Source organism: Nocardia sp. NPDC004568, assembly GCF_040609955.1.
Taxonomy (GTDB): domain Bacteria; phylum Actinomycetota; class Actinomycetes; order Mycobacteriales; family Mycobacteriaceae; genus Nocardia.
Genome location: NZ_JBEXLL010000012.1, coordinates 1 through 56,812 on the forward strand (window position 1 = coordinate 1; position 56,812 = coordinate 56,812).

Annotated in this window: 51 protein-coding genes (1 of these 51 cut by a window edge); 24 read left to right on the forward strand and 27 right to left on the reverse strand. The window is 70.1% G+C overall.

Annotated elements, in window-relative coordinates; all coding sequences use genetic code 11:
• The first annotated feature begins 103 nt into the window (after positions 1-103).
• Positions 104-1,249 carry an acyl-CoA dehydrogenase family protein gene (locus ABZV91_RS08705; RefSeq protein ID WP_355237580.1) on the forward strand — a complete coding sequence of 382 codons (1,146 nt, stop codon included), beginning with the start codon at positions 104-106 and terminating at the stop codon, positions 1,247-1,249.
• Positions 1,250-1,763: 514 nt separating this feature from the next.
• Positions 1,764-2,537, forward strand: coding sequence for a hypothetical protein (locus ABZV91_RS08710; protein ID WP_355237582.1), 774 nt, complete (start codon positions 1,764-1,766; stop codon positions 2,535-2,537).
• A 288-nt stretch (positions 2,538-2,825) separates the two neighbouring features.
• On the opposite strand, the gene ABZV91_RS08715 is transcribed toward ABZV91_RS08710, so the two are convergent.
• Positions 2,826-3,908, reverse strand: coding sequence for a diacylglycerol kinase (locus ABZV91_RS08715; protein ID WP_355237584.1), 1,083 nt, complete (start codon positions 3,906-3,908; stop codon positions 2,826-2,828).
• A 10-nt stretch (positions 3,909-3,918) separates the two neighbouring features.
• On the reverse strand, positions 3,919-4,710 hold the full coding sequence (locus tag ABZV91_RS08720; protein WP_355237587.1) for an SDR family oxidoreductase: 792 nt from the start codon (positions 4,708-4,710) through the stop codon (positions 3,919-3,921).
• Between the two features lie 103 nt (positions 4,711-4,813).
• Here ABZV91_RS08720 and ABZV91_RS08725 point away from each other — a divergent pair, with 103 nt between their 5' ends.
• The gene (locus ABZV91_RS08725) at positions 4,814-5,686 is read left to right on the forward strand and encodes a helix-turn-helix domain-containing protein (protein WP_355237590.1); all 873 of its coding nucleotides are present in this window, start codon (positions 4,814-4,816) and stop codon (positions 5,684-5,686) included.
• Positions 5,687-5,743: 57 nt separating this feature from the next.
• On the opposite strand, the gene ABZV91_RS08730 is transcribed toward ABZV91_RS08725, so the two are convergent.
• Both ABZV91_RS08730 and lexA read right to left on the reverse strand, forming a co-directional pair.
• Positions 5,744-6,439 carry a histone deacetylase gene (locus ABZV91_RS08730; RefSeq protein WP_355237593.1) on the reverse strand — a complete coding sequence of 232 codons (696 nt, stop codon included), beginning with the start codon at positions 6,437-6,439 and terminating at the stop codon, positions 5,744-5,746.
• A gap of 86 nt (positions 6,440-6,525) precedes the next feature.
• Positions 6,526-7,260 carry a transcriptional repressor LexA gene (gene lexA / locus ABZV91_RS08735; RefSeq protein WP_355237596.1) on the reverse strand — a complete coding sequence of 245 codons (735 nt, stop codon included), beginning with the start codon at positions 7,258-7,260 and terminating at the stop codon, positions 6,526-6,528.
• 254 nt (positions 7,261-7,514) lie between these two features.
• Between lexA and ABZV91_RS08740 the strand changes: the two genes are divergently transcribed.
• Both ABZV91_RS08740 and nrdR read left to right on the forward strand, forming a co-directional pair.
• On the forward strand, positions 7,515-7,982 hold the full coding sequence (locus tag ABZV91_RS08740; RefSeq protein WP_355237599.1) for a hypothetical protein: 468 nt from the start codon (positions 7,515-7,517) through the stop codon (positions 7,980-7,982).
• 203 nt (positions 7,983-8,185) lie between these two features.
• Positions 8,186-8,653, forward strand: coding sequence for a transcriptional regulator NrdR (gene nrdR, locus ABZV91_RS08745; protein WP_039825717.1), 468 nt, complete (start codon positions 8,186-8,188; stop codon positions 8,651-8,653).
• A 10-nt stretch (positions 8,654-8,663) separates the two neighbouring features.
• Here nrdR and hrpA read toward each other — a convergent pair whose 3' ends face one another.
• Positions 8,664-12,830 (reverse strand): ATP-dependent RNA helicase HrpA, encoded by a 4,167-nt coding sequence (gene hrpA, locus ABZV91_RS08750; protein ID WP_355237602.1) that lies wholly within the window; start codon positions 12,828-12,830, stop codon positions 8,664-8,666.
• Positions 12,831-12,984: 154 nt separating this feature from the next.
• Between hrpA and ABZV91_RS08755 the strand changes: the two genes are divergently transcribed.
• Positions 12,985-13,620, forward strand: coding sequence for a DUF5134 domain-containing protein (locus ABZV91_RS08755; protein ID WP_355237605.1), 636 nt, complete (start codon positions 12,985-12,987; stop codon positions 13,618-13,620).
• On the opposite strand, the gene speD is transcribed toward ABZV91_RS08755, so the two are convergent.
• The 3 genes from speD to ABZV91_RS08770 all read right to left on the reverse strand — a co-directional run bounded on the left by speD (position 13,602) and on the right by ABZV91_RS08770 (position 17,534).
• The gene (speD, locus tag ABZV91_RS08760; RefSeq protein WP_355237608.1) at positions 13,602-13,982 is read right to left on the reverse strand and encodes an adenosylmethionine decarboxylase; all 381 of its coding nucleotides are present in this window, start codon (positions 13,980-13,982) and stop codon (positions 13,602-13,604) included. The genes ABZV91_RS08755 and speD overlap by 19 nt on opposite strands.
• A gap of 34 nt (positions 13,983-14,016) precedes the next feature.
• The gene (locus ABZV91_RS08765; RefSeq protein WP_355237611.1) at positions 14,017-16,515 is read right to left on the reverse strand and encodes a DUF3516 domain-containing protein; all 2,499 of its coding nucleotides are present in this window, start codon (positions 16,513-16,515) and stop codon (positions 14,017-14,019) included.
• A gap of 77 nt (positions 16,516-16,592) precedes the next feature.
• Positions 16,593-17,534 (reverse strand): PAC2 family protein, encoded by a 942-nt coding sequence (locus ABZV91_RS08770; RefSeq protein ID WP_355237614.1) that lies wholly within the window; start codon positions 17,532-17,534, stop codon positions 16,593-16,595.
• Between the two features lie 419 nt (positions 17,535-17,953).
• Between ABZV91_RS08770 and ABZV91_RS08775 the strand changes: the two genes are divergently transcribed.
• Entirely contained in the window at positions 17,954-19,330 is a 1,377-nt protein-coding gene (locus ABZV91_RS08775) for a DUF4192 domain-containing protein (protein WP_355237617.1), read from the forward strand.
• A 17-nt stretch (positions 19,331-19,347) separates the two neighbouring features.
• Here ABZV91_RS08775 and galE read toward each other — a convergent pair whose 3' ends face one another.
• Positions 19,348-20,328: a UDP-glucose 4-epimerase GalE gene (galE, locus tag ABZV91_RS08780; RefSeq protein ID WP_355237619.1), complete on the reverse strand. Its 981-nt coding sequence runs from the start codon at positions 20,326-20,328 to the stop codon at positions 19,348-19,350.
• 3 nt (positions 20,329-20,331) lie between these two features.
• On the reverse strand, positions 20,332-21,018 hold the full coding sequence (locus ABZV91_RS08785; RefSeq protein ID WP_355237622.1) for a metal-dependent transcriptional regulator: 687 nt from the start codon (positions 21,016-21,018) through the stop codon (positions 20,332-20,334).
• Positions 21,019-21,201: 183 nt separating this feature from the next.
• Between ABZV91_RS08785 and ABZV91_RS08790 the strand changes: the two genes are divergently transcribed.
• Positions 21,202-22,467 (forward strand): acetoin utilization protein AcuC, encoded by a 1,266-nt coding sequence (locus tag ABZV91_RS08790; protein WP_355237625.1) that lies wholly within the window; start codon positions 21,202-21,204, stop codon positions 22,465-22,467.
• The gene (locus ABZV91_RS08795) at positions 22,460-25,159 is read left to right on the forward strand and encodes a GNAT family N-acetyltransferase (RefSeq protein ID WP_355237628.1); all 2,700 of its coding nucleotides are present in this window, start codon (positions 22,460-22,462) and stop codon (positions 25,157-25,159) included. Before ABZV91_RS08790 ends, ABZV91_RS08795 begins: the two co-directional genes overlap by 8 nt.
• Before the next feature lie 226 nt (positions 25,160-25,385).
• Here the strand turns inward: ABZV91_RS08795 and ABZV91_RS08800 are convergent, their stop codons facing one another.
• The 3 genes from ABZV91_RS08800 to ABZV91_RS08810 all read right to left on the reverse strand — a co-directional run bounded on the left by ABZV91_RS08800 (position 25,386) and on the right by ABZV91_RS08810 (position 28,579).
• Positions 25,386-26,354: a sigma-70 family RNA polymerase sigma factor gene (locus ABZV91_RS08800; RefSeq protein ID WP_355237631.1), complete on the reverse strand. Its 969-nt coding sequence runs from the start codon at positions 26,352-26,354 to the stop codon at positions 25,386-25,388.
• A 176-nt stretch (positions 26,355-26,530) separates the two neighbouring features.
• Positions 26,531-28,054 (reverse strand): methyltransferase, encoded by a 1,524-nt coding sequence (locus tag ABZV91_RS08805; protein WP_355237634.1) that lies wholly within the window; start codon positions 28,052-28,054, stop codon positions 26,531-26,533.
• Between the two features lie 84 nt (positions 28,055-28,138).
• Positions 28,139-28,579 (reverse strand): DUF3099 domain-containing protein, encoded by a 441-nt coding sequence (locus ABZV91_RS08810; RefSeq protein WP_355237637.1) that lies wholly within the window; start codon positions 28,577-28,579, stop codon positions 28,139-28,141.
• A 293-nt stretch (positions 28,580-28,872) separates the two neighbouring features.
• Between ABZV91_RS08810 and ABZV91_RS08815 the strand changes: the two genes are divergently transcribed.
• Entirely contained in the window at positions 28,873-29,109 is a 237-nt protein-coding gene (locus ABZV91_RS08815; RefSeq protein WP_039825726.1) for a DUF3039 domain-containing protein, read from the forward strand.
• 237 nt (positions 29,110-29,346) lie between these two features.
• Here the strand turns inward: ABZV91_RS08815 and ABZV91_RS08820 are convergent, their stop codons facing one another.
• Complete coding sequence (locus ABZV91_RS08820) at positions 29,347-30,450, reverse strand: YihY/virulence factor BrkB family protein (protein ID WP_355237640.1); 1,104 nt, start codon at positions 30,448-30,450, stop codon at positions 29,347-29,349.
• A 186-nt stretch (positions 30,451-30,636) separates the two neighbouring features.
• Between ABZV91_RS08820 and ABZV91_RS08825 the strand changes: the two genes are divergently transcribed.
• Entirely contained in the window at positions 30,637-32,379 is a 1,743-nt protein-coding gene (locus tag ABZV91_RS08825) for a DEAD/DEAH box helicase (protein WP_355237642.1), read from the forward strand.
• Positions 32,380-32,750: 371 nt separating this feature from the next.
• Here ABZV91_RS08825 and ABZV91_RS08830 read toward each other — a convergent pair whose 3' ends face one another.
• Positions 32,751-33,311 (reverse strand): hypothetical protein, encoded by a 561-nt coding sequence (locus tag ABZV91_RS08830; RefSeq protein ID WP_355237645.1) that lies wholly within the window; start codon positions 33,309-33,311, stop codon positions 32,751-32,753.
• Positions 33,311-35,062: a DEAD/DEAH box helicase gene (locus ABZV91_RS08835; protein ID WP_355237648.1), complete on the reverse strand. Its 1,752-nt coding sequence runs from the start codon at positions 35,060-35,062 to the stop codon at positions 33,311-33,313. The genes ABZV91_RS08830 and ABZV91_RS08835 overlap by 1 nt, the downstream gene beginning before the upstream one ends.
• 470 nt (positions 35,063-35,532) lie before the next feature.
• On the opposite strand from ABZV91_RS08835, the gene ABZV91_RS08840 reads away from it, so the two are divergent.
• Positions 35,533-36,270 carry a TetR/AcrR family transcriptional regulator gene (locus ABZV91_RS08840; protein WP_355237651.1) on the forward strand — a complete coding sequence of 246 codons (738 nt, stop codon included), beginning with the start codon at positions 35,533-35,535 and terminating at the stop codon, positions 36,268-36,270.
• An 88-nt stretch (positions 36,271-36,358) separates the two neighbouring features.
• On the opposite strand, the gene ABZV91_RS08845 is transcribed toward ABZV91_RS08840, so the two are convergent.
• The gene (locus ABZV91_RS08845; RefSeq protein WP_030521621.1) at positions 36,359-36,553 is read right to left on the reverse strand and encodes a hypothetical protein; all 195 of its coding nucleotides are present in this window, start codon (positions 36,551-36,553) and stop codon (positions 36,359-36,361) included.
• A gap of 269 nt (positions 36,554-36,822) precedes the next feature.
• Here ABZV91_RS08845 and ABZV91_RS08850 point away from each other — a divergent pair, with 269 nt between their 5' ends.
• Positions 36,823-37,182, forward strand: a complete 360-nt coding sequence (locus ABZV91_RS08850) for a DUF952 domain-containing protein (protein WP_355237655.1) — start codon at positions 36,823-36,825, stop codon at positions 37,180-37,182.
• 18 nt (positions 37,183-37,200) lie between these two features.
• On the opposite strand, the gene ABZV91_RS08855 is transcribed toward ABZV91_RS08850, so the two are convergent.
• Positions 37,201-37,863: a response regulator transcription factor gene (locus ABZV91_RS08855; protein ID WP_355237658.1), complete on the reverse strand. Its 663-nt coding sequence runs from the start codon at positions 37,861-37,863 to the stop codon at positions 37,201-37,203.
• A complete protein-coding gene (locus ABZV91_RS08860) occupies positions 37,860-39,065 on the reverse strand; it encodes a histidine kinase (protein WP_355237660.1) in 1,206 nt (401 codons plus the stop codon). Before ABZV91_RS08860 ends, ABZV91_RS08855 begins: the two co-directional genes overlap by 4 nt.
• 465 nt (positions 39,066-39,530) lie before the next feature.
• Between ABZV91_RS08860 and ABZV91_RS08865 the strand changes: the two genes are divergently transcribed.
• Both ABZV91_RS08865 and eutC read left to right on the forward strand, forming a co-directional pair.
• Entirely contained in the window at positions 39,531-40,952 is a 1,422-nt protein-coding gene (locus ABZV91_RS08865; RefSeq protein ID WP_355237662.1) for an ethanolamine ammonia-lyase subunit EutB, read from the forward strand.
• Positions 40,949-41,770: an ethanolamine ammonia-lyase subunit EutC gene (gene eutC / locus ABZV91_RS08870; protein WP_355237664.1), complete on the forward strand. Its 822-nt coding sequence runs from the start codon at positions 40,949-40,951 to the stop codon at positions 41,768-41,770. Before ABZV91_RS08865 ends, eutC begins: the two co-directional genes overlap by 4 nt.
• Positions 41,771-41,851: 81 nt before the next feature.
• Here eutC and ABZV91_RS08875 read toward each other — a convergent pair whose 3' ends face one another.
• Entirely contained in the window at positions 41,852-43,222 is a 1,371-nt protein-coding gene (locus ABZV91_RS08875; RefSeq protein ID WP_355237666.1) for an RNA polymerase sigma factor, read from the reverse strand.
• Between the two features lie 168 nt (positions 43,223-43,390).
• Positions 43,391-44,149 (reverse strand): polyphosphate--glucose phosphotransferase, encoded by a 759-nt coding sequence (ppgK, locus tag ABZV91_RS08880; protein ID WP_355237668.1) that lies wholly within the window; start codon positions 44,147-44,149, stop codon positions 43,391-43,393.
• Positions 44,150-44,377: 228 nt separating this feature from the next.
• On the opposite strand from ppgK, the gene ABZV91_RS08885 reads away from it, so the two are divergent.
• The gene (locus ABZV91_RS08885; protein ID WP_355237767.1) at positions 44,378-45,268 is read left to right on the forward strand and encodes an inositol monophosphatase family protein; all 891 of its coding nucleotides are present in this window, start codon (positions 44,378-44,380) and stop codon (positions 45,266-45,268) included.
• A gap of 16 nt (positions 45,269-45,284) precedes the next feature.
• Here ABZV91_RS08885 and cei read toward each other — a convergent pair whose 3' ends face one another.
• Positions 45,285-45,965, reverse strand: a complete 681-nt coding sequence (cei, locus tag ABZV91_RS08890) for an envelope integrity protein Cei (RefSeq protein WP_355237671.1) — start codon at positions 45,963-45,965, stop codon at positions 45,285-45,287.
• A 391-nt stretch (positions 45,966-46,356) separates the two neighbouring features.
• Between cei and ABZV91_RS08895 the strand changes: the two genes are divergently transcribed.
• Positions 46,357-46,659, forward strand: a complete 303-nt coding sequence (locus ABZV91_RS08895; RefSeq protein WP_355237674.1) for a DUF4193 domain-containing protein — start codon at positions 46,357-46,359, stop codon at positions 46,657-46,659.
• Between the two features lie 13 nt (positions 46,660-46,672).
• Here ABZV91_RS08895 and ABZV91_RS08900 read toward each other — a convergent pair whose 3' ends face one another.
• Positions 46,673-47,188 carry a DUF3093 domain-containing protein gene (locus ABZV91_RS08900; protein ID WP_355237677.1) on the reverse strand — a complete coding sequence of 172 codons (516 nt, stop codon included), beginning with the start codon at positions 47,186-47,188 and terminating at the stop codon, positions 46,673-46,675.
• A 52-nt stretch (positions 47,189-47,240) separates the two neighbouring features.
• Between ABZV91_RS08900 and dut the strand changes: the two genes are divergently transcribed.
• Both dut and ABZV91_RS08910 read left to right on the forward strand, forming a co-directional pair.
• Positions 47,241-47,735: a dUTP diphosphatase gene (gene dut / locus ABZV91_RS08905; RefSeq protein ID WP_355237680.1), complete on the forward strand. Its 495-nt coding sequence runs from the start codon at positions 47,241-47,243 to the stop codon at positions 47,733-47,735.
• 1 nt (position 47,736) lies between these two features.
• The gene (locus ABZV91_RS08910; RefSeq protein WP_355237683.1) at positions 47,737-48,651 is read left to right on the forward strand and encodes a DUF3710 domain-containing protein; all 915 of its coding nucleotides are present in this window, start codon (positions 47,737-47,739) and stop codon (positions 48,649-48,651) included.
• A gap of 225 nt (positions 48,652-48,876) precedes the next feature.
• Here ABZV91_RS08910 and ABZV91_RS08915 read toward each other — a convergent pair whose 3' ends face one another.
• A complete protein-coding gene (locus tag ABZV91_RS08915; protein WP_355237686.1) occupies positions 48,877-49,575 on the reverse strand; it encodes an alpha/beta hydrolase in 699 nt (232 codons plus the stop codon).
• A 122-nt stretch (positions 49,576-49,697) separates the two neighbouring features.
• Between ABZV91_RS08915 and ABZV91_RS08920 the strand changes: the two genes are divergently transcribed.
• From ABZV91_RS08920 to shbA, 3 genes are all read left to right on the forward strand, one after another.
• Entirely contained in the window at positions 49,698-50,102 is a 405-nt protein-coding gene (locus ABZV91_RS08920; RefSeq protein WP_355237689.1) for an OB-fold nucleic acid binding domain-containing protein, read from the forward strand.
• 3 nt (positions 50,103-50,105) lie between these two features.
• Positions 50,106-50,837, forward strand: coding sequence for a DUF3159 domain-containing protein (locus ABZV91_RS08925; protein WP_355237691.1), 732 nt, complete (start codon positions 50,106-50,108; stop codon positions 50,835-50,837).
• 145 nt (positions 50,838-50,982) lie between these two features.
• On the forward strand, positions 50,983-51,621 hold the full coding sequence (shbA, locus tag ABZV91_RS08930; protein ID WP_355237694.1) for an RNA polymerase sigma factor ShbA: 639 nt from the start codon (positions 50,983-50,985) through the stop codon (positions 51,619-51,621).
• 32 nt (positions 51,622-51,653) lie between these two features.
• On the opposite strand, the gene ABZV91_RS08935 is transcribed toward shbA, so the two are convergent.
• Both ABZV91_RS08935 and ABZV91_RS08940 read right to left on the reverse strand, forming a co-directional pair.
• On the reverse strand, positions 51,654-52,373 hold the full coding sequence (locus ABZV91_RS08935; RefSeq protein WP_355237697.1) for a TrkA family potassium uptake protein: 720 nt from the start codon (positions 52,371-52,373) through the stop codon (positions 51,654-51,656).
• A gap of 2 nt (positions 52,374-52,375) precedes the next feature.
• Positions 52,376-53,041 carry a TrkA family potassium uptake protein gene (locus ABZV91_RS08940; RefSeq protein WP_355237700.1) on the reverse strand — a complete coding sequence of 222 codons (666 nt, stop codon included), beginning with the start codon at positions 53,039-53,041 and terminating at the stop codon, positions 52,376-52,378.
• Positions 53,042-53,226: 185 nt separating this feature from the next.
• Between ABZV91_RS08940 and ABZV91_RS08945 the strand changes: the two genes are divergently transcribed.
• Together ABZV91_RS08945 and ABZV91_RS08950 are read left to right on the forward strand one after the other, a co-directional pair.
• Positions 53,227-55,215 (forward strand): APC family permease, encoded by a 1,989-nt coding sequence (locus tag ABZV91_RS08945; protein ID WP_355237702.1) that lies wholly within the window; start codon positions 53,227-53,229, stop codon positions 55,213-55,215.
• A gap of 6 nt (positions 55,216-55,221) precedes the next feature.
• Positions 55,222-56,604: a TRAM domain-containing protein gene (locus tag ABZV91_RS08950; RefSeq protein WP_355237705.1), complete on the forward strand. Its 1,383-nt coding sequence runs from the start codon at positions 55,222-55,224 to the stop codon at positions 56,602-56,604.
• Positions 56,605-56,630: 26 nt separating this feature from the next.
• Here ABZV91_RS08950 and ABZV91_RS08955 read toward each other — a convergent pair whose 3' ends face one another.
• Positions 56,631-56,812, reverse strand: the final stretch of a protein-coding gene (locus tag ABZV91_RS08955) for an SIMPL domain-containing protein (protein WP_355237708.1). The gene runs 484 nt beyond the window's last position; 182 of the gene's 666 nt are visible here — the last part of the coding sequence; the start codon falls outside the window, past its right edge — the gene reads right to left on this strand; the stop codon is at positions 56,631-56,633.

Below are 56,812 nucleotides of genomic sequence, written 5' to 3' on the forward strand. Positions count from 1 at the left end.
GCCGCGATCTGGCACAACCACACGATCGGCGCACCGGTCACCCGGTCACTGATCGCCTACGACCATTGACCAGGGTTTGGACTTACTCGTCTAGGAGGTTGGTGTGGAGCGCACACTGTTCGAGCCCGAGCACGAGCTGTTCCGGGAGTCGTACCGCAAGTTTCTGGAGACGCATGTGGCGCCGTTCCACGACCAGTGGGCGGAACAGGGCGTCGTGGATCGTTCGGTCTGGCTCGAGGCCGGTAAGCAAGGCTTCCTGGGTATGGCGATGCCGGAGGAGTACGGCGGCGGTGGCGTGAAGGATTTCCGCTACAACGCCATCATCACCGAGGAGTCGGTGCGTGGGCAGTACTCCGGTCTCGGGTTCGGCCTGCACAACGATGTCATCGCACCGTATCTAATGGAGCTGGCCAACGACGAGCAGAAGCAGCGCTGGCTGCCGAAGTTCTGTTCCGGCGAGCTCATCACCGCCATCGCCATGACAGAGCCCGGTACCGGCTCGGACCTGCAGGGCATCAAGACCCGCGCGGTCCGCGACGGTGACGACTGGGTCCTCAACGGCGCCAAGACCTTCATCACCAACGGCATCAACTCCGATATCGTCATCGTGGTCGCCCAGACCGACCCCTCGGCCGGTGCCCTGGGCTTCAGCCTGCTGGTGGTGGAACGCGGGATGCCGGGCTTCGAACGGGGTCGCAACCTGGACAAGCTGGGCCTGAAGGCGCAGGACACCGCCGAACTCAGTTTCACCGATGTCCGGGTCCCCGCGGCCAACCTGCTCGGTGAGGAGGGCAAGGGCTTCATCCACCTGATGCAGAACCTCCCACAGGAGCGGCTGTCGATCGCGGTGATGGCGGCCGCCGCGATGGAGACCTGCCTGGACTACACCTGCCAGTACGTCCGCGACCGCAAGGCCTTCGGCAAGCCGATCGGCGCCCTGCAGAACACCCGGTTCGTGCTCGCCGAACTGGCGACCAAGGCCACGGCCGTGCGGGTCCTGGTCGACCGGTGTATCACCGAGCTCAACGCGGGCACCCTCTCGGCCGAGGACGCCGCCATGGCCAAATGGTGGAGCACCGAGGAGCAGGTCGATCTCATCGACCGCTGCCTGCAGCTGCACGGTGGCTACGGCTATATGCGCGAATACCCGATCGCCCAGGCCTACCTCGACGCGCGGGTGCAGACGATCTACGGCGGTACCACCGAGATCATGAAGGAGATCATCGGGCGGTCGCTGAAACTGTCCTGACCGGTGCAATTCCCGGGCCCGGTCCATGGTCCTTCCCCGTCCGTGTCCCGTTCCGGGCCGCCGGCCGACATACCTGTACTCCTGTCGGGGTACAGGTATTTTCATCTTCTACTTCTCGGAACCCCGGCGTGTTCTGTCCGGCGTTGGCGGGACGTAGCGAACAATCCGCCGCTGGGTTCGTTTCGCTGCCCGGATTCACCGATTCGTCGGCCCGGCGCCCGGGCGAGAATCACATCCCCTTTCCTTCATCCAGGTACCGGGCGAAGCGCGATCCGGTGCGGACAGCGGTGGCCTCGCGGGTAGAGGTTCCCAGACCGGGTGAGAGACAGGTATTGCGCAGCGACCGGGCGCGTAGTCTGACGACTCCGGAGCATCCCGGTCGTGCCACCGGAATCGGGGCAGATCACGTGTGGCGCGGGCCGCGCGTGAACATCTCGGGAATGTGCTTCCACGTCCAGGAGCGGGAGCATCGGGGAGACACCACTCCCGTCACCGTGGCGTATGAGAGGTAATAATGGATCTTCGCAAAATCATCTTGGCCGGGGTGACCATGGTGTTCGGCGCGGCATGTTCGATGCTACCCGGGAACCCGGAGCCGCCACCGGCAGTTCAATTGGGTGCGGCCCCGGAAACGCCGACCGGCCCACGGTATCCGGGTGCACCCTTGCATCCTTCGGGCTTCTACCAGTTCGATCAGTGGCCGAAGGCCTGTGACCTACTCACCGACGCGGATCTCCGGACGATATTCCCGCAGGTAACCGACACGCGCAGAGCCTCGGAGAACCGGACCTTGGAGTTCCTGCCGGTGCTGGTGCCCGGCGCAGTACGCCCGCCGGATACTCCCGACCAGGTCCAGGTGATCGATGCCGGCTGCACGGTGGCGCTGGCGATTCCCGGAATAGATTTCGATCCGGCGGCCGAGATCTATATGTCCCGGGCCCAGGTGATGGTCGAAGTGAGGGCTGCGGGTTCGGCGGAGATCGTCCAGTTGAACAGTCCGAAGCCGGCTACCGACGCGCAGGAGATCACGGTCGGCGCAGCACGTTGCTACAGCAAGGGAGGCGCGAACGAGCTCAGCTGCAGCACACCGCATGTCGCGTTCGACGTGTGGACGGAAATCGACTACAACATCCAGGACGACGAGCAGAACATCATCCGATACCAGCGCGGCACCGAGACAACCGCGTGGCCACGCGACGGCGGCCCGGGTGGTGTGTCCCGGCGGTGGGAGTGGGAACGATCGGTCATCCTCCCCGAACTGGTCAAGGCGATCGCCGCGAAATTGTGACGCGGTCGCTGTCGTGTACATCGTGGTGCCGGCAGCGGGGCAACCCGAGCACCAGCGACTGAGTACCACGCGTCGGGACCTGCTGGGCAAGCGCCCCGATCGGCCGTGTCCGGCTGCGCTTCTTCGGCTCCTTCGTGTCCGGCGCCTCGAAGGGGCCGGGCCCGGAACCGTTGAGAACAGGCCGGAGAACGTAGTGGGCGCAGCGATCCGCCCCCGGCACGCGGCCGCCCGCGTTCTGTGCTCGGCGCATCGCCGGTTTGCCAGGGCACGGCTCGTGCCGGCGCCGGATCAGGGTTCGTGCGAGCCCGCCCGCCCCGGCCCGGTGATCAGCGGAAGGTCCAGGGTCGTGCGGATACCCGGCGCGGCCGCCACCACCGCGGGCACCGCGTTGACCACCCGCATGGCCGTGGCCACCAGGCCGGCGTGGTTGTGGTCGCCGCTGTCGCTGGACAGGCACAGGTCCAGCGCGTAATTCGGTTCGCCGGTGATCTCGACGCGGTACGACCCGCCCTCCTGCGCCGGCTGGGGCCAGTCGGGCGCCAGATCCCCCCGGATCCGGGTGATGTGCTCCAGCACCGTGACGGCGCGGTCGCCGACCATCCCGCGGACCTCGAACCGCAGTGCCGCGGTCGTGCCGGCCGCGACCGTGCCCGCGGCGATCTCGATATCGGCCGGTGCGGCAATCCGCTGGTGCGTTTCGGTGACCGCGTCGAGTTCCACGCCCAGCCCGGCCGCCAGCTGGCGGACCACACTGCCCCAGGCCAGCGAGAGCACTCCGGGCTGCAGGAGCATGGGTGTCTCGTCCAGAGACTTGCCGAACCCCATGATGTCGAACATCACCGCGGCATTGTCGTAGGTCGCGTAGTCGAGGATCTCCATGCAGCGGATCCGGTCGACCCGCCGGCAGGTACCGGCCAGCGCCAGCGGCAGCAGATCGTTGGCGAAGCCGGGGTCGATTCCGTTGACGAACAACGACGCTCCGCCCGCGGCGGCGGCTTCCTCGATCGGGGCGAGCATATCCGGCGGCAGCACCTGCCACGGGTACTGCAGGAACACCGGAGCACTGGCGGCGATATTCACGCCCGCGGCCAGAATCGTGCGCAGATCCGTGAGGGCCTCGACGAGCCGGTTGTCGGTCATCGCCGTATAGACCACGCAATCCGGTTCCGCGGCCAGTAGCGACGCGGCATCGGTGGTGGCGGTTATTCCGGTGTGGGTGTCCGACCCGGCGAGTTCCCCGGCGTCGCGGCCTTCCTTGTCGCTGCCGGATACCTTGACACCGACCAGTTCCAGCCGCGGATCGTCGATGATCCCGGCCAGGGCGTGGCGGCCGACATTCCCGGTGCCCCAGTGCACTACGCGGTACGTCACAGCTGTCTCCTCACAGATCCGGAATCGGGATATCGAGATTCGGGGCGATCAGACCGCCGTCGGTCTCGATCACCTTCCCGGTCAGGTAGCCGCCGGCCGGGGAGGCCAGGAACAGTGCGGTGGCCGCGATATCGGCGGGATCGCCGATCCGGCGCAGCGGGGTGGCCTTCTCCAGGGCGCCGCGCAGGGTGTCGTCGGCGGCGACGACCTCGAGCGCGGAGGTCGCGATGGAGCCGGGGGCGATGGCATTGACCCGGATACGCGGGCACAGATCCATGGCGGCGAGCCGGGTGTAGTGCGCGAGCGCGGCTTTGGCCGTGCCGTAGGCGGCGAACGCGCGGCCGGGAAGCCGGCCCATCGTCGAGGTGATGTTGATGATCGACCCGCCGCCGGCGGTGTCCAGCATGATCGGTACGGCGGCCCGGACGAGGGCGTGGGCATTGGCGACATTGAAACCGAAGGCCTGGGCCAAGGCCTCGGGCGTGGTGTCCAGCAGCGGGGTGGGCATGGCGCCGCCGACATTGTTCACGACGATGTCTAGCCGCCCGAACTCCGCCGCCGCGGTCTCGGCGAGGGCGGCGCAGGCCGTGGGTTCGGCCAGGTCGGCGACCACGACACGGGCCCGGCGGCCGAGCTCCCCGACCTGCTCGGCCACCGCGGTCAGCTCGGATTCGGTGCGGGCGGCGATCACCACGTCGGCTCCCGCTTCCGCGAAGCCGAGAGCGATGGCCGCGCCCAGTCCGCGCCCGGCCCCGGTCACGACGGCGACCCGGTCGTCGAGCCGGAATCGGTCCAGAATCATGGCTTCTCCTGACGTATGCTCATGTCGACTATTCGACGTTATGTCATCGAATAGTCGATGCAGTGTAGATCCCGGGATACCGGGCGACAAGGGAGCTTCGGAGATGGCGACGACCGGGTCCCCGCCGACACGCCGGGTGGTGGCGGTGGTCGAACTGATCGCGGAAGCGGAGCGGGCGCTGACCGTTTCGGAGATCGCCGAACGCCTGGAATTGGCGCGGGCCACGGTCACCGCGGTGCTCACCGAGTTGTGCGCGGCGAACTGGGTGGTGCGGGACGCGAGTCTGGCCTACCGGCGCGGGCCGGCGCTGGCCCGCCTGTCACCCGCCGAACCCGTGGGCGCGGCGGTCGCGGTGGGCGCCGAGCTGGCGGCGCTGGCCGAGGCGGCCGGATGCGGCGCCACCCTGAGCCGGATCTGCGACGATCGGCTCACCATCGTGGCCAAACAGTACGCCGGCGCGCGGATAGTGCCGGGATTGTCCGTCGGCCAGTCGGTTCCGGTCGTCTACCCCGCGGGGGCCGCGGTGATGCCCTGGCGGACACCCGCCGAACGGCAACGCTGGCTGGCGACGACCCACGGACGGCCCGGGGCGGCGGAACTCCTCGACTTCGTCACCGCGCACGGGTTCGCCATGTTCCGGCCGGAGGCCGACGACGCCGGCCTGGTGGATCTGCTGACCGAACTGCTCGGCGCGCTCGGTGCCGAACTCCTGCAACCGAAACTGCGGACCGAGGCGTTGCGCCAGCTGGGCCGGTTGACCTCACGCGCGTACACCGAGGCCGATATCCGCACCGGGCTCGCGCTGCCGCTCAGTTATGTCTCCGCGCCGGTGTTCCACGGCGATGCGGCACCCTACGAGGTCCAGCTGGGCCCGCTGCGGGCGGAGGCCGGTCCGGCCGACCGGGCCCGCTATATCGACATCGTGCGCGCGGGGGCACGGTCGATCTCGGTGGCACTGCGGACCGCTGACGCGTGAGTCCGCCGCCGAGCGGCGAAACCGGCGGTGCACCGGCCGCCTCGGAACAGCCCCGGGTCAGCCGTCACCTTCGCCACGCAGCAGCTCGGCTACAGCGGCGGGAGACCAGTGACCGGCAGCGCCCGGGCGACTGGCCAGATACCCCGCTGTCTCGCCGACCGACCATCGGTGTGCCGCACGCAGACCGGTGCCGATCCGGTCGAGGTACGCGGCGGCCGGCGGGTTTCCACCGATCTCGCGCCAACGCCACGGGGCGGTCCAGGTCAGGACAGGGAGACCGGCGAATACGCCCGGGCAGATCAGGGTTTCGTAGCGACCGGGGCCGAGGTGGGACCGACCGGTGCGCACCGCCTCGGTCAGGTCCAGATCGGTTCCGGCCGGACGGTACATCTCCTGGGCGGCGATATCACTGAACTGCGACCGGGTCAGCAGGTAGGCGCGCACCGGCAGCTCGGCCGGGGTGGCGGGGTCGTAGAAGGCGCGGCCGCCGGTCCAGACCACCGATTCGGTGGCGAAGTAGAGCAGCCCGGGCAGCACCAGTGCGAGCGACCGCGCCGGCGGCGTGCGGTCGCGGCAACCCGCCGGTGCGCCCGCATCCCGCCCGGTGCCGGGCGGGCGGTGGACCGCGCCGGCGGGACGGGCGCCGGTGAGGTAGCAGCGCAACCGTTCCGGATCGGTATTCGAACCGTAGGCGGCATACCAGATTCGATCCGGGACCGGCCCGGAACCGAGTTCCGAACGCGGCCTGGCCACCGCGACCTCGTATCGTGCCAGGGGTTGCTCACCGCCTCCGGAAGAAGGTCCGGCATCGGCGCGTGCGCGGTGCCGGTGGGCGGCCCTCAGATCTTGCGGATCACGGTGACGACCTTGCCGAGAATGCGCGCGTCGTTACCCGGAATCGGTTCGAAGTGCGGGTTGTGCGGCATCAGCCAGACGTCCTTGCCGCTGCGTTTGAACGTTTTCACGGTCGCTTCGCCGTCCAGCATGGCCGCGACGATATCGCCGTTGTCGGCCACGTTCTGCTGCCGGACGACCACCCAGTCGCCGTCGCAGATGGCGGCATCGACCATGGATTCGCCGACCACCTTCAGCAGGAACAGCGAACCGTCGCCGACCAGTTCGCGGGGAAGTGGGAACACGTCTTCCACCGCCTGTTCCGCCAGGATGGGGCCACCGGCGGCGATCCGTCCGAGCACCGGTACATAGGTCGGGATCGGCTGGCCGGTTTCGCCCGCCGCCTCGGGGGCGGGGGAGGTATCGGCGGGAGGCAGGGTGGTCACCGAGCGGACCGCCTCGTCCATCCCGCGGACGTCCACGGCACGGGGGCGATTGGGGTCGCGGCGCAGATACCCCTTGCGTTCCAGGGTGCGCAGCTGGTGCGCGACCGAGGAGGTGGAGTTCAGGCCGACCGCGTCACCGATCTCGCGGATGCTGGGCGGATAGCCGCGCAGACTCACCGAGGAACGGATGACCTCGAGCACCTTGCGCTGACGCACGGTGAGATCCGCACCGGTCGCCCCCGGTTCGGTGCCGGGGCCGGCCCCGTCACCCGTGTCGTCTGATTGGCTCACCACAACCGCCCTTTCTCGTCGGTCTCCGGCCCGGTGGCCGCCGTCCCGGCAGACGGCCCGGACCGGCTGTGCCCGAGGTTTGATGTCGTGCAGTGAATCTAGTCGGCGCTCTCCGATCTATCAAACATCTGTTCGAGGTATGTCCGGCGTTGCTACTGACATTATCCCTCCGGCGTGGTAGAAATCGAACACCAGTTCGTCGAACATTTGATCGAATACCGATGGTTTCGCGAGCAACCAGCACGGAGGTCTATCCGATGAACACCACCATCAGCGTGACCGGCACCGGCACGCGGGAAGACGTCACCGTCCGGGCACGGTCCGGTCCGGTCCCGCCGGGGGCGACCGGAACGGCCCAGCCGGCCGAGGGCGGGTTGCCGGGTCCGGACACGCGTCGTTCTCGGCCGCCCTGCCCGTGTGCCGCGGCGCAGCACCGGGGCGGGGCGAGCGGGTACCGGCTGGTCGGCCCCACGGCGCCGGCCGTGCGTCGTGGGCCCGCGGTCCCTCCGCGGTCGCGGCCGCCGGAACCGGGTGATCTGGTGGAGCGGGCGCGGACCGGTCATGCGGCGACGGCCCTGACCGCCGTGATCACCGCGACGGTGGTGGTCGCCTTCCTCGCTCTGGCCCATCTGCGGGCCCCGGATCGGGCGCCCGAGCCGACTCCACCCGGAATTCCGGCCGCGTCGGTGCCCGGTCCGGCCGCCGACACGCCCGGGCCTCGGTAGCGTGCCGGCGACGCGCGTGTGCGGACCAGGGGTGAGCGCGCGCACGGCACACCCCGTACCGGTATCCTCGATGTGTTATGCACTCGAGCCGGTGCGTGTGACCGGCCCACCCGTACCCGGGCATCGGCCCGGTACCCGCGCTCGCCGGACCCGCGACCGGCGCCGGTTCGGCCGCGAGCGTTCGCAGCGACGAAGGACCCCGGATGCACTGCCCGTACTGCCGACACCCCGACTCCCGGGTCGTCGACTCGCGACTGGCCGACGAGGGCGCCGCCATTCGCCGCAGACGCTCCTGCCCGGAATGCGGCCGCCGTTTCACCACGGTGGAGACCGCGATCCTGTCGGTCGTCAAACGCAGCGGGGTCACCGAGCCCTTCAGCCGGGAGAAGGTGATTCGCGGGGTCCGGCGCGCCTGCCAGGGCCGCGAGGTCGACGACGATGCGCTGAACCTGCTGGCCCAGCAGGTGGAGGACGCGGTCCGGGCCAAGGGGTCACCGGAAGTGCCGAGTCATGAGGTCGGCCTGGCGATTCTCGGGCCGCTACGCGAACTGGACGAGGTGGCGTATCTGCGTTTCGCCTCGGTCTACCGATCCTTCACCTCCGCCGAGGATTTCGAACGCGAGATCCGGGATATGCGGCAGGCCCGGGCGGCGGTCGGCCCCGGGGACTGAGCGGGCCGAGTCAGCGGCGCACGGCCGCGATCGCCTTCTGGATCCGCTTGGTGGAGACGGGGTACGGCGTACCCACCTTCTGAGCGAACAGGCTCACCCGCAACTCCTGGATCATCCACCAGATCTCGGTGACGTCGGGCGCGGCCCGTCGCGCCTCCGGTAGCCGGGTCAGCAACTGATCGTAGGCGGCCAGTGCGGTATCCACCTCCGTCATGGCCTGGCGGTCGCGCACTGCGGACCCGGGCAGGGCCGCGAGCCGGGCCTGCGCCGCGCGCAGATAGCGGGGCAGTTCCCGCAACCGGGCCGGTCCCCATTCGGAGACGAACCCGTCGAACAACAACTCCGCCAGCTGATCCCGGACGTCCTCGGCGATATCCGCTTCCCGGACCCCGGTCACCGCGGTCGACACGTCGTGCGCCGCGGCCAGGACCGGAACCACGAGCCGGACGAGCCGGGTCACCACCTCGTTCAGTTTGGGTCGCAGCGCCGCCACCAGGCGCTCGAACTGCGCCGGGTCGCGCACGGGTCCGCCCGCGGCGCCGATGAGCTGGTCGGCCGCCGCGGCGCGGCAATCCTCGACCAGCGCGTCGACCGAACCGTACGGGTTCTGACTGAGTACCAGCCGATCCGCCGGGGACAGGCCGGCGGTGACGGCGCGTACCGAGGTCGGGATGGCGTTGAGCACCAGGGCCCGGGTGCCGGCCCGCATGGCCCGGGCCTGTGCGGCGGGCGAGGTGAGCACCCGGACCGCCACGCCGTCGGCCTCCGGGACCAGCGCGGGATATCCGGTGATGGTCTGGCCACCCACTTCCCGGCGCACCGTGGCGTCCAGGGTCCCCAGGGATTCCGAGGTCCATACGGTGGTGGGGGCCCGCTCGGCGTTGGCCGTGGCCGCGGCCACCGAGGCGGAGACCTGATCGGCGAGGCGGATCCGCAACTGCGCCAGACTCTTGCTGGTGGTCAGGACGCGGCCGTCGGTATCTGTGGCGGCGAAGGTCATCCGGAGGTGCTCGGGGAGCGCGGCCGGGTCCATATCGCCGGGAGCGATCGGCGTGGCCGCCAGGCGGGTCAGCTCCCGGGCCAGCCCGGTCCGCAGCGGTTCGGCCCGTGGAGTGAGGACGCGCAGCGCGGCGGCGGCGAAGTCCGGCGCGGGCACCACCGTGCGGCGCAACTGTTTCGGCAGTGTCTTGATCAGCGCCGCGGCCAGTTCCGCACGCATTCCCGGCACCAGCCAGTCGAACCCGACCGCCCGGACATGGGCCAGCTGTGCCACCGGAATGCGCACGGTCACACCGTCGTCGGCCTGCCCCGGCTCGAATTGGTAGGTGAGTGGGAAGGACAGCTCGCCCTGCCGCCAGATGTCCGGAAAATCGGTGGGGTCCAGCCGGTTCGCGTTCTCGTTGACCACCGTCTCGGTCGTGAAATCGAGCTGGTGGGGGTCTTGGCGGCGGGCCGTCTTCCACCAGGTGTCGAAATGCCGGACCGAGACGATATCGGCGGGGATCCGGCGATCGTAGAACTCGAAGAGCACCTCGTCGTCGACGAGGATGTCCCGGCGCCGGGCGCGGTGCTCGAGATCGGCGATATCGTCGAGCAGCGCCCGGTTACGGTGGAAGAACTCGTGCCCGGTCTGCCATTCACCCTGTACCAGGGCATGCCGGAGGAACAGTTCCCGCGAGACCTCGGGATCGATACGCCCGTAGTCGACCGGACGGCCGGTCACCAGGGGGACGCCGTAGAGGGTGACGCGTTCGTAGGCCCGGGCCGCGCCCCGCTTGGACGACCAGTGCGGTTCGGAGTAGATACGTTTGACCAGATCCCCGGCGAGCCGTTCGGCCCATTCGGGTTCCACCCGGGCGGCGATCCGGCCCCAGAGGCGGGAGGTCTCCACCAGTTCCGCGGCCATCACCCAGCGCGGCGGTTTCTTGGCCAGCGAGGAGCCCGGGAAGATCATGAACTTGGCGTTGCGGGCGCCGAGGAACTCCCGGGACTCGGCTTCCCGGACCCCGATATGCGACAGCATGCCCGACAGCAGCGCCTGGTGAACGGCGGTCGCGTCCCACGGATCGGTGTCCGGGGTCATCTCCTCGACCGGCCGGGGGACCGCGGTGCCGGTGTGTGCCGGTGCGGTGGCTTCCCGGTCCGGCTTCGCGCCGTCGCGCCCGCGCCGGGAAGCGTGCTCGGCGCGTGCGGGGCGCGACTCCTTCGTCCCGGACCCGCCGGCCGGCTCGTGTAGCGACCAACCCATGCCCTTGGTGATCGTGCGCAGCTGGCCGTACAGGTCCTGCCACTCACGGATCCGCAGGTAGTGCAGGAATTCCTCGCGGCACATCCGCCGGAAACGGTTGGCGGACAGCGTTCGCCGCTGACCGGTGAGGTACTCCCACAGCCGCAGGTACGCCAGGAAGTCCGAGTTCGGCACGGTGAAACGGGCGTGTTTCGCGTCGGCGGCCTGCTGTTGATCGACCGGTCGTTCGCGGACGTCCTGGATCGACAGGGCGGCCACGATCACCAGCATCTCGGCCAGACAGCCGTTTCGGTGCGCTTCCACGAGCATCCGGCCCATGCGCGGATCCACCGGTAGGCGCGCCATCTCCCGGCCCGTCGGCGTGAGGAGGGGCCCCGAAGCCGCCCGGCGCCGCCGGCCGGCCGTCTCGTCGTGTGCCGTGGAATCCGCCTCCCGGGCCTCGGGTTCCGGGGCCACCGCCGGGGGTTTGTCCGGTGCGCCGCGGGTCAGGGCGCCCAGTTCCTCCAGCAGGGCGACACCGTCGCGTACCGCGCGCTGGTCCGGCGCCTCCACGAACGGGAAGCGTTCCATTTCTCCCAGGCCGAGCGCGGTCATCTGCAGGATGACCGCGGCGAGGTTGGTGCGCAGGATCTCCGGATCGGTGAACGCCGGACGGGATTCGTAATCGTCCTCGGAGTACAGGCGGATGCAGATACCGTCGGCGACGCGGCCGCAACGCCCGGACCGCTGCCGCGCCGAGGCCTGCGAGATCGGTTCGATCGGCAGCCGCTGCACCTTCGTCCGCATGGAGTAGCGGGAGATACGGGCGGTCCCGGGGTCGACCACATAGCGGATACCCGGCACGGTGAGCGAGGTTTCGGCGACATTGGTGGCCAGCACCACGCGCCGGCCGGTGTGCGGGGCGAACACCCGGTGCTGTTCGGCCGCCGACAGCCGGGCGTACAGCGGCAGGATCTCGGTCCGCGGGAGTTTCATGTCCGCGAGCGCGTCGGCGGTATCGCGGATCTCCCGTTCACCGGACAGGAAGACCAGCACATCGCCGTCGCCTTCGGCGAAGAGTTCGGTGACCGCGGCACAGATCGCGTCCACCGGGTCGCGGTCGACCGGCCGGTGATCTTCTTCCTCGTCCTCCTCCGCCAGCGCGGGCAGGACCAGCGGCCGGTACCGGATCTCCACCGGGTACGACCGGCCCGAGACCTCCACGATCGGCGCCGGGTTGCCCGCGGCGTCGGCGAAGTGCCGGGCAAACAGTTCCGGGTCGATGGTGGCCGAGGTGATGACGATCTTCAGATCCGGCCGCCGGGGGAGCAGCTGCTTCAGGTAGCCGAGCAGGAAATCGATATTGAGACTGCGTTCGTGGGCCTCGTCGATGATGATCGTGTCGTAGGCGCGCAGCAGCCGGTCCCGCTGGATCTCGGCGAGCAGGATCCCGTCGGTCATCAGTTTGACCAGCGTGTGCTCGGCGGCGTGATCGGTGAACCGGACCGTATAGCCGACCGCGTCGCCCAGTTCGGTGTCCAGCTCCGCGGCGATCCGCTCGGCGACCGTGCGCGCGGCCAGCCGGCGGGGCTGGGTGTGCCCGATCGCTCCACGAATACCCCGGCCCAGCTCCAGGCAGATCTTCGGGATCTGGGTGGTCTTACCGGAGCCGGTTTCCCCGGCCACCACCACGACCTGGTGCGCGGCGATGGCGGCGGCGATATCGTCGCGGCGCCCGGTGACCGGCAGCTGTTCGGGATAGGTGATCGCCGGTACCGCCGCCCGGCGGGCCGCGATACGTTCCTCGGCCGCCGTGATCTCGGACTCGATGCGGGACAGGTCACCGCCGCGCACTCGATCCAGTTGCCGGTGCAGCCGGTGTTCGTCGCGGAGGGTGAGTGAAGCCAACCGGGTACGAAGCTCCCGGTGCGTGACTGCGGTCCTGGTCATTGCACCGACCAGCCTATCGAAACCCGGCCTCCGCGCGGGTCGCGGCCCGGTCCGGTACCGGCGGCGGGCGGTATCCGGCGGATCGAAGGCGGCCCTGCGGTCGGCCGGGCGTGCGAGTATGGACCGGGTGCGCTTTTCTGAAAGGCGGTGCGGCATGGCCGGATTCGTACTCGAACACGCCGGGGTGCGGGCTCTGGTGGGGCTGGCGTTCGCCGTCGCGGCGCTGGTGGTGCTGGCGCGGGTGATGTTCGCCGCGCCGATGCTCGCGGCGGGGGCGGCCGCGGGCGGTGCCACGGGCTGCGGTGACGCGGCGCACGGCGGTGATCAGGAATCCGATGCCGCGCATCTGCTCATGTGCGCGGTCATGCTGGTGATGGTGCTGTTCCCCACCCGAGTGCACACCCATGCCCTGCACGGTGTCCTGCTCGCCATGACGCTGGTGTTCGCCCTGCTGCTGGGCGATCGATTGGTGCGCTGGTATCGCGATGCGTATCCGCGGGCCGGGCAGCGCGCGGCGGCTATCGGATACCACCTGGTCGCGGCCGCGGTGATGCTGTTCACGATGTCGGGACACAGCGGTGGTGGGCACAGCGCGGAGCCGGGGCCGGCTGCCGTATTCGCCGCTCTGTTCCTGGTGGACGCCGTCGTGGTGCTGGTCTCGATGCGCAGCGGACGGGCGCGCTGGTGGGCCGCGCATCCGGTGGGGCCGGCCGCGGGGCGCGGAGTGCCCGTGGCGGTGCTCCCGCATCTCATCATGGATCTCGGCATGGTCTACATGCTGCTGGGCTGACCGCCGGCGGCCCGGCCGCGTAGCACGGTCGAGATCCGGACATGTTCGGGGGCGAGCGCGGCGCGCAGCAGCTCCGCCACCGCACCGGCACTGTCCGCGGCCGCGCCACAGGTGAAGACATCGACGAAGATGTCCCCGGTCTCCGGGTAGGTGTGCAGCGAGGCATGCGATTCGGCCAGCAATGCCAGCACAGTGACCCCGTGTGGGTCGAACTGTTTGCCGACGACCTCGCAGACGGTCACACCCGCCGCGGACAACGCGTGCCGCAGCGCGGCCTCGAGCCGCCCGAGATCGTCGCACAGCGCCGGGTCCACCCCACCGAACTCGGCCAGCACATGCCGGCCGCTGAATTCCGCCGCCACCGTCGTTCTCCTTCGCTCGCCACGGCGCCCGGGATCACCCCGACACCACCGTGACCTCGTCGAACACCACATCACCGGCCGCATCGGATTCGGCCAGGTCGACAGTGGCGAGCAGCGCCCAGCCGTGATCGCCCGCCGGATCGTCGAGGGTCTGGCGTACCTGCCAGAAACCGGGCCGCGTCTCGACCCGGAACAATTGCGGGCCGCGCGCGTCGGGTCCGGTACCGATGCTGTCGTATTCGTCGAAATAGGGGCCGAGATCGGCCGCCCAGTCCGGGCCGGGCGACAGCTCCGCGAGCTCGTCCCAGCGCTGCCGGGCGGCCAGCTCGACCCGGCGGAACACGGCATTGCGCACCATCACCCGGAACGCCCGCTCGTTGGCCGTGACCGGGCGCACGCCTTCCCCGCCGAACGCGATCTGCTCGGCGTCGGTCTCCGCGCCCGCCCCGGTGAGCTGCTCCCATTCGTCGAGAAGACTGGAGTCCACCTGCCGCACCAGTTCGCCCAGCCATTCGGTGAGATCGTCGAGTTCCTCGCTGCGCGCCGACTCCGGCACGGTCCGGCGCAGGGCCCGGTAGGCGTCGGCGAGGTAGCGCAACACCACCCCTTCGGAGCGGGCGAGTTCGTAGTACGAGATCAGTTCGGTGAAGGTCATGGCCCGTTCGACCATGTCGCGCACCACCGATTTCGGTGACGGCGCGAACTCCGACAGCCACGGATGCCCGGCCCGGTAGGTCTCGTAGGCGCCCTCGATCAGCTCCGCGAGCGGCTTCGGCCAGGTGATGTCCTCGAGCAGTTCCATCCGCTCGTCGTAGTCGATGCCCTCGGCCTTCATCTCGGCGACGGCCTCGCCGCGCGCTTTGTGCTGCTGCGCCATCAACAGCTGCCGGGGGTCCTCGAGGGTGGCCTCGACCAGAGACACCATATCGAGCGCGTAGCTCGGCGACGCGCTGTCGAGCAGTTCGAACGCGGCGAGGGCGAACGGCGAGAGCGGCTGGTCCAACGCGAAATCCCGCTGCAGGTCCACCGTGAGCCGCGCGTAGCGGCCGTGCTCGTCGGGTTCGGGCAGTTGCTGCACCACACCGGCGTCGCGCAGCGCCCGGTACAGCCGGACGGCGCGCAGGATATGCCGCCGCTGGGCCGGACGCGGTTCGTGATTGTCCTCGAGCAGATGGCGCATGGCCCGGAAACAGTTGCCCGGCCGTGCGATCACATTCAGCAGCATCGCGTTGGTGACCGCGAAGCGCGACACCATGGGTTCCGGTGCGGCCGCGACCAACCGGTCGAAGGTCTCCTCGCTCCACGAGACGAACCCCTCGGGCGGTTTGCGGCGCTGTACTTTGCGCAATTTCTTCGGGTCGTCACCGGCTTTGGCCAGCAGCCGGGTGTTCTCGACCTCGTGCTCGGGCGCCTGCACCACCACCGTGCCCATGGTGTCGAAACCGGCCCGCCCGGCGCGCCCGGCGATCTGGTGGAATTCACGGGCCTTGAGGCGCCGGGTGCGTACGCCGTCGAATTTGGTGAGACCGGTCAGCAGCACGGTGCGGATCGGGACATTGATCCCGACTCCCAGGGTGTCGGTACCGCAGACGACTTTCAGCAGTCCATCCTGCGCGAGACGCTCCACCAACCGGCGATATTTGGGCAGCATCCCGGCGTGATGGACGCCGATACCGTGCCGGATCAGGCGGGACAGCGTTTTTCCGAAACCGGACGAGAAGCGGAACTCGCCCAGCGCTTCCGCGATGGCGTCCTTCTCGGCCCGGCTGGCGAAGTTCGCGCTGGTCAGCGCCTGTGCTCGTTCCAGCGCCGCGGCCTGGGTGAAATGCACGACATACACCGGAGCCTGGTGAGTGGTGACCAACTCGGTCAGCGTTTCGGTGATCGGTGTACGCGCATAGGAGAAGTGCAGCGGCACCGGGCGCTCGGTACCCGCGACCACCGCGGCGGTGCGGCCGGTGCGGCGCTCGAGATCGTCGGCGAAGAAATCGACTTCGCCGAGTGTGGCCGACATCAACAGGAATTGCGCGCGGGGCAGTTCGAGGAGCGGCACCTGCCAGGCCCAGCCGCGGTCGGGGTCGGCGTAGAAATGGAATTCGTCCATCACCACTTGGCCGATATCGGCGGCCGGTCCCTCCCGCAAGGCCAGGTTGGCGAGGATCTCCGCGGTGGCGCAGAGGATGGGCGCGGTCGGGTTCACCGCCGCGTCGCCGGTCACCATGCCCACTCGTTCGGCGCCGAAAACCTCGCACAGGGCGAAGAATTTCTCGCTCACCAGTGCCTTGATCGGCGCGGTGTAGTAGCTGCGCAGCCCCCGGGTCAGCGCGAAGAGATGAGCGCCCACCGCGACCAGCGATTTCCCGGAACCGGTGGGGGTGGCGAGAATGACATGGGATCCGGCCGCCAGTTCCAGCAGCGCCTCGTCCTGAGCCGGATAGAGAGCGGTGCCCTGCTCGGCGGCCCATATGGCGAACGACTCGTACAGTGCGTCGGCGTCGGTCCCCGGTATCTCGAGCAGCTCGGTCAGATCCACCCCGGACACCCTACGGGCTGCCGCGGACCGATCACCGGCACGGTGGGCGTGTGCCGGGACTCGGGCATCGCGGCACTTCAGCCGCGTTCGTCGTCGTCGCCGGAGTAGCCGCCCTGCTCGGCGAGGAAACGCTCGAATTCGGCGCCGAGTTCGTCGCCGCTGGGCAGCTCGCCCTCACCGACCAGTAGGCTGGACTGCCGTTCCTGCGCACTGACGAAGGTGTCGTACTGGCGTTCCAGCGCGTGCACCACCGTCTCCACCTCGGCGTTTCCGGCGATGTGCTCGTTGACCTGCTCACGCACCCGGGCCGCCGCCTCGCCCAGCGCGGCGAGCGGGAACTCGAGGCCCGCGTTCTCACCGACGTGTTCGAGCAGGGTCTGCGCGGCCTCCGGGTACGAGGTCTGCGCCAGATAGTGCGGGACGTGCACCGAGAAACCCAGCGATTCGTGACCGTGCTGGGCCATGCGGTACTCCAGCAGCGTGGCCGCGCTCGCCGGAACCTGGAGTTCACCCGGCCAGCGCTGGTTCTCCGGGATGAGATCGCGGTTCGACGAATGCGCGGTGAGCCCCAGCGGTCGGGTGTGCGGGACCGCCATGGGGATGGCGCTCAGACCGATACTGCGGCGTACGCCGAGCTGCTCGGCCAGCAACCGCACCGCGGTGGTGAACTTCTCCCAGCGCAGATCCGGTTCCATGCCCGCCAGCAGCAGGAACGGGGTGCCCTCGGTATCGCGCAGCGCCCACAGGTTGAGCTCGGGCTCGGCGTACTCGGAGAAATGATCGGTCTTGAAGGTCATCAGGGGGCGCCGCGAGCGATAGTCCAGCAGCTCGTCCACATCGAACGAGGCGACGAGTTCGCTCTCCAGGCTCTCCCGCAGATGGGTCGTGGCCAGCCGAACCGCGTGACCCGCGTCGGAATACCCCTCCAAGCCGTGGACCAGGACCGGCCCCGAGCCGTCGTCGGACGACAGCTGCGGAGCGGGGAACTCCAGTTCGTACATTCGCGACTCGTAGTCCATCGCGTACTCCTTCCTGCGCGATCCGTGGCGGGCGGGTCGAGCAACACTGCTGGTATTCGCTGCCGCGCCGTGAGCCGCGAATCGCCCTCCATTGTCCCCCATGCAGATGTCGGGCCACACGCGGCCGTACATCGGCTCTCTGTGCTGACAACAGCGGTCGGCGCCGGTCGATTCCCCGGTACCGGCGGGACGGGCCGAGGAATCGGTGTGGTCCGGTGGCCGGTGAACGCACCGGGGAGTCTGGCACACTCCGCTCCTGGATGTACCCCATTTCCGAACCGGCAACCGGGTCCCGGTGCGGCTGCGGGCCGCTGACCGGAGTTGTCCACACTGCCGAGTTGTCCACAGACTTTCTGAGAACCGGCGTTTTCCCAGTTCACGCCCGTACTGCGTGAGATCCGATCCCGCATGCTCGGGCCATGACTTCCGCTGCGCCGTTCTCCCGTCCTGCCTCCGCCGACACCCGGTCGGTCCCGTGCCGAGCCGGCGGCCTCGGCCGTCCGGCTCCCGCGCCATCGCGTTCCGGCCGAGCCCCGGGACGGTGCCCCACCGCGCGGGCCCTGGCCGCGCGCGGCGGGGCACACCCGGCCCCGGCCCCGGCCCCGGCTCCCGGGGCGCCGGGCTCGCGCTTCCCCTGGCGGGAGGTCTACGAGTACGCCGCGGCACCCCGGGCACGCTGCGCCGACCGGACCGGTGAAGAGTACGACCGACCGTTTCGTACCGGACCCGCCCACCTCGACGACCCGGGAGATCTGCTCGCCGCGCTCCCCGCCATGCTCGGCTTCCGTCCGGAGCGTTCACTGGTGCTGGCCGTGCTGTGCGCGACACCCACCGCAGAAAGTGCGGTCATCGATCTCGTGGTGCGGTTCGATCTCCGGCATCCCGGCACCGGCGCTCCCTCCGATACCGAGACGGTCGCTGCCGCGGCCGCGCGGGTCTGTGCGCGGCCCGGAGTCGTCGGAGTGCTCGCCGTCCTGGTGGACGACCAGTTCGGCGACGGTGAACCCGCCGCACCGCAACGGATACCGGTATTCGGTGAACTGGCACGACAGCTCGCGTCCCGGGCCGTCCCGGTGCGCGGCGCCTGGGCTGCCCGGTCGATCGCGGCCGGGCAGCCGTGGTGGAGCGTGACGGGCCCACCGCGCCGCGGGCGGATCGCCGATCCGGTGGCCTCGACGGTGACCCTCGGCCGAGTCCTGGACGGCCGCCCGATCCGGCGCAGCCGGGACGAACTGACCGCGTTGGTCGCCCCGGACGAGGTGCTGCGCGCGCGGGTCTCGAGCGAACTGGAAGGTGCCCGGGATCGTGCCAAGGACAGATACGTGGCTGCCGCGCAGCGGGGCGATCCGGCCGGTTATCTGCGCGGTGAACTGATGACCGTGTTCTGGCTCATCGCCCACGCCGAATCCGGCCCGGGACTCGAGGCGCGGGAGCTGGCCCAGATCGCGGTGGCCCTGCGCGACCGGGAGGTCCGCGATTCGGTCTTCGCCGTGGCCGATACCGCGCACGCCGAAGCGGCCGAGAGCCTACTGGCTCTGCTGACCCGTGCGCTGGACGGTGCCGATCGGGCCGAAGCGGCGACCCTGTTGGGCTATTTCGCCTATGTGCGGGGCGACGGCCCGTTCGCGGGAATCGCCTTGGACGTGGCGCTCGATGCCGAGCCGCGCCATTCGATGGCCGCACTGCTGCATACCGCGCTGGAAGCCGGTATGCGCCCCGAACGCCTCCGCGATCTGGCACAGTGCGGCCGGGACGCCGCGATCGCCCTCGGCGTCGACCCGGCCGCAGTGTGCTGAGGCCCGCCGCGGTGGGATCAGCGCGCGCTGTGCGCGCGCGAGCCGAGCCCCCGCAGATAACTCCAGGCGGTGGAGACGATCTCGTCGAGATCGTTGTGCTCGGGTTTCCAGCCGAGCTCGTCGATCGCACGTCGGCTGGAGGCGATCAGCACGGCCGGATCGCCGGCTCGGCGCGGGGCATCCACCGCGGCGATCGGCCCGCCGGTGACCCGCTCGCACGCCGAAATCACCTCGCGTACCGAGAATCCCGTCCCGCTGCCGAGGTTGAACACCCGGTGCGTGCTCGCCGCGGCGGTCTCCAGGGCCAGCAGATGCGCCTGGGCCAGGTCCAGGATGTGGATGTAATCACGGACCGCTGTGCCGTCGTGGGTCGGCCAATCGGTGCCGAACACCGCAATGGAATCCCGGTGTCCCGCAGCCACCTGCAACACCAGCGGGATCAGATGCGTCTCCACGACCCGGTTCTCGCCGAGGCCGCCGTAGGCTCCGGCCACATTGAAATAGCGCAGGCTGGTGGCGGCCAGTCCGTGAGCCACGGAATACGAGGTGATGGCGTGATCGATCGCCAGCTTCGACGCACCGTAGGGGTTGGTGGGGCGGGCCGGCGCGTCCTCGGTGATCGGGACCTGTTCCGGCTCGCCGTAGACCGCTGCCGTCGAGGAGAAGACCAACCGCCGCGTCTCGGTTTCGCGCATCGCCTCCAGCAGTGCGAGCGTTTTCACCACATTGCCGTGCCAGTACTTCTCCGGCCGCTGGACCGATTCGCCGACCAGGGATTGCGCCGCGAAATGGAGAACCCCGTCGAACCGCCGGGTGCGCAGCAGGTCCGGCGCGGTCTCGGCGATATCACCCTCGACGAATTCGACGCCCGCGGGCACACCGTCGGCGTTACCCGTCGACAGATCGTCCACGACCACCACGTCGTGTCCCTGCTCCCGCAGTACGAGCGCGCAGACACCACCCACATACCCGGCTCCGCCGGTGACCAGAAGTTTCATCGATCAGACCAGCTTCACCTGAACGGCGTGGGCCATTTCGTCCGGCAGTTCGTAGCCCGAGTGCCCCGGCACGGTGATGATCACGGCGCCCGGCCTGCTCTCGACGGTCACCCGCGCGTCGGGCACCACGCCCGCCTCGCGCAGCCGGCCGATCACCTCCGGATCGGTCTGAATATGTTCGGCCAGCCGGCGCACCACCACCGCGTGCGTACGGCCCTGAGGCAGTTCGGACAACCGCTTGAGCGGCTCCTCCAGCGACTGCGCCGCGGCGATACCGAGTTCGTCCAGGCCGGGGATGGGGTTGCCGTACGGAGAGGTGGTGGGATGGTTCAGGACCTCGACGAGCCGCCGTTCGACGTCCTCGCTCATCACATGTTCCCAGCGACAGGCCTCGGCATGCACGTTCTGCCAGTCCAGCCCGATGATGTCCACCAGCAAACGCTCGGCCAGCCGATGTTTGCGCATGACCGCGACCGCCATACTGCGGCCCTTCTCCGTCAGTTCGAGATGCCGGTCACCCGCGACGAGCAGCAGTCCGTCGCGTTCCATACGGGCCACGGTCTGGCTGACCGTGGGGCCGCTCTGCTCGAGACGCTCGGCGATCCGGGCGCGCAGGGGTACTACGCCCTCCTCCTCGAGGTCGTAGATGGTACGGAGATACATCTCCGTGGTGTCGACCAGATCCTTCACTGTTGCCCCTTCGTCGGCACGAATTCTACCTGCGCACCAGCGACCCCGGTCGAATCGAACGGGTCGCCTGACGCGATGGGAATACATTCGGCGCGCGGCCCGACGCCGCAGTCGCGCATACATGTATTTCTACTGCATGACAACGTGCGATGGGGTTTCACCCTTCCCGATACGGTTGCGATCATGGCCACTGCACCGCCGGACGTGAACCCCGGCTCCGGGCAACCGGGGACCGTTGTGTGGACCGACCGCTTCCTGGACTACTCGTGGACCCCCGAGCATCCGATGAAACCGGTCCGGCTGCACTACACGATGGCGCTGGCGCGCTCGCTCGGGATACTCGACGGAATCGAACTCCTGGAGCCCGGCGCGGCCGGTCACGAGGAGTTGCTCCGGGTTCACACCGGCGACTACATCGAGGCGGTTCGCGCGGCGGTGCCGCGGGAGACGGTGGGTGAGCCGCCGACCGATCCCCCCTACGGGCTCGGTTCCAGCGACAATCCGGTGTTCCCCCGCATGCACGAGGCCGCGTCGGTGATCGTCGGCGGCACCCTGGCCGCGGCGCGGGCCATCGCCACCGGCGCCACCCGGCGGGCGGTGAGTATCGGCGGCGGCATGCACCACGCCATGCCGGGCCGGGCCGCCGGTTTCTGCGTGTACAACGACGCGGCGGTGGCCATCTCCTGGCTGCTCGACCACGGTTTCGACCGGATCGCCTACCTCGATGTGGATGTCCATCACGGCGACGGGGTGCAGCACGCGTTCTATCGGGATCCGCGGGTGCTCACCGTGTCGATCCATCAGCATCCCGCCACACTGTGGCCGAACACCGGCTGGCCGGACGAGACCGGTAGCGGTCCCGGAGACGGCACAGTGATCAACCTCCCGTTGCTGCCGGGCACTCGCGACCCGCAGTGGTTACGCGCCTTCCACGCGGTGGTCCCCGGCGCGGTGGCGGCGTTCCGGCCCCAGCTGGTGGTCAGCCAGTGCGGAGTGGACACCCACCGCGAGGATCCGCTCGCCGAGCTGGAGTTGGGTATCGAGGGTCAACGGGCGGCGTTCCTGGCGATGCGGGAACTGGCCGACCGATATGCCGAGGGACGCTGGCTGGCGGTCGGCGGGGGTGGGTACGGCCTGGTGCGGGTGGTGCCCCGGGCCTGGACCCATCTGCTGGGTATCGCGCTCGATCGCCCGGTGGACCCGGCGACCGCGATACCGCAGGATTGGATCGATCTGGTGCACACCGACAGGCCGCGGGTCTCACCGCCCCGCACCATGGGCGACGGTGTGGATATCGCGTTCCGGCGCTGGGATGGTCCCGGGGGCACCGCCGAAACCGGGGACGCCCGGTTCGACCGTGCCCAGCGGGCCGTCGACACGGCCGTTCTCGCCACCCGCCGAGCGTGCTTCGGCCCGCTCGGCCTGGACCCGGAGGATCCGCGTGACTGACCCCACCGACCGTGTGCCCGACGATCCGCCGCCGGCACCGCTGCACTGGCAGGCCGATGTGCTCGCCTCCGACGGCGGGGTGGTGCGGGTGCGCCCGATCACTCCGGCCGACGCCGACGAACTGCAGCGATTCCACACCGCGCTGTCCGAGCGCAGTAGGTACCTCCGCTATTTCGGGCCCTATCCGCGGATATCGCCGAAGGATCTGCATCGCACCACCCACCTCGACTATCGGGACCGGGTGGGGCTGGTCGTAGTCCTGGGGGACGCGATCATCGCGGTCGGGCGCTACGAACTCCTGGACCGGGCCGGCTCGCGCGCGGCGGAGGTCGCCTTCGTGGTGGCCGACGAGCACCAGGGACGCGGACTCGGCTCGATCCTGCTGGAACATCTGGCCGGCGCGGCCGCGGAGAACCGGATCGACACCTTCGTCGCCGAGGTGCTGGCCGAGAACACGGTGATGGTCACCGTGTTCCGTGAGGCGGGTTACCAGGTGGAGCGCAGTCGTGACGGTTCGGTACTGCATCTGGAATTCGCCATCGACCCCACCGAGGCGCTGCGCTCGGTGCGCGACGCGCGGGAACGGGCCTCGGAGGCACGCAGTGTGGGCAATCTGCTGGCTCCGCGGTCGGTGGCCGTGATCGGCGCGACGCCGAGTACCGGCCGCGTCGGTGGGGTGGTGCTGGCCAATCTGCTGGACGGGACTTTCCAGGGGGCGGTGTACCCGGTGAACCCCGAGCGGCGTTCGGTGCGCGGCGTCCACGCGTATCCGACGGTTCGCGATATCCCGGACGAGGTGGACCTGGCCGTTGTCGCGGTGCCCGCGGCCGCCATCGGTTCGGTTCTCGACGACTGTATGGCCAAGGGCGTCAAGGGTCTGCTGGTGCTGTCGGCGGGGTTCGGGGAGACGGGGGAGCAGGGCCGCAGCGCGGAGGCCGAACTCGTCGCGGCCGCCCGGAAACACGGTATGCGGGTGGTCGGCCCGAGCGCGCTGGGGATCGCGAACACCGATCCGGCGGTCGGTCTCAATGCCACGCTGGCCACTCTGTTGCCCGGCCGGGGGCGAATCGGATTCTTCTGTCAGTCCGGGCCGCTCGGCGTGGCCATCCTCGCCGAGGCAGCCACGCGCAATCTGGGTTTGTCCACTTTCGTCTCCGCCGGTAACCGGGCCGACGTTTCCGGTAACGACCTGTTGCAGTACTGGGACACCGACGCCGATACCGATGTGATCCTGCTGTACCTGGAAAGTTTCGGTAATCCGCGCAAGTTCTCCCGTATCGCGCGCCGGGTGGCCCGCAACAAACCGATTGTGGCGGTGAGTCCCAGCCGGCTCGCCGCTCCCGGAATGTCGGACGGCGGGCTGGATCGGTCCATCGTGCGCGATCTGTTCGCGCAGTCCGGTGTGGTGCAGGCGGATTCGATATCCGAGATGTTCGACTGCGCGGCCCTGCTGGGCTATCAGCCGCTGCCGCGCGGACCGCGGCCGGCCGTCGTGGGCAATAGCGCCGCACTCAACTGGCTGACCTCCGACGCGGCGGGCAGCGAGGGGCTGACCGTGGTCGAGCCGGTGGACCTGGGTCCGCAGGCCACCCCAGAGGATTTCCGGATCGCCGTCGCCGCGGCATTGGAAGCCGAGAACACCGATGCGGTGATCGTCATCTTCGCGCCGCCGATTCCGCTGCCGCAGACCGGATATGCCGAGGCGATCCGGGCGGCCGTGGCCTCGGTGCCCGCGACCAAACCGGTGCTCACCACCTTCGCCGGTGGCGACGGCATCCCGAACCTGCTGGCTGTCCGCGGTCCGGGGGCGGCCGCGATCCGCGGATCCATCCCGTCCTTCCCCGATCCGGCGCGTGCGGTCCGCGCGCTCGCCAGAGTGCATCGCTACGCGCACTGGCGCGATCTGCCCGCGTCCCCGAGCGCTGATACCGTCCACACCGGCGAGGAGAACGGCCGCCCGGCCGGTATCGACAGCGAGCGGGCCGTGCTGCTGATGGGCCGGTGGATGACTGATCCGGCCGGGCGGTGGTTGACCGACGACGAGACCGTCCAGCTGCTCGACTGCTACGGCATCTCCGTGGTGGAGTTCCGGGCGGTCCGTAGTGCCGAGGCGGCCGTGGCGGCGGCCGAGGAACTGGGCTATCCGGTAGCGGCCAAAGCCACCAACGAGAGCTGGCGGCGCCGCCCCGATATGAGCTGGGTGCGGCTGGATCTGTGGCGCCCGGAGGCGGTCCGCCAAGCCTATCGGGATCTGGTGGAGCTGTGCGGGGATCCGCTGCTGCACATCCAGCGGATGGCGCCCAAGGGAGTCGGCTGTGTGCTGAAGGTGCAGGATGACCCGGCGTTCGGTTCGGTGATCGAATTCGGGCTGTCGGGGCCGATCATCGAACTTCTCGGTGATCGCGCCTACCGCGCGCTGCCCCTCTCGGCGCAGGAAGCGGCCGCGCTGATCGATGCGCCGCGCGCCGCCCCGCTGCTGAACGGAACACCGGCCAGCCCCCGAGTGGACAAAGCGGCTCTCGTCGAACTCGCCCGGCGTATCTCGGCGATGTTCGACGACCTCCCCGAGATGCGGGAACTGTCCTTCGAGCCGGTGCTGGCCGCCCCGGAGTCGGCGGCGATCCTGTATGCCCGGGCCCGCGTCGGTCCGCAGCCGAGCCGCTTCGACGGCGGGCCGCGGCGTTTGGGGTAGCCGGCCTGGTACCGGTTGCCGGCCGATCCTCGGAGGCAGCCTCCGGCGGGCTCGGCGGCCGAAGCCGCTCGGATGCGGGGGACCCACCGGCGTGGTCGGCGCCCGGCCGCGGCGAAACCGGACTCGACGGCCCGGTGGTCGCCGCCCGGGCCAGGAGAAGGCCGGGGTATCGATACAGCGTGACCGGCCGAAACCGGCCGGTCACCGTTTCCTGGTGGAAGTCGGGTCAGCTCGCGTAGGCGCGCAGCCGGTCCGCCCGCTCGCCCTTACGGAGCTTGGACATGACCTCGCGCTCGATCTGCCGGACACGCTCCCGGGACAGGCCGAACAGCTTGCCGATCTGATCCAGGGTGCGCGGCTGGCCGTCGTCCAGGCCGAACCGGAGCCGGATCACCTGCTGTTCACGTTCGTCGAGCGTATTGAGCACGCTGCGCACATCGTGGTGCAGCAGGCCGGCGATCACCGCGCTCTCGGCCGAGGTGGCCTCGGAGTCCTCGATGAAATCGCCCAGGGGGGCTTCTTCGTCATTACCCACCGGCATGTCCAGGCTCACCGGATCGCGGCTGTGGTCTAGCAGATCGGCGATCTTCTCCACCGCGATACCCGATTCGGCGGCGAGTTCCTCGTCGGTGGCCTCCCGGCCGAGCTGCTGATGGAGTTCGCGCTTGATCCGGGCCAGCTTGTTGACCTGTTCGACCAGATGAACTGGCAGCCGGATCGTGCGGCTCTGATCGGCCATACCCCTGGTGATCGCCTGCCGGATCCACCAGGTGGCGTAGGTCGAGAATTTGAAGCCCTTCGCGTAGTCGAACTTCTCCATCGCGCGGATCAGGCCCAGATTGCCCTCTTGGATGAGGTCCAGCAGAGGCATCCCGCGGCCCGTGTACCGCTTGGCGAGCGAGACGACCAGGCGCAGGTTGGCCTCCAGCAGGTGCGACCGCGCGGCCTGGCCCTCCCGGACGACCATGGCCAGATCACGCTTGCGGGTCGCCGACAAACGCTTGCCGGTCTCCAGCAGGTGCTGGGCGTAGAGACCCGCCTCGATGCGCTTGGCCAGTTCGACTTCGTCGGCAGCTGTGAGCAGTGCGGTCCGGCCGATTCCGTTCAGGTACACACGTACCAGGTCGGCGGCGGGGCTCTGAGCGTCGAGGTCCGTATCACTGGGGCGCACACGAGTGGTGGCGGGGCTTGTCATGACTTGCCTCCTGTCGGTGGTGTCTCACTCCGAACAACGGACCCGACATAGGGAAAGTTCCCTCGCCGGGCGCGGATAAACCGCTCTGAACTGCGGTTTTCACTGTGACGTTCTGAGAAGTTCCTGAGAACGGGAGTGCCTCGACAGGCGGTGGAACACGCGGTGGGGGCGTACCCCTAGTGCGGTACCGGGTGGATCAACCCGTGCCTCACCAAACCGGTGACCACTCCGAGGGCGGCGTCCGCGAACTCGGGGGAGACCTCCTCCGCTCCCTGTGACAGTGCCAGCAGTTCGATCAGTTCGTACAACGGCAGGCCGTCGGGCCGCATTCCCGCGAGCAGGGAGACCGTCGTCTCGTCCACTTCGTGCTGCCACCGGGGCCCGTCGCCTCGGTGCAGGCGGATCACGTGCTGCTCCCAGCCCTGCTCACCCGGTAGCGAGACCCGCTCGAGCGCAGTCGCCGGGTCGAGCCGATAGCGCGAACGCCGCGCCCGTTCCGGATCACCTGCGACCTCGCGTAACCACGCGGAGCGGTGGAAGTAGGCCAGCGCTTCCGCGCCGAGGGGATCGTCGAAGCCGTGGGTGAGGTCCTCGGCCAGCAGTTCGGTCGGCGCGTCCACGGCCCGCAGGTAGACGAAACCGAAACCGATACCGGTCACCTCGGCCTGCTCCAGCGCCGACAGCCATTCCTCGGCCCGCTGTTGTGCCGCGGGAGTGCGCGGATCGAGGCCGGCATCGCGCAGCCAGGTACCCACATACAGCGCGGGGTCGGCGATATCGCGCTGGACCACCCACGCGTCGATACCGTGTGCGGGCAGCCAGCTCGAGACGCGCTGCCGCCAGTCCTGGTCCTCGGTGTGCACCCAGGCGGCCAGTATCGCGGCGGTCCCGCCGGGGGCCAGCAGGCCGGGTACACCCGAGATCACCAGTTCGCTGGCCCCGTCGAGGGCGAGCCCGGAATCACGGTAGGTGTGCTCGATCCGGGCGGGGCCGACCACGAAGGGCGGGTTGGCCACCACCTGATCGAACCGGCGCCCGGCGACGGGGTCGAACCACGACCCCCGCGCCAGATCGATCTCCAGATCGTTGAGTGCCGCGGTGGCCTCGGCCAGCCACAGCGCGCGGGGATTCACATCCGTGGCGGTGACCGAGCGGGCGTAGGACGCGGCGTGCACGGCCTGGATACCGCAGCCGGTGCCCAGATCCAGCACCGAGCCGACCGGCGCGGTCGGCGTGGCCCGCAGCAGGGACAGCGAGGCGTGGCCGACTCCGAGCACATGGTCCTCGGTCAGGGTGCGGCGGTGCATCGAATCGTCGAGGTCGGACAGGATCCAGCGGTTGCCCGCGCCGATATCGGTCGGGCGCAGGTCCAGCGCCGCGCGGACCTCGCCGCCCGAGCGGGCGAGTAGTCCCGCCGCCACGGCCTCGTCGATCCGGACCGGGGCCAGTGCCGCGGCGGCCTCGCGCTCCTCCAGCGCGTCACCGAGGAGCAGCAGGCGGACGAGGATGCCCAGGTCACCGGCCGTGCGCGCGGCCCGGCGCACCGGTACCGGCTCGCCGCGACCCAGGGCGCTGTGTGCTTCGTCGCCCAGTGTGTCGAGCAGGGTGTCGGCGTCGTACCCGACCCTGGTCAGCGCGGTGCGCAGGGTCGGGCAGAGAGCGGTCAGCGGTGATCGGACTGTCGATCCGTAGGTGGGCACAGCGGTACTCTGCCACCTCCGCGGGGTGGCTCCCCTGGCCGCATCGCCGTGGCGCTGCGGCCGGACTGTCGATGGCGAGCGGTTCTAGCCGTCGATCTGGTCGTGCCGGCGTTCCTCCAGTGCGGGACGCGGGCGGTCCCAGCGGCTGGGTTCGTTCTTGTCCCGCGGCGGGCGGTCGTTGGCGATGAGCACCGCGATCCACGGCAGGGGTACCGACGCCGCCATGATGAGAATCGAGATCAGGGCGTTCCCGAAGACCGTGTAGGCGACCCCGGCCAGGATCAGCGCCGGGATCCGGAACGCCATGATGATCGTGTACCGGCGGACCCGGGCACGGTGCTGTTCCTCGAAGGACGGGGCCGCCTTCGTGATCAGCGCCGCGTGTCTGGCGTCGTCGCCGGGGAAGTATCCGCGCGAACGAGAGGGACGGGCCGGCCGCGGTGCGCCGGGGGACGCGCCGGGACCGCTCGCACCGGCGTCGAGGTGCTCCGAACGGCGCTCGGAGTCTTCGCCGTGCTGCTGCATACCTTCGAGTCTTGCACTATCGCCACCACCGTGTACAACGCGTCCACCGGTAACGGCGCCCGACCGCCGCGACACCGGGTCCGGCCCCTTCGATACACGGCGGATCGTTGTCGGGCGTGGGCCGAGGGGGCCGTGCCTTCTCCCGGTCGCCACCGGCCGCTTTCTCACGCCCTGTCGCGTCGACCGTGGCCCGGGCCGGTGGAGCGGGGCGGCCACCCTCGCCACACGCCGGTGCGGCCCGGTCGCGGGGGTGATCGCGCGAGCGCGACACCGTGATGCGGCATCATGGAGGCGTGAGTACCGATACGCTGGTCCGCCCCGATACGACCACCGACGAGACCACCGGTGACGACACCCCCAAGTTCTTCCACTACGTGAAGAAGGACAAGATCGCCGAGAGCGCCGTGATGGGCACCATGGTGGTCGCGTTGTGCGGTGAAGTCTTCCCGGTGACGCGCTCGCCGAAGCCCGGTTCGCCGGTCTGCCCCGAGTGCAAGAAGGTTTACGAGACCCTCCGCAAGGGCGACTGACCGCCACCGCTCGGCCCGGCGCGGTGAGCCACCGGCTTTCCGTGCACATCGCCCTGCGCCGGGCCCCGTGCAGTCCCCGGCGGACCGACCGCAGGGTGATGCGCGGGCTCCCCGGTCTCGTGCTCGGCCCCTGTGGTGATCGGCTCCGGTCGCTGTGTTTCGCACCGAACTGAGCCCGGGGTGGGAGGCGATCCTAGCGGGTCGCGATGGGTTCGACGGGCGAAGGACGGGTGCCGGTCAGCGCGTGACCAGGGGAGCGCGCTGACCGCCGGCGGGACCGCCCTCCGGGCCGCTGTCGTCGCCGCGGCGGGCGCCGCGCCGGCGCGGGATCCGGTGGGCCCTCGGATCCGCCGCCGGATCCGTCTCCTCCTCACCCTGTGCGGTGCCGCGGCGTTTGGCCAGCCAGGCCTTGAACTGCTCCATCCGGGTGGCGCGGGCCGGCCAGAACTCCTGGACCGCCGCGTTGAATTCCGCGCCGAGGATCACCGCGAAACCCAGGAAGAACGTGAACAGCAGGAAGGCGATGGGGGTGGCCAGGGCACCGTAGGTGACCCCCGTCCGGGTCACCAGGGCCAGGTAGCTGCGCAGGATCTCACTGGCCGCCATGAAGAACACCGCCGCCAGCAGCGCCCCGCAGAACAGCCGGTGGTAGGGCAGCGAACTGTGCAGCGCGAGTTTGTACAGGGTGGCCAGCCCGACGATGAGCAGCAACCCCACTGCGGGGTAGTAGAAGGTATCGACCAGCCGTAGGCCCGGTTCCAGCCACGAATCCGGCAGTATCCGCCCGATCAGCACCGGGCCCAGCGCGACGAGCGGCAGGATGAAGATCGCCGCGATCAGGAACTGGACGTAGAGGAGCAGAGCGAAGATGCGCTGCCAGATCGGATTCCGGGCATCCTGTTGGCCGTGTGCCTCCACGATCGCGTCGACGAAGGTCGCCATGGCCGAGGATCCGGCCCACAGCGAGAGCACGAAACCGACCGAGACGAACGCCGCCCGGCCGCGGCCGAGCACATCGCGGATCGTCGGTTCGATCAGATCGGTGACCACGCTCTGACTGAACAGTTCGCGGCTGAACGTCAGGGCCTTCGATTCCACGATCTCCACGGTGTCCGGCCCGAAGAGGCCGCTGACGTAACCGAGTCCGCCCAGCAGGCCGAACAGCAGCGGTACCAGCGACAGGGTCTGCCAGAAGGCGGCGGCCGCGGATTTCGCGAAAATCGAGTCGCTCCAGGCTTTGACGGCCACCCGCACGACCAGCCGGCCGCTCTGGGCGAGCGCGCGGCGAACCCACGCGGTCCCCGACGGGTCCGCGCCGGGTTCGCGTCCGTAACTGTGCATGGTCTGTCCAGCATCGCGCACCCGGACGCCCAGCGGTATGGCACCGGGCAACGTGTCGGGGGGCGATCGGTGAATCGCCGGTTACCGAACACGCCCCGGAAACCGTCCTCCACGGTGTGTGACACCCGTCGCCCGCCTCGTGCCGGTTTGGCGCCATCGCCGCCGCGGCCGCTAGTGTTTCTCTCCGTGACCGATGCGAGCGGTGCTATTGCGACGGGGGTTCCGGGCGCATCCCTGCGCGCGTGGCAGCGGCGCGCGCTCACCCGGTACCTGACGGCCAAACCCCGTGATTTCCTCGCTGTGGCGACGCCGGGGGCCGGTAAGACGACCTTCGCGCTGCGGGTCGCGGCGGAACTGCTGGCCGATCGTACGGTCGACCAGGTCACCGTGGTCGCGCCGACCGAACATCTGAAACATCAGTGGGCCGCGTCGGGGGCACGCTCGGGCCTGGCGCTGGATTCGAACTTCTCCAACACCACCGGCGGCACCTCGGGTGACTATCACGGCGTGGTGGTCACCTACGCCCAGGTCGCCGCGCACCCGTTCAAGCACCGCGTGCGTACGGAGAACCGGCGCACCCTGGTGATCCTGGACGAGATCCATCACGCCGGGGATTCGAAGAGCTGGGGTGACGCGGTGGCCGAGGCGTTCGGTGACGCCACCCGCCGTCTGGCGCTCACCGGTACCCCGTTCCGCAGCGACGACAGCCAGATCCCCTTCATCACCTACGAACCCGACGAGGCCGGTCTGCCGCGATCCCGGGCCGACCACAGCTACGGCTACACCGAGGCGCTCGCCGACGGGGTGGTGCGCCCGGTGGTGTTCCTCGCCTACTCCGGCGAAGCGCATTGGCGCGACAGCGCGGGCGAGGAGTACACCGCCCGGCTCGGTGAGCCGCTGAACGCCGAACAGACCGCCCGGGCCTGGCGCACCGCCCTGGATCCGGCGGGGGACTGGATCTACGCGGTGCTGCGTGCGGCGGATATGCGGCTGGCGCAGTTGCGTGAAGGCGGTATGCACGATGCCGGCGGCCTGGTGATCGCCTCCGATCAGGAGCGGGCCCGGGCCTACGCGGAACTGATCGAGCATCTCACCGGTAACCGCCCCGTGCTGGTGCTGTCCGACGATCCGACCTCGTCGGCCCGGATCGGTGAGTTCAGTGCGGGTACTCAGCCGTGGATGGTCGCGGTGCGGATGGTCTCCGAGGGCGTGGACGTCCCGCGGCTGGCCGTGGGCGTGTACGCCACCAGTGCCTCGACGCCGCTGTATTTCGCCCAGGCCATCGGCCGTTTCGTCCGCGCCCGGCGGCCCGGCGAGACCGCGAGTGTGTTCCTGCCGTCGGTTCCGGTGCTGCTGGACCTGGCCGCGCAGCTCGAGGTGCAGCGCGACCATGTCATCGGCAAACCGCACCGCGAGAAGGACGGGCTCGACGACGACCTGCTCACCGAGGCGAACAAACAGCAGGACGAGCCGGGCGAGGAGGAGAAGGCGTTCGTACCGCTGGCCGCCGACGCGGAATTGGACCAGGTGATCTACGACGGGTCCTCGTTCGGTACCGCGACCTTCGCCGGGAGCGCCGAAGAGGCCGATTACCTGGGTATTCCCGGTCTGCTCGATGCCGATCAGATGCGTGCGCTGCTGCGGGAGCGCCAGGCCCGGCAGATCGCCGACCGATCCAAGGCCGAACCGCAGGCGCCGGTCCCCGCCTCGCCCGCGGCGGGCAATGCCGCCGAGCGGGTGGCGACTGCCGACAAATTGGGTGAACTGCGGCGCGAGCTGAACAGTCTGGTCGCGATGCACCACCATCGCACCGGCAAACCACACGGGGTGATCCACGGTGAGCTCCGGCGGCAGTGCGGCGGGCCGCCCACCGCACTGGCCACCGCCGACCAGCTCGGCGAGCGGATCGCGGCGCTGCGCCGCATGTGAATCGCCGCGGTGGACCCGCGAACTCGTCGCCGGTGGCGCCGTCTCTTCGGTCCGCCGTGGGTCGAGGCGTCGCGGAGCGCTCGCCGCACGGGGCCGCGGCCGCCGCGCCGAGGAGACGGTGACGATCTCGTGCGTCGGAGGGTCCCCGTCGTTCGGAGGAGACGGTGTGGTTCTCGTGCGTCGGAGGTCGCTGTCGTTCCGCGGAGGTCGGTGTGGTTCTCGTGCACGAGGCAGTCCCGGCGTGCCGAGGAGACGGGGACGATCCCGTGCGCCGACCGCCCGTCCGCTCGAAAGGAACGGCGCTCGACCCCGTGGTCCGAGTAGTGCCGCCGTTCCGCGGAGAGAGGGCCGCGTCCGTCCCGCGGTGCGGCTCACACGTCGAAGAACATCGCGGGGTCGAGTGTGTTGAGGGGTACCCAGCGCGGCGTGTCCGGCTCGGTACCGGACTCGTCCGGTGCGGCACCGTGCTCCGGGTGCCCGTAGCCCTGCAGATCCAGGCCCACCCGCGGATCCTCGTCGACCCGGCGCGCGAGGGTGTAGAAGGTGGCCAGCACATGGAGACAGCGCGCGCTGCGCGCACTGCACGAGCAGTCGATCGCGGTGGGTTCCGGAGCCACCGGGATGCCCGCCGCGAGGGCCGCCGTATGCATCTCGTCGGTCAGCAGGGTGCGTTCTGCGCCGACGATCGCGGACAGCGCCGTGAGGGCGGTCCGGGGGAGCGGCGCCAGCTCGATATGGACGACCGACGCCTGGCCGCCGCGGTGGATGTGCGCGCGAACGACCCGCCCTTCCAGCTCGGGCCGCACCCCGTCGTTGCGGGCGATACTGCGCGCCCGCGGTAGCAGCGGATCGGGGCGGGTCTGTCGTAGCGGCTCGGCCAGCCGGACCCAGTCCATCCCCCAGCGGGTGTAGCCGAATTCGTTGTCCGCCATCAATTTCCTCGCTTCCGCCGCAACACTTCCAGAAGCCGTTCGTCGTCGAGCCGGGCGAGATCGGCGATACCGCCGCCGTCGCCGAGATCGGTGAGCGCGGATTTGCGGCGCTGCATTCCCGCGATATGTTCTTCGACCGTGGTGGCCGAGGTCAGCGTGGTGACGGTGACCGTGCGGGTCTGACCGATCCGGTGGACCCGGTCGGAGGCCTGCGCCTCGACCGCGGGATTCCACCACCGGTCGAAATGGATCACATCGGCGGCGCGGGTGAGGGTGAGCCCGGTCCCCGCCGCCCGCAGGCTGAGCACCAGAACCGGTGGTCCGTCGGGAGATTGGAAGTGGGTGACGATCGCCGCGCGTTCGGCCTGGCTCAGCCCGCCGTGGAAGAACGGCGCGGTGACGGCGAACCGGTCGGCCAGGTGGCGCACCTGGAGGTCGCCGGTGGCCCGGTACTGGGTGAAGATCAGTGTCGGTGCGCCGTTGTCGAGGTTGGCGGCCACGATATCGGTACACAGATCGAGTTTTCCCGAGCGACCCTCCAGTTCGCCCAGGTCGCCGTCCACGAGCCCGGGGTGGTTGCACACCTGTTTCAGCGCGGTGAGCGCGGCCAGTACGCGGGTCTGCCGCTGGGTGCCGGTACCGAAGCCGTCGGCGACCGCGCGGTCGAGCAACTGATCGTAGAGTTTCTCTTGTTCGGGGGTGAGATCGCACAGTAGATCGTTGTGGATCTTGGCCGGGAGCGCGGCGGCGACCTGAATTTTGCGGCGGGCGAGCAGGACCGGTTCGATCGCGTCCTGCAGGCGGGCGGCCGCGGTGGCCGAGCCCTCCTCGATCGGCTTGACAAAACGACGGCGGAACAGGGCGCGATGCCCGAACAGGCGTGGCGCCACAAGGTGCAGTAGCGACCACAGTTCCTCGAGGTGATTCTCCACCGGGGTGCCGGTCAGCGCGACGACGGCCGCGGCCTCGAGCGCCCGGGCCGCCTTCGATACCTGCGTGCGGGGATTCTTCAGCGCTTGGGCCTCGTCGTAGACGACGGTCGCCCAGTCGTTTCCGGTGAGCCGGTGGCCGTGCAGCCGCAGCACGGGGTAACCCGTCACGACGATATCGCCGGCCCCGGCGTCGAGTTCGCCGCCGCGCCAGGCCACCGGCCGCAGGGACGGGGCGAAGCGCTGGATCTCGTGGACCCAGTTGCCCACCAGTGAGGTCGGGCACACCACGAGTTGCGCACCGTGGGCGGCGCGGCCGAGTAGCAGGCCGATGGTCTGCACGGTTTTGCCGAGACCCATCTCGTCGGCGAGGATCGCCCCGCCGTGGCGGGCGATCGTGTCGCGCAACCAGCTGATTCCGCGCGCTTGATAGGGCCGCAGGTCGGCGCGTAGGTCGTCGCGCAGTCCGGCGGCCACGGTCGTGGTGTCGTGGAACACCGAGCGGGCGTGGTCGCCGGTGAGTATCGCTGTGCCTGTCGCGTTCGGAAACGCGTGTCCGGCGAGTGGGAGATCGGCTCGTGTGTCCGCGAGGATCGCTTGCCAGGCGCGGGTGGAGTGGCCCGGTTCGGCCGGTGCGACCCCGGCGAGACCGGCGGGGTCCACCAGCGCGCAGTCGACCGGGGTCACCTCGATGGTGATACTTCCCGCGCGGGCCTGGGCCCGGGTTCCGGCCGGTACGGCGAGTGGGAGGGTCGCGGTATCGCCGAGTCCCGCGGGGGCGGGGCCGGGCGCCCGGCCGGTCCAGGTCCACAGGGCGAACATATGACGATCGGGCAGATAGGTGGTCTCGATGGTCGGCAGCGTGCACCCCTATGATCAGCGTATGGCGTACGGAGTAATGGGTCAACGCGCACCGTACCGGATTTGTTCCGGTCCGAACCGCGCGGTGCCCGGGTGGTATGTCTACGTGGTGAAGGGAATGCGATGAGCGACGACGGGGTGCCGGTGGCCGCCGGACCCGGCCGAGGCGGTGCCGGGCGCCGCGGCTCGAATGCGGCCCACGCGCTGTCCGGCCCGACCGCCCACCTCCTCACCGGCGACGGCCGTGCCCGGACCGTCGCAGGTGACCGGTGTGCCGGAGGTAGAAGCCCCGTGCGCGGTGGCGCCGATCGGGAGTCCGGCTTCGCCGGCCCGCTCACGGGTGGCGAGCACCGCGGCGTGGCGTGGCTCTTTCCGGCGGGCGACCCGGCCCGTCCGGTGCCCCTGGCGGCCGCGGCCGGCCGGAGGCGCCGGTGACCCGCGCGACCGATCCCGCCCGTGTCCTGCTGGAACTGCTGTGGCGACACGAGCTGCCGCCCCGGCGCGGCGGCCGCGGTCCCCGGCAGACCGTGAGCGTCGACGAGGTGGTGGCGACGGCGATCGGGCTCGCGGACCGCGAGGGCTACGAGAAGGTGTCGGTCCGGGCGGTCGCCGCGGAGCTGGGGCTGCGACCGATGAGCCTGTACACCTACGTGCCGAGCAAGGACGCGCTCACCGTCCTGATGGTCGACGCGGTCGCGCTGGAGGACACCCCCATCCCCGCAGACCTGCCCGCGCGCGACCGGCTGGTGGCCGTCGCCCGGCAGATCCGCGACGAATACCTGACCCACCCGTGGCTGTTCGACGTGCCCTCCTGGCGAATGGTGCTCGGCCCCGGCCGGCTGCGGCGATACGAGCGGCACCTGGCGGCGGTGGACGGGGCGGGTCTCGACGATATCGAGATGGACCGGGTGATCGCGGTGCTGTCGCAGTTCGCGACCGGTAACGCGCGGACCGCGCTCGCCGCCGCCCGCAGCGTCCGGGAACAATCCGACGCCGACTGGTGGGAGGCGCACGGCCCGGTGCTCGAGCAGGTCATGCCGGCCGCCGACTTCCCGCTGTCCGCCCGGGTCGGGGCAGCCGTCGGAGCGCTGTACCAGGCACCCGGTGACCCGGCCGGAGACTTCGACTACGGGCTGCGCCGCCTGATCGACGGCATCCTGCCCGGGTGAAACGCCCGTGGCGGGCGACCGGATCGGTCGCCCGCCACGGAGACGGTGTTCTGTTGTTCGATGCTGTTGTGTCGGACGCGAGGACGGGTCAGAGAGCGGGAGCGGACTCCGTGTCGATCACGGCGTCGAGTTCGCGCAGTCGTTCCATGTGTTCGTTCGCGTGGTGCTGGCAGAAGAGCAACTCGCCACCTGCGGGCAGAACGGCACGCACACGCGCAGCCGCCCCGCAGCGATCGCAGCGATCGACCGCGGTCAGTGGGGTGCTTGTCAGGGTTCCTGGCATGACTCCTCCGTCCTGGCTTCCGGCACAATACCGTTCACCTGGTGTGAGGCCCGTGGTCACTCCGCGGGCTCGCTTCCGCTACTTCCCAGCAGTGGTGTAACTACTCTGTCAGACGTTCGGGGCATCGGGATTGTTCCCACTGGGGAACCAGTGTGTTTTCCCTAACACGACCAGCGGTTTTCGCCTGTGGCGAACACCGCGGGCCGGGTGTGGAAAACGTACGGCCGGTGCTCCGTAGCGACTGTCGAGTTGTGTATCGGAGGTTACCCGTGCCCTGTGACACTCACACCCTTGTTCACCTCTGCACTCCCGGTGAGTGGGCACTTGCCCGGGAACGCGGTGCGCATCGGCCCGATTCGCTGCGGTCGGAGGGATTCGTTCACCTCTCCGCGCCGCAGCAGGTGCACCTGCCCGCGAACCGCCTTTTCGCAGGTCGGCGCGATCTTCTCCTCCTCCGTCTGGACCCGGACCGGCTCGCGGCGCCGGTGCGCTGGGAACCGGGGGCGCCCAGCGACGATCCGGCGTTGCGTTTCCCACATCTGTACGGTCCGCTACCGGTCGAGGCCGTGACCGGGGTGGACAGCTACCTTCCGGGCACCGACGGTCGTTTCGCGCCGCTGGCCGGCTGAGCCCCGTGCCCGAGTCGGTTACCGCTGTCCGGCGGCGCCGTCGCCGAGTTCCCGCGCCAGGATCGCGGCCTGCACCCGAGACCGCATGCCCAGTTTGGTGAGTACACGTGACACATGCGTTTTCACCGTGGTCTCGCTGATGAACAGCCGCGCCCCGATCTGGGCGTTGGACAGCCCGCCGCCGAGACAGTCGAACACCTCTTTCTCCCGGCCGGTGAGCTCCGCCATACCCGGTGGTGGTTCGGGCCCCCGGCCCGACGGCGTCTCCGCGAAGGCGTCGATCACCGCCCGGGTGACCTCCGGAGCGAGCACCCCCTCGCCCGCCGCGACCGCGCGGACCGCGTCGACGAGCGCGGGCCCGGACGCGGATTTGAGGACGAATCCGGAGGCACCCGCGCGGAGGCTGCGGAATACGTACTCGTCGAGGTCGAAAGTGGTGAGGACGAGCACCCGCGCCAGGCTCTCACCGGTCACCCGGGCGGTCGCGGTGATGCCGTCCACCCCCGGCATCCGCACGTCCATCAGCACCACATCGGGCCGCAGCGCCCGGGCCTGAGCCACCGCGACCTCACCGTCGGCAGCCTCGCCGACCACCTCGATATCGCCGGCCGCGTCCAGGATCATGCGCAGTCCGGCGCGGATCGCGGCATGGTCGTCGGCGAGGAGAACCCGGACCGTCACCGCGGACTCCCCGCGGTCTCGGGCACCGCGGCCAGCGGTAGCCGGGCGCGCACCCACCAGACGCCGGCCTCCGGTCCCGCCCGCAACGTACCGCCGAGGGCGGCCGCTCGTTCCCGCATATTCGACAGTCCGCGCCGGTCGGCGGTCTCCGGCGCCGGAGACGGCCCGGCGCCCAGGGGGTTGCGTACCGCCAGCACCAGTGCCGCGGCCTCGGTGTGCACGTCGATGTCGACCTCCTGCCCGGGGGCGTGTTTCATCACATTGGTCACCGCTTCCTGGACGATCCGGTAGGCCGCCTGGTCCACCGCCCCGGCCGGTGCGGTCTCGCCCAGGTCCAGCCGGACCTGTACCCGCATGCCCGCCTGCCGGGCCGCGGTGACCAGCCCGGGCAACTGGGCCAGGCGCCCGGGCGCGGCCGTCTGCTCGGCATCGTCCTCGCGGCGCAGCAGGCCGATCATCGTCCGCATCTCCCGCAGCGCTTCGACGCTGTTGGTGCGGATTGCGCCGAGCACCCCGGCCAGCCGCGGATCGGCGGCGCCGTCGAGGCTGCCCAGGGCCGCTTCGGACTGCAGGGCGATGGCCGACAGCTGTCCGGCGATCACATCGTGCAGATCGCGGGCCATGGCCTTGCGTTCGTCGGCCACCGCCGCCCTGCGGTCCAGTTCGGCGACCAGCGACAGGGCGCGGGCGCGGGCACGTTCGGCGTCGGCGGTCTCCTTGTGCGCCCGGACGGTCAGACCCCACCACAGCGAGGTCCCGACGAAGGCGGCCGCCAGCACCAGCGCCAGCGCCATCAGATGCCAGTCGCCGCTGATCGCCAGTACCACCCCCGCCGCGGTCGCCGAGAGGGCCAGCCAGGCCACCACCGCGCCCTGCATCTGGCGTCGCGTGCCGTACACCACGGCCGCGTAGATGAGATCGGTGTACACCAGCCAGATCGGCAGCGTCGGACCGAGCGAGAGGTCCATCGTCAAGGGAATCAGTCCCAGCACCATCGCCGTGATCGGTGCCCGGCGCCGCACCAGCAGTACCGCACTGGCGAGCGCGAGGATCGCGATCCGCGGCCACATCGGGTCCGCCCGCGCCTCGGTGGCGAACATCGAGCCGAAGCCGGCCAGGTACAGCAGCACACCGAACAGGAACCATCCGCCCGCGACGACGACCTCCCGTGTCGTCGCCGGTAACGCCGACCACCGCTGCATCCGTTCATCTCAGCACACCCCCCCGCGGTCCGGATCCGTCGAAGTGATGAGCGGTGCGGGTACGAACTGCCGACTCCGGAAAATCTGTCGGGACACGGGTCGGTCCGCGAGCGCGCTACGGCGTACGTCCGCACTCGTGGCCGGCCGGTGTGCGGGGGTGCCGGCGGTGCGTCCGTGTCGGGCGCCGGGGCCGTACGGGACCGGCGAGTATTCCCGGCTCGTCGAGGCATGAAGTATGCCGGGGGAGTCGGATCTGTCTCACGCGTCGACCCGAGGTGATCGACCGCACCGCGTGGCAGGCGGTGGCTCTGGCCACGGCCTCGTGAGGTTCCCGGCAACCGGGCACGTAACCCTCGGCGGCGGTAATCTTCGAGGGCACCGTGTATGTCGGCCGCCCGACCGACCGGTCCCAGGACACTGAGCACCGGCCGGGCGAGCACAGCGGCCCGGACGGATGGGACCCGGATGACGGTCTACACCCAGCGCCTCGGCGGAACGAACTATCACTTCGACGGACTCGTGGACGTGCTGGCCAAGGCCACGCCCCGGCGCAGCGGCGACGAGCTGGCCGGATGCGCCGCGGCCACCGATGCCGAACGGGCGGCCGCGCAATGGGTGCTCGCCGATATCCCGCTCACCGAGTTCCTCGAACAGCCGGTGGTCCCCTACGAAACCGACGAGGTGACCAGGCTGATCCTGGACACTCACGATCGCACCGCGTTCGGTCCGGTCGCCGCGCTCACGGTCGGGGGGCTCCGGGACCGGCTGCTCGCGGTCGCCGCCGGCGAGGGAACCGCCGATCCGGCCGCCACCCTGCGTGCCCTCGCGCCCGGACTGACCCCGGAGATGTCCGCCGCGGTCAGCAAGATCATGCGCAATCAAGACCTCATCGCCGTCGCGCACGCGGCCCGCGTGCATTCGGCGTTCCGGACCACCATCGGGGCGCCCGGCACCCTGGCTACCCGGCTACAGCCGAACCATCCCACCGACAATCGCGACGGGATCGCCGCCGCCGTCCTGGACGGCCTGCTGCTGGGCTGTGGTGATGCCGTCATCGGCATCAACCCGGCCACCGACTCCCCGCGCGCCGCGGCGGATCTGTTGACGTTGCTCGACGATATCCGCACCCGCTTCGATATTCCGGCGCAGTCGTGCGTGCTCGCCCATGTCACGACCACCATCGGTTTGATCTCGGCCGGGGCGCCGGTCGATCTGGTCTTCCAGTCCGTCGCCGGTACCGAGGCCGCCAATACGGCGTTCGGGGTGGACCTGGCGCTGTTGCGGGAAGCGAACGAGGCCGGGCGTTCGCTGCGGCGCGGCACCGTCGGCGACAATGTCATGTATCTGGAGACCGGCCAGGGGTCGGCGCTGTCGGCCGACGCGCATCGGGGCACGGGTGGAAGGCCGGTGGATCAGCAGACACTCGAGGCGCGCGCCTACGCCGTGGCCCGGGAACTGCGGCCGCTGCTGGTGAACACAGTGGTCGGTTTCATCGGCCCGGAGTACCTGTACGACGGCAAGCAGATCGTGCGGGCGGGACTAGAGGATCACTTCTGCGGCAAACTGCTGGGCCTGCCGATGGGGGTGGACGTCTGCTACACCAATCACGCCGAAGCCGACCAGGACGATATGGACACTCTCCTCACCCTGCTCGGCGCCGCCGGATGCGCCTTCGTGATCGCGGTTCCCGGCGCCGACGATGTGATGCTGGGCTACCAGAGCCTCGGCTTCCACGACGCGCTCTACGCCCGCCGGGTGCTGGGCCTGCGCCCCGCCCCGGAATTCGCGCAGTGGCTGGACCGGCTCGGCATGCTGGACGCGACGGGCCGGGTGCTGCCGGTGGCGCCGGCCGCGTCACCGTTGCGCGCGCTGACAGGGGGCCGATGAGCATCGACGAGAACTCGACGGGTACCGAATCCGAGGTCTTCTGGACCGGATTGCGGTCGTACACCCAGGCGCGTATCGGTTTGGGCCGGGCCGGGGACGCGCTACCCACCCGGCGTGTTCTGGAATTCGCCGCCGCGCACGCCGCCGCCCGCGATGCGGTGCACCTCCCGCTGGAGGTCTCGGCGCTGTGCGCGCGGCTCGCCGAACTGGGTGTGGGTGAGCCGATCCATATCCGCAGCCGGGCCCGGGACCGGGCCGAATATCTCCGGCGCCCCGACCTGGGCAGGCTCCCGGCCGTCGACCTCGACGTGGCGGACGGCGAGCCGGGCCGGCTCCCGCACTCGGGCGCCGATATCGGCCTGGTGCTCGCCGACGGGCTGTCGGCCCGGGCACTCACCGTCCACGGACCACCGACCGTGGCGGCGCTGCTGGACGCGCTGCGCCCGCACCGGTCCGTCGCGCCGCCGGTGGTGGCGACGCAGGCCCGGGTGGCGCTGGGCGACCATATCGGGGCCGCGTTGGGGGTGACGACCGTGCTGGTGCTGATCGGTGAACGTCCGGGCCTCTCGGTGGCCGACAGCCTCGGTATCTACCTCACGCACCGGCCACGGCCCGGCCGGACCGACGCCGACCGCAATTGCGTGTCGAATATCCACCCGCCCGAGGGGACGGGCTACCGGCGGGCGGCGGAGGTCGTCGCCGCCCTGGTGGCCGGGGCCCGCCGGCTCGGCCGCTCCGGGGTGATGTTGAAGGACACCTCCCGGGACCGGATACTGCCGGGGCCGATCGCGCGATTGACCGACGGTGCCGCGGGGTAGTCGCGCAACGGCCCCTGGACAGTGCGGAATCCGATGGTTCCGCGGGTGTCCAGGGGCCGTTGCCCGTACTTCTTCCGGGACTCAGTCCAGGTAGTCGCGCAGGACCTGCGACCGGCTGGGGTGCCGGAGCTTGCTCATGGTCTTGGATTCGATCTGCCGGATCCGCTCGCGGGTCACCCCGTAGACCTGACCGATTTCGTCCAGGGTGCGCGGCTGACCGTCGGTCAGGCCGAACCGCAGCCGGACCACGCCCGCCTCGCGCTCGGACAGGGTCTCCAGTACCGACTGCAGCTGATCCTGCAGCAGGGTGAAGCTGACCGCGTCCACCGCGACCACGGCCTCGGAGTCCTCGATGAAATCACCGAGCTGGCTGTCGCCCTCGTCGCCGATGGTCTGATCCAGTGAAATGGGCTCCCGGGCGTACTGCTGGATCTCCAGCACCTTCTCCGGGGTGATGTCCATTTCCTTGGCCAGTTCCTCCGGGGTGGGCTCGCGGCCCAGATCCTGGAGCAGCTCGCGCTGGATACGCCCGAGCTTGTTGATGACCTCCACCATGTGCACCGGGATACGGATGGTGCGGGCCTGATCGGCCATGGCGCGGGTGATCGCCTGCCGGATCCACCAGGTGGCGTAGGTGGAGAACTTGTAGCCCTTGGTGTAGTCGAACTTCTCGACCGCGCGGATCAGGCCCAGGTTGCCCTCCTGGATGAGGTCCAGGAATGCCATCCCGCGGCCGGTGTAGCGCTTGGCCAGCGACACCACCAGGCGCAGGTTCGCCTCGAGCAGATGGTTCTTGGCGCGGTTGCCGTCCCGGATGATCCAGTTGAAATCACGGCGGGTGGCGACCGGCAGCTTGTCCCCGGCCTCGGTGAACTCGCGCATCTTCTCCGCCGCGTAGAGCCCGGCCTCGATCCGCTTGGCGAGTTCGACCTCTTCCTCGGCGTTGAGCAGCGCGACCTTACCGATCTGCTTCAGGTAGGCCCGGACCGAATCCGCGGACGCGGTGAGCTCGGCGTCCTTACGCGCCTGGCGCAGGGCCTCGGACTCCTCCTCGTCCCAGACGAAATCGCCCGAGGCCTTGTCCGCCGCGGTGGGCTCGGAGGTGCCGTCCTCGGCCGCCTCGCCCTCGGGTTCCTCCTCGACGGCCTCGGCGACGAGATCCTCGCCTTCGTCGGTGAGATCGTCCTCGGAGACCTCCAGGTCGCCGAGATCCGCCACATCCAGCGAATCGTCGTCGAGCTGTTCCTCGCCCGAGCCGGGGGCGCCCGCGCTCCCCGCCTTCTTGGCGGCTCCCTTCTTGGCAGCGGCCTTCTTGGCCGGAGCCTTCTTGGCCGCGGCCTTCTTGGCCGGAGCCTTCTTGGCCGCGGCCTTCCGGGCCGGGCGTGCCGCGGGAAGTTCCGTGGCCTCGGCGTCGGCCGGTTCGGCTGTCTGACGGGTATTCGTGGCTACCACGTACGCCCTTTCGTGACGGTCTCGTGCGGCGTCACGCCAGAGTAGTATTCCGGCGGAGCGGTCTGTCGGGTTTACCGGCTAAAACGCCGGTCGGGGGTCCGGCTCACCGCCGGGTGCTTCCATTGTAACGATCCGACCAGTGTGCACTGGCCCGTGCCGTGGAGAACCTCAGGGGGTGATGCCGGCGTCCACGGCCATGGCCGCGCCGACGATACCCGCTGTGTTCTTCAAGTTCGCCGGGACCACGCGGGTGCGGTTGGTCAGCAGTGGAATCCACTGGTCGGCGTCGCGGCTGATCCCGCCACCGGCGACGATGACCGTGGGCCAGAAAAGATCCTCCAACCCGCTCAGCACGGTGCTGACGCGGGCCGCCCACTCGGGATAGTCGAGGTTCTCTCTCTCCTTGACCGAGGCGGCGGCCCGGTGCTCGGTTTCCATGCCGCCTATCTCCAGATGCCCGAGTTCGGTGTTCGGGACCAGGGTGCCCTTGTTGAGCAGCGCGGAACCGATACCGGTACCGAAGGTGAGCAGGAGTACGAGGCCGTGGATATCGCGGGCGGCGCCGTAGCGGTCCTCGGCGAGTCCCGCGGCGTCGGCGTCGTTGAGCACCGTCACCTCACGACCGCCGAGTGCCGTCGTGAACAGGGCCCGGGCGTCGGTGCCGATCCAGGACTTGTCGACATTGGCGGCGGTATGCGCGACACCGTCGAGAACCACGCACGGCAGGGTGAGGCCCACCGGCCCGTCCCAGCCCGCGGTGTCGATCAGCTTCGCCACGGCCGTCGCGACCGCCTCCGGGGTGGACGGATGCGGGGTCGCGATCTTGATGCGCTCGTGCACGAGCTCCCCGGTGTCCAGATCGACCGCGGCGCCCTTGACGCCGCTACCGCCGATATCGATACCGAACGCGTGCCGTCCAACGGACATGCGGGTTCCTCGTTCCCTGTGCTGGCTGATGTCGTGGTGCGCCGCACCGGTTTCCGGGTGGACCCGGCCGCGCGCGAGGAAATCCGGACGGCGACGGCCGGCCACCGCGTCGCGCTGTCTCCTCCGCGGCAGCGCTCCGCCGATGTGGTGTGCACGACAAGGGTAATGTGCGCGCCCGGACGACCTCCCCGCAGGATCTGTGCTCCGATGGAGGGCGTGCCGGAATCGATTTGGTCTCTCACCGCTGCCACCGAACCCGCCCCCGCCGATGCGACCGTGCTGCGCCGGATCGCGACCCATCTTGCCGGGATCGCCGCCGCGCACGTCCGGGTCCGCCGCCGCGAGGTCTTCGCCTCCGCGGCCTCCGCCGAGGCCGCGGTGCGCACCAAGAGCACCCCGACCGACCCGGTCACCGTCGTCGATACCGAGACCGAACAGCTGATCCGCGACGAGCTGGCCCGGCTGCGCCCCGGCGACCACATCCTCGGCGAAGAGGGGGGCGGCGATCCGGGCGCGGCGGCCGACGACGAGGTGATCTGGGTGGTCGACCCGATCGACGGCACCGTGAACTTCCTCTACGGCATTCCGGCGTACGCCGTATCGGTGGCCGCGGTGCGCGGCGGGCGGCCGGTCGCGGGGGCGGTCGCCGATGTCGCCGCGTCGACGGTGTACACCGCGGCCACTGGACTCGGGGCACTGCGCATCGGCCCGGACGGCCGCGATACGCCGCTGCGGTGCAACCCGGTGCGGTCCGCGCGGCTCGCGCTGGTCGCGACCGGATTCGCCTACGGGGTTCCGCGGCGGACCCGGCAGGCGGCGTGTATCGCCGAGCTGCTGCCGCATGTGCGCGATATCCGCCGGATCGGCGCGGCCGCGCTGGATCTGTGCATGGTCGCCGAGGGGCGGGTGGACGCCCACTACGAGCACGGACTCAATCCGTGGGACTGGGCGGCCGGCGCGCTGATCGCGGCCGAGGCCGGTGCGATGCTGCGGCTGCCCCCGCTGCCGACGACCGGCGCCGCGGGGGCACTCGTGGTGGCCGCGGCGCCCGGTATCGCCGACGAACTCTTCGCGCTGCTGGACCGCCTGGGTGTCGCCGCGCCGATCCCGGAGACCTGACCTCGTCTCGGCGGGGTCAGCAGCGGGCGGTTCGCGCGGCCGCGAGCATATCCGGGTCGATCGCGGGGCTCTCCCCGCTCACCGGGTTCTTCAGCGACCGGAGTACTTCCTCGGCGTCGTTGTTGGGCTGCAGATCGCCGCCGAACAGCGAGCCGAGCACGAGGTCGACGGATTTGTCGGTGCGTTTGTCCTCGACCAGCTCGGCGCACGGGACGGCCAGCTGCACGGCGGCCGCGACCGGACGGCCGTTCTCGCCGAACCGGATCTGGCCGGTGCATTCCAGGTCACCGTTGGCGTATACCGGATCGTTACCGTATGGATCCCCGGGCGGGCTGCCGAAACCGAGATCACCGAGCTGGGCCGCGACGTGCGCGGCCTGACCGCGCTGTCCGTTGGCGTTGAGGACACGCACCTGGGTACCCGCCATCGGTGCGGGCTCCACATCCTCGAGGCGGCTCGTCCCGACCCGCTGACCGGGCAGCGGCTGCGGGGCCGCCTTGGGGTCGGTGGCCGGGGTCGGCGAATTGCACGCCATCGGCGTGTGGTCGTCATCGTTGGTGGTCAGAGCCTTGATCCAGAGACCTGCGCAAACAACCAACAGAACGACGACGAGGATCAGCCACGGCCGCGGCCGTCGACGCGGATAGGGGCGGCCTTTGGCATCCGTCGGACTGCCTTCGGTGATCAGTGAAACCACGTCGATACTGTACGTACCCCGGCCCGCGCGCCGCGCATTGCCCAGGCCGCTCCGGGCGCGTTACCGGGGGCGGTCACGGCACGCTCGGGGCGGCATATCGATTGCCCGGCGGTTTCGACACGGCCGGGTTTCGATTGCGACATTTTCCGCATGGTCCGCTATTGTCTGGCCGCCCAGACCGAAATAACTATGAGTAAATCGGCGTTCGGTCGCGGGAACAAGCAGGGCAACTCATGCGTTGTCCGGACGCTATCGGAGGTGAGTCCACTGGATTCGCGCTGATAGAGGACCGGTGCGGGTGTGAAGTGCACCACCGGCGGGGCGGCGGGCGCGGTCGACAGGCGGCGTGCGCCGATCCGGATATACGGAGTAAGGACGAGGGGAAGACGACATGGCAACCGACTATGACGCACCGAGGCGTACGGAGTCCGACGAGGTGTCGGAGGATTCGCTGGAGGAGCTGAAGGCTCGTCGCAACGAGGCCCAGTCCGCCGTCGTGGATGTCGACGAATCCGATACCGCGGAGTCGTTCGAGCTCCCCGGCGCGGACCTGTCCGAGGAAGTGCTGACGGTCCGGGTGATCCCGAAACAGGCCGACGAGTTCACCTGTTCGAGCTGTTTCCTGGTACATCACCGCAGCCGCCTCGCCAGTGAGGCGGGCGGTCAGATGATCTGCATGGATTGCGCGGCCTGAGCGGTAGGTGAGGTCATCCCGCGCTCGGCAGGCCGAGCGCGGCCAGGACCGCTGTGGGCCGACGCGTGCTGACCAGCCAATAGGGCGTCGGGTCGTCCGGGTCGTCGAGCACCAGCAGGACCATGCTGCCGATCCACGGACGGTGCTGGACATAGGCCGCGGGATCGAGCTGACGGCCCAGCGCCGCGCTCTTGGCGCTCGTGGGCACCACGGTCGCCCGGGCGACGAACGATACCGGCAGATGGGCCCGGTCCACTCGCAGTTCGGGGGTGCCCGCCGCGTCCGGGGTGACTTCGAGGCGATGCCGGCTCATCCACAACAGCACCCAGACGGGCACCGGGAACAGCAGGACATACGGCAGCCAGGCCCGGAGACCGGGCGCTCCCATATGGATCTCCGCGGCGAGCAGACCGGCGAGGGCGAAGCCCACCGGCCACCACCACAGCGGCACCCAGAGGCGCTCGCGATAGGCGGTCGGTTCCGGTCGCGCGGGACGCTCGGTTTCGGTGGGTCGAGGCTGGTCGGACACGACTCAACACTAAGCGACACCGGCGCCGGGCCTGCGCGTAGGCTGGTCGGACGTGAACGCACTCTCACCGATACCGCTGCTGCGGCTGGACCCCGGGATTCCCATGCCGACGCGCGCCCACGAAGGCGACGCGGGCGTGGATCTGTGCACCGCCGAGGATGTCGTCCTGGAGCCGGGGGAGCGGGTACTGGTCGGCACCGGTATCGCTGTCGCGCTGCCGGTGGGCACCGTGGGCCTGATCCATCCCCGCTCCGGGCTGGCGGCCAAGGCCGGCCTATCCGTGGTGAACACGCCGGGGACCATCGACGCCGGGTACCGGGGTGAGATCAAGGTCTGCCTGATCAACCACGATCCACGCACGCCCATCGAATTGCGCCGCGGTGACCGGATCGCCCAGCTGCTGGTGCAGCGGGTGGAACTGGTGGAGTTCGTGGCGGTGGACCGGCTCGACGAGTCCGCGCGCGGTGTGGGTGGTCACGGATCCAGCGGGGGACACGCGAGTTTGACGCCGGGCGGGGCGGACGCCGCCGACGGCAAGGAGGCCTGACATGTTCGGACGACGGAAATCCGGCGGACGCAGATCCGGCGACGAGCACGACACCGGTGAATACACCACGGGTGAGTACGCGACCGGCGACTACGAGAACTACGAGGACGGCGGATACCACCGCGCCGACTACGACGAGAGCTATGACGACGGGTACGGCGGTGCCGCCTACAGCGACGCCTACGACGCCGCGATCGACGACCCCGATACCGAGCCCCAGCGGCGCGGCCCGTACGACTACGACGATGTCGCCGAGGTGCTGGAAAACTTCGCCGATACCCGGCTCGACCTCGGCTCGGTGATCCTGCCGGTGCCGCCGGGTGGGCAGCTGCAGGTCGAGATGACCCCGCAGGGCACCCCGCAGGCGGTACATCTGGCCACCGAACACGGGCGAATCACCGTCGCGGCCTACGCCGCGCCGAAATCCAAGGGACAGTGGCGCACCGTGGCCGCCGATCTCGCGGAATCGCTGCGCAAGGACGGGGCCCGGGTCTCGGTGGAGAAAGGCCCGTGGGGCCGGGAACTGGTGGCCGTCACCGAAGGCGCCGATCTGCGCTTCATCGGGGTGGACGGGTACCGGTGGATGATCCGGCTGGTGGCGGCGGGACCCTCGGGCTCCGCCGTGGCGGGCGGTCCGCTGGTCGTGGCGGCGCGCACCGTGCTCAGCGAAACGATCATCCGGCGCGGCACCGACGCGCTGCCGGTCCGTGAACCGCTGCCGGTGGTCCTGCCCCAGCAGCTCGCCGAACAGCTCACCGCCGCCCATCAGCAGCAACAGCAGGCCCAACAGCAGGTCGCGACCCCGCCGCCGGCGGCCCGGCCCTCGCCGACGCCCGCGGTGCTGCCGCCCCAGCAGCCGCAGCAGCCGCGGCGGGGTGCCGAAGGGTCGGCGATGCAACAGCTCGGACGCAACTGAGCGACGGCGCGGTCCCGCCGCCCGGGTGGGTCGGGTGGCGGGTAGGGGGCCGGGTACGGAAGTGGCCGGCCCGGGGGCGGGAGGAGGCCGGCGGCGGAGACCGTGGCCCGCCCGGGCGCGGTGGGTCGCTCCGGCCGCCGCGGGGTCGTGCGGCGGGCACAGGTGCTCGTTCAACCGGTGTCCGGGCTCGTGTCGTAGGTCGGTCGCCGGCCGGATCGCCGGTTGTCAGATGAGATGACGCAGCGCCAGCCGTCCCAGCAGGGCGGGATCGGCGCCGAATTCGTCCAGCGTGACCTCGGTGAGCGACGACCGGGGTGCCCGGCGGGCCCATTCCCGCCCTACGGCCACCGGATGCACCGGATCGTCCGACGCCGCGATCACCGTCAGCGGAACGCGCAGCGCGTCCAGCAGGGCGGGTTCCGGCCATTTGTACTGCGCCGCTTCCTCGAGTGCTGCCGGCAGCCCCGGCCACTGGGTGCGCCACGACCGGGTGAGTGCGTCGGCGAGCCAGCCGGGGCTGCTCGCCCGCATCGCGGCGAGTACGGCGTCCAGACCCTCGGCCCGCAATCGGGCCGCGGTGGCGGCCGCGCTGTGCGTGGCGGGGCAGTGCGCGGTATCCGGGCCGGTCCACGCGGGCAGTGCCGCCACCACCCCGGCGACCTCGCCCGGCTCCCGCGCCGCGGCCCATTCGACCGCGACGGCGGCCCCGAGCGAGATACCCGCCGCCAGCACCGGGCCGCGGGTCGCGGCGTCGTCCAGGGCGGTGCGGTAGCTCTCGATCACCGCGGCCGGGTCGGGCTCCACGGGGAGGAAATCGATTCCCGCGGCGGCGGATGCGGGGCCGAACGCGCGGCGGGCGAAGTGCGCGTCGGAACCTGTTCCGGGCAGGGCGACGACAACGGCCGGACGTGGGGAATCGAACACCGGACCGAGCGTAGCGGTGCCGCCGGTACCCATCTACAGTGGCGGGTACGGCCACAGCCGGGCCGGAGTACGGAAATCGGATGACGTGCGACCCATATCATCCGCGCACAGGAGAGCAGGCGATGTCTTCCGCGGCAGGAAGAAAAGCGGGCGCCAAGTCCGCGACCGGATATTTTCGCAAGCTCGGCCGCAGATTGACCGAGGATATCGATCAGCTCGACGCCGAGGAGCTGGCGGAGACGGCGGACGCCTCGGGCGCCTGCCGGGTCTCGGAGTGCCGGCGCGGTGAGGAGGCGACGATGCTGGGCCGTTTGCGCAGTGTCGACTCCTGTCCGCAGGCCTCGGGCGCGAGTATGCAGGCGGAGTTCTTCGACGGTACCGATGCCATCACCCTGGTGTGGATCGGGCGACGCCGGATCCCCGGTATCGAATCGGGACGGCGCATCATGGTGCGCGGCCGGGTGGGAGAACGCGAAGGCCGCAAGGTGATGTACAACCCCTACTACGAATTGCGCGGAAACAGCTGACGTATGCCATCGAGCGACGAGTACGCCACCAGACCGCTGCCTCGGGCCGCGACCACCCCGGAATCCGCACCCGCCGCCCGGGCCGGTTCCGCCGACGACACACCTGAGGAGCCGGACAAGCAGACCTTGCTGGAACAGCTGGGCGGCTTCGGTGGCCTGATCTACTCGACGCTGCCGGTGCTGGTGTTCGTTCCGGTGAACACTCTGTTCGGGCTCACCGCGGCGATCTGGGCCGCGCTCGGGGTGGCCGCGGCGATCCTGGTCTGGCGGCTCGTGCGCCGCGAGCCGATCCAGCCCGCCATCTCCGGTTTCGTGGGCGTCGGTATCTGCGCGCTGATCGCCTGGCGGGTCGGCGAGGCCAAGGGTTTCTTCCTCTTCGGGATCTACACCAGCCTGATCTACGGTGCCGCGTTCCTGATCTCGATACTCCTCCGGCGGCCCCTGGTCGGGGTGGTGTGGGGGGTACTCAACGGCCACGGCGGCGACTGGCGCGCGGATCCGCGGGTGGTCCGCCTCTACGATCTGGCGACCGTGGCCTGGGTGCTCGTCTTCGGGGCCCGCTACCTGGTCCAGAATCACCTCTACGACACGGACAGTACGGGCTGGCTCGCCGCCGCGCGGATCGGGATGGGCTGGCCGCTCACCGCCGTCGCGCTGGTGGTGACGGTCTGGGCGGTGCGCCGCGCCGGGCATCTGCCCGCCGGCTCCGGACGGCATTCGGCCGACCCGGCCTGACGCGCACGCGCCGCCGCATCACCCGAAGGGCCGGGACGGCATCATCCGAAAGGGTGGACGAGGACCCACCCTTTGGTGTCTATCCCGCGTGCGCCGTTCATCGGACGATCGTTACCGAAGACGATCTCCCCGAGAGGACTGGCGAATGCGAACCGAGCAGCACCCGATCACCCGCCCCGAGCGGGGGTCCGAACATCCGGTGCGGTCCCGGAGCCGCCGGGTATCCGCCGAACTGGAGGTTCTCGTCCCGGCGGCGGCCGGCGGCGACCGCGCCGCGGTGGCCGAAATCCTGCGCCTGATCCAGCCCCTGGTCCAGCGCTACTGCCGGACCCGCCTGGGCACCGCCGCTCATCTGCACGTTACCGCCGACGATGTGGCGCAGGAGGTGCTGATGGCCACCGTCCAAGCCCTCGGCCGCTATCGGGACCAGGGGAAGTCGTTCCTCGCCTTCGTGTACGGCATCGCGGCGAACAAGGTGTCCGACGCGTTCCGCGGCGCCCAGGTCCATCCGGCCTATCCGATGGCCGAGGTCCCCGAAGCGGTATCCACCGCGGCCGGCCCGGAGGAGTGGGCGCTGGCCGCCGAACGCGGCTCCCTGGCCCGCGAACTGATGCAGCAGCTCAACCCCGTGCACCGGGAGGTACTGGTGATGCGGATCGTGCTGGGCTGGAGTGCGGCCGAGACCGCGGCCGCGATCGGCACCAGCCCCGGGGTGATCCGGGTCATGCAGTACCGGGCGTTGAACAAGCTGCGCGCGCGGGCGGCGCAGCCCGTCGCGGCCTGAGGCGCGGCCGCGGGCCGAGTGCTGTCGGGTGGTCAGTATTCGGCCTCCTGCGCGGGCGTCAGGCCGGTGGTGGCGCCGGGCGGTGGTTCCATACCGTGCGGTGCGAGCACCGCCCGGAGTTCCTCCTCGGCGGCCGCGGAGACGACGAACAGCAGTTCGTCGTCGCCCTCGAACGGATCGTCGGGCTGCGGCACGATGACCCGTCCGCCGCGCAGAATGGTGACCAGCGCGGAATCCCGCGGCAGGGTCAGATTGCGCACCGGCTTCCCGGCCAGCGTGGTATCCGGCGGCAGGGTGAGTTCGACCAGATTGGCCTGCCCCTGCCGCAAGGTCATCAGGCGGACCAGATCGCCGACCGATACCGCTTCCTCGACCAGGGAGGCCAGCAGGCGCGGGGTGGAGACGGCCACATCGACTCCCCAGGAGCCGTCGAAGAGCCATTCGTTGCGCGGATCGTTGACCCGCGCGACCACCCGGCGTACCCCGAATTCGGTTTTGGCCAGCAGGCTGTGCACCAGGTTGGCCTTGTCGTCGCCGGTGGCGGCGATGACGACCTCGTAGCCCTCCAGCCCGGCGTCCTCGAGCAATTGCAGTTCGCAGGCGTCGGCATGGACCCAGATCGCCTCGGGGACCGAATCGCGGTCGATATGGTCGAGCTGGCGTTCGAGCAGCATGACACTGTGTCCCGCCCGGAGTAGTTCGCGGGCGATGGAGCGGCCGACGGCCCCGGCTCCGGCAATGGCCACTTTCATGATCAGTCCTTGCTAGCTGGAGGTTTCGCGGCCAGCGCGACGGCCTCCCCGGCGGAGCCGGAGGTGGCGGCCACGTACACGATGTCGTCGGCCTGGACGACGGTTTTGGCGTCCGGCAGGATGCCCTGCCCGAACCGGATGACGAACGCGACCCGGGCGCCGGTGGCGTCCTCCAGTTCGCTGACCGTGCGCCCGTACCAGTCCTCGTGCAGGATCAGCTGGGCGACGGCGACGGTCCCGGTGGGGTCGCGCCAGGTGGTGGTGCCCGCGTCACCGATCAGTGTGTGCAGGAACCGGTCGGTTGTCCAGGGCACCGTGGCGATGGTCGGGATACCGAGCCGTTCGTACACGGCGGCACGTTTGGCGTCGTAGATCCGGGCCACCACCCGGTCGATACCGAACATCTCCCGCGCCACCCGCGCGGAGATGATGTTGGAGTTGTCGCCCGAAGACACGGCCGCGAAGGCGCCGGCCTGTTCGATACCCGCCCGGCGCAGGACATCGCGGTCGAACCCGACACCCACGACCTGCGTACCGGGGAAATCCGGGCCGAGCCGCCGGAACGCGTCCGGATTGCGGTCGATCACGGCGACTTCGTGACCTATCCGGACCAGGGCGCGGGCCAGCGACGCCCCCACCCGGCCGCATCCCATGATCACCACGTACACCGTGAACCTCGCTCCTGACTCGGTCTGCCCTGTGGCAAGTGGAACAGCCGTGTGGCTGCCGCGAAAACGAACCGTACTCGCTGGTTCTCGCCTCCAGCCACGTTCCCCCCGCGAGGGGTCGCCAAACACCGCCGAGTGGTGATGCCTCGCAGCGCGGCGGGACGTGGGGGCTTATGCTCCGTCCAGTGTCGAAGTTGACGACCGCCACCAAGCGTCTGGTGTTGGGGCGGCCATTCCGTAGTGACTCCCTGGGCCACACCCTGCTGCCGAAACGAATCGCGCTGCCGGTGTTCGCCTCGGATGCGATGTCCTCGGTCGCCTACGCGCCCGAGGAGATCTTTCTCGTGCTGTCGGTGTCCGGACTGGCCGGTTACGCCTACGCCCCGTGGCTCGGATTCGCCGTCGCGGTGGTGCTGGTCATCGTGGTCACCAGCTACCGCCAGAACGTGCACGCCTACCCGTCCGGCGGCGGTGACTTCGAGGTGGTCACCACGAACCTGGGCCCCACGGCCGGTCTGACGGTGGGCAGCGCGCTGCTGGTGGACTATGTGCTCACCGTCGCGGTCTCGATTTCCTCGGCCGCGTCCACCATCGGCTCGGCGATCCCGTTCGTCGCGACCCACAAGGTGCTCTTCGCGGTGGCCGCCATCGTGCTGATCACCGCGATGAACCTGCGCGGGGTGCGGGAGTCCGGCCGGTTGTTCGCACTGCTGTCCTATGCCTTCCTGTTCGGTATGTTCACCATGCTCGCCTGGGGACTGATCCGGATCTTCCTCCTGGGCGACGACGTGCGCGCCGAATCGTCGGGTTTCGAGTTGCGGGCCGAAGAGGAACATCTGGCCGGCCTGGGCCTGCTCTTCCTGCTCGCCCGCGCCTTCTCCTCGGGTTGTGCGGCGCTCACCGGTGTCGAGGCGATCAGCAACGGTGTGCCGGCCTTCCGCAAACCGAAATCGCGCAATGCCGCGACGACCCTGCTGATGCTGGGCGCGATCGCCATCGTGTTGCTGCTCGGCATGATCGTGCTCGCGCGCCAGGCGCACGTGGTGTTCGCCGAACACCCCGAACAGCTCGTCGGCGCGCCCGAGGGCTACCAGCAGAAGACATTGATCGCGCAGATCGCGCATGCGGTGTTCAGCGGTTTCACGCCCGGGTTCTACTTCGTGGCCGTGGTGACCGCGGTGATCCTGGTGCTGGCCGCCAATACCGCGTTCAACGGATTCCCGGTGCTCGGTTCGGTCCTGGCCCAGGCGCGCTTTCTGCCCCGCCAGCTGCACACCCGTGGTGACCGGCTGGCCTTCAGCAACGGGATCCTGTTCCTGGCGATCGGCGCGATCGCGTTCGTGGTGGCTTTCGACGCGGAGGTCACCCGGCTGATCCAGCTCTACATCATCGGTGTGTTCGTCTCGTTCACACTCAGCCAGACCGGCATGCTGCGCCACTGGAGCCGGTTGCTGAGCCGGGAGACCGACCCGGCCGAACGACGCCGGATGATGCGCTCCCGGGCCATCAACGCGCTCGGCCTGGTGGCCACCGGGGCGGTCCTGGTGATCGTGTTGGTGACGAAGTTCTTCGCCGGCGCCTGGATCGCCATCGTGACCATGGCGGTGATCTTCGTGATCATGAAGATGATCCACCACCACTACAACTCGGTGGCCCGGGAACTGGAAGAACACGATTGGGACGGGGTGTTGCCGAGCCGGACCCATTCGATCGTCCTGGTGTCGAAACTGCACCTGCCGACCCGCCGCGCACTGGCCTACGCGCGGGCCGGGCGGCCGGATACCCTCGAGGCGATCACCGTGAACGTCGACGAGGACGATACCCGGGCCCTGGTGCGGGACTGGGAGCGGAGCGACAACCCGGTCCCGTTGAAGGTGATCGAATCGCCCTACCGCGAAATCACCAAACCGGTGCTCGAGTATGTGAAGCGGGTACGCAAGGACGCGCCGCGCGATGTGGTGACCGTCTTCATCCCCGAATACGTCGTCGGGCACTGGTGGGAGCAGGTACTGCACAACCAGAGCGCGCTGCGGCTGAAGGGCCGGTTGCTGTTCGAACCGGGCGTGATGGTGACCAGCGTGCCGTGGCAGCTGAGCTCCTCGGCGCGCGCCCGTGCGGCGGGTGAGCCTGCGGCGCCGGGCGCGGTACGGCGCGGTTACGGCGACAATGGGTGAGGTCCGATGAGTTCGTGGCGCGACCGGGTGCTGTCGGTACGACTCGGGCCGCCCGGTCACGGCGGGTTCTGTGTGGCGCGCCACGAGGGCCGGGTGGTGTTCGTCCGGCACGGTCTGCCGGGCGAGCTCGTCCGCGCCCGGGTCACCGAGGACCGCGGCGGCGCGTTCTGCCGTGCCGACGCCGTGGAGATCGTCGAGGCGTCGCCGGACCGGATCCCCGCGACCTGCCCGGTATCGGGCCCGGGTGGGGCCGGATGCTGCGATTTCTCCTTTGCCACCGCGGCGGCGCAGCGGCAGCTGAAAGCGGCCGTGGTGGCCGAACAACTGCGTCGCATCACCGGTATCGAGCGCGCGGTCGAGGTGGAACCCATCACCGGGTCCGGCGATCACACCGGTGGCTGGCGCACCCGGATCCGGCTCGCGGTGGATCCGGCGGGCCGGGCCGGGGTGCACCGCTACCGCAGCACCGGTGTGCTGACCGACCTCCGCTGTCCGCAACCCGTGCCCGGCGCCCTGGACGATATCGACCGGCGGCGCTGGATGCCCGGTGCGGAGCTGGTGATCGCGGTCGACGACACCGGGGCCCGTCATATCGTCGAGATCGCCCCGCCGGTGCCGGACGCCGACCGGCGCGGCGGTGAACGGCACGGCGGCCGTTCCGGCCCCGGGGGCCGGGCCGACCGGCGTACCGGAGGTGCCCGCGGGCCGCGGGCCGGCTCGGGCCGGGCCGCGGGGGCGGAGACGCCGAGCGCGCAACGGCGGCGCACCGCGGCCCGGCGCGCCGCCGCCCACACCGACCGCGACGAATGGGTGGTCGAGGGCAGCGGCCGGGCCGTCCAGTACGTGGCCGGCCGACGCTGGGAGGTGTCGGCGGCCGGATTCTGGCAGGCACATCGCGGTGCCGCGCAATGCTATTCGGATATCGTCGCCGACTGGGCCGACCCGGGGGTGGGTGCCACCGCCTGGGACCTCTACAGCGGCGCGGGAGTGTTCGCGGCGCGGCTGGCCGAACAGGTCGGGCCGGGCGGCACCGTGCGGGCGCTGGAATCCGCACCGGCCGCGGTGGCCGACGGCAATGCCGCACTGGGCGATCTACCCTGGCTGGAATTACGCACCGGACGGGTCGAGCAGTGGGCGGCCGGACACCACCACCCACGCCCGCGGGTGGTGGTACTCGATCCGCCGCGGGCCGGGGCGGGCAAACCCGTGGTCCGCGCGGTGGCCGCCGCGGCGCCGGACCGGATCGTGCACATCGGCTGTGACCCGGCGGCGTTCGCCCGGGACCTGCGCCTCTACCTGGACGCCGGCTACGGACTGACCGCACTGCGCGCCTTCGACGCGTTTCCGGCCACCCATCACGTGGAATGCCTTGCGCTCCTGGAGCGCTGATTACGCCCGCGCGGTGCCGCGTGGCCCTACTTCAACTGCCAGGTGGCCCGCAGTGTCGCGGTGATCTCGGTCTCCCCGGATTCGATGGGCACCGGCGCCGGCGCGGACGCGGCGACCATCCGGATCCCGCCGGGTTCGGCGGGCTGTGCCGGCGGCGGCGCGGCGGTGTGCTCGGTGATCTCGAGCACGGGACCCAGTTCGCGAGCGG

What these genes read in the sequence shown, in the direction of transcription:
- ABZV91_RS08800 (WP_355237631.1), bottom strand. Translation starts at nt 26,354, where the DNA reads ATGACAAGCCCCGCCACCACTCGTGTGCGCCCCAGTGATACGGACCTC.
- eutC (WP_355237664.1), top strand. Translation starts at nt 40,949, where the DNA reads ATGAGCATCGACGAGAACTCGACGGGTACCGAATCCGAGGTCTTCTGG.
- ABZV91_RS08950 (WP_355237705.1), top strand. Translation starts at nt 55,222, where the DNA reads ATGAGTTCGTGGCGCGACCGGGTGCTGTCGGTACGACTCGGGCCGCCC.
- ABZV91_RS08895 (WP_355237674.1), top strand. Translation starts at nt 46,357, where the DNA reads ATGGCAACCGACTATGACGCACCGAGGCGTACGGAGTCCGACGAGGTG.
- ABZV91_RS08935 (WP_355237697.1), bottom strand. Translation starts at nt 52,373, where the DNA reads ATGAAAGTGGCCATTGCCGGAGCCGGGGCCGTCGGCCGCTCCATCGCC.
- ABZV91_RS08710 (WP_355237582.1), top strand. Translation starts at nt 1,764, where the DNA reads ATGGATCTTCGCAAAATCATCTTGGCCGGGGTGACCATGGTGTTCGGC.
- ABZV91_RS08775 (WP_355237617.1), top strand. Translation starts at nt 17,954, where the DNA reads ATGACTTCCGCTGCGCCGTTCTCCCGTCCTGCCTCCGCCGACACCCGG.
- ABZV91_RS08755 (WP_355237605.1), top strand. Translation starts at nt 12,985, where the DNA reads ATGGCCGGATTCGTACTCGAACACGCCGGGGTGCGGGCTCTGGTGGGG.
- ABZV91_RS08860 (WP_355237660.1), bottom strand. Translation starts at nt 39,065, where the DNA reads ATGCAGCGGTGGTCGGCGTTACCGGCGACGACACGGGAGGTCGTCGTC.
- ABZV91_RS08910 (WP_355237683.1), top strand. Translation starts at nt 47,737, where the DNA reads ATGTTCGGACGACGGAAATCCGGCGGACGCAGATCCGGCGACGAGCAC.
- ABZV91_RS08725 (WP_355237590.1), top strand. Translation starts at nt 4,814, where the DNA reads ATGGCGACGACCGGGTCCCCGCCGACACGCCGGGTGGTGGCGGTGGTC.
- ABZV91_RS08865 (WP_355237662.1), top strand. Translation starts at nt 39,531, where the DNA reads ATGACGGTCTACACCCAGCGCCTCGGCGGAACGAACTATCACTTCGAC.
- ABZV91_RS08835 (WP_355237648.1), bottom strand. Translation starts at nt 35,062, where the DNA reads ATGTTCGCCCTGTGGACCTGGACCGGCCGGGCGCCCGGCCCCGCCCCC.
- ppgK (WP_355237668.1), bottom strand. Translation starts at nt 44,149, where the DNA reads ATGTCCGTTGGACGGCACGCGTTCGGTATCGATATCGGCGGTAGCGGC.
- shbA (WP_355237694.1), top strand. Translation starts at nt 50,983, where the DNA reads ATGCGAACCGAGCAGCACCCGATCACCCGCCCCGAGCGGGGGTCCGAA.
- ABZV91_RS08845 (WP_030521621.1), bottom strand. Translation starts at nt 36,553, where the DNA reads ATGCCAGGAACCCTGACAAGCACCCCACTGACCGCGGTCGATCGCTGC.
- hrpA (WP_355237602.1), bottom strand. Translation starts at nt 12,830, where the DNA reads ATGACCAGGACCGCAGTCACGCACCGGGAGCTTCGTACCCGGTTGGCT.
- ABZV91_RS08925 (WP_355237691.1), top strand. Translation starts at nt 50,106, where the DNA reads ATGCCATCGAGCGACGAGTACGCCACCAGACCGCTGCCTCGGGCCGCG.
- ABZV91_RS08790 (WP_355237625.1), top strand. Translation starts at nt 21,202, where the DNA reads ATGGCCACTGCACCGCCGGACGTGAACCCCGGCTCCGGGCAACCGGGG.
- ABZV91_RS08770 (WP_355237614.1), bottom strand. Translation starts at nt 17,534, where the DNA reads ATGGACTACGAGTCGCGAATGTACGAACTGGAGTTCCCCGCTCCGCAG.
- ABZV91_RS08810 (WP_355237637.1), bottom strand. Translation starts at nt 28,579, where the DNA reads ATGCAGCAGCACGGCGAAGACTCCGAGCGCCGTTCGGAGCACCTCGAC.
- ABZV91_RS08740 (WP_355237599.1), top strand. Translation starts at nt 7,515, where the DNA reads ATGAACACCACCATCAGCGTGACCGGCACCGGCACGCGGGAAGACGTC.
- ABZV91_RS08820 (WP_355237640.1), bottom strand. Translation starts at nt 30,450, where the DNA reads ATGCACAGTTACGGACGCGAACCCGGCGCGGACCCGTCGGGGACCGCG.
- ABZV91_RS08920 (WP_355237689.1), top strand. Translation starts at nt 49,698, where the DNA reads ATGTCTTCCGCGGCAGGAAGAAAAGCGGGCGCCAAGTCCGCGACCGGA.
- galE (WP_355237619.1), bottom strand. Translation starts at nt 20,328, where the DNA reads ATGAAACTTCTGGTCACCGGCGGAGCCGGGTATGTGGGTGGTGTCTGC.
- ABZV91_RS08830 (WP_355237645.1), bottom strand. Translation starts at nt 33,311, where the DNA reads ATGGCGGACAACGAATTCGGCTACACCCGCTGGGGGATGGACTGGGTC.
- ABZV91_RS08720 (WP_355237587.1), bottom strand. Translation starts at nt 4,710, where the DNA reads ATGATTCTGGACCGATTCCGGCTCGACGACCGGGTCGCCGTCGTGACC.
- nrdR (WP_039825717.1), top strand. Translation starts at nt 8,186, where the DNA reads ATGCACTGCCCGTACTGCCGACACCCCGACTCCCGGGTCGTCGACTCG.